The sequence below is a fragment of the Bacillus sp. FSL R5-0512 genome (assembly GCF_038593295.1).
In the GTDB taxonomy this organism is placed as follows: domain Bacteria; phylum Bacillota; class Bacilli; order Bacillales; family Bacillaceae; genus Bacillus; species Bacillus safensis.
The window spans coordinates 3,269,655-3,327,325 of sequence record NZ_CP151982.1 but is presented as its reverse complement, the minus strand read 5'-3'; the positions used below and the strand labels follow the sequence as shown (position 1 = coordinate 3,327,325).

The following is a 57,671-nucleotide window of genomic DNA, read 5'->3' as shown; positions in this document are numbered from 1 at the left end:
ACACCAGCTCATCATCTTCCACAAATAAGATCGCATCCTTTACATTCGGCATAAACGATGTCCCTTGCAGTAAGTTCAGTGTACAAAGGTTTCCGCCAAACAAGGTGCCTTCAGCTGTTCCTTCCTGATATATGTTCCATTTCGTCGGATGAAACTGCCTGTTCGCTTGATCGAGATACCACGCGTCATCACTCCATTTTGTCGAAGGAATCACATCAAACGGTTCGCTGCCGTTCATCAAGCAAGCTTGAAACATAGCGGTCTGCTCCTCCTGCCCCTGCTCCATTTGAAAGCTTGAGAAATGGGGGCCAGAATATGTTACCATATCACATTTCGCTGTAATGGCGCTTGCAAGTGCTGTAATGTCACTATAGCCGCAAAGGACTTTAGGATGCTGACGGATCAAGTCGTAATCAATATAAGGCAAAAGCTCATTGCAGTTGAAGCCTCCGATGGCTGTCAAAATACCATCGACCTCATCATCTTTGAACGCCTCATGCAGATCAGACAAGCGGTGTTCAATAGACGATGATGAATGAAGGTCACATTCAAAGACGTGCTGTCCAAAAGAGACAGTGAACCCTAAAGACTCCAGACGTTTTTTCGCTTGAGAAATTCCTTCTTTTGATAAAATGCTGGCACTTCGGCTTGGGGCAATGACCCGAATATGGCTGCCTTTTTTTAAAGGTGGAGGTGTATGCATAAACAAATCTTCCTTTCCATCACGTATTTCTCCATTATATCGGATCAAATAGCGTCAGTCTGTAAAGGCTAGGAGAAAGGAATGGGTCGTGCGTTTCATACAAGCTGTACAAAGGGTATGGAAGAGAAAAAGACAGAATGAGGGCGGAGAATGTGAAAAAGAGAAGACTGGAATTTTTATTTTTATATTTTATGATATTCGGGGCATATGTGGTGTATTGGTGGACTGTGCCGGCGTGGAGCGTTCAGCTGTACGCAGCGATTTATATCGCCATTATTTTATTTAGTATCATCTCACTCATGCTGGAGAACCGTACATCACAGCACACGCTGTTATGGATATATGTGCTGATTTTTTTCCCGATCATTGGCTATATGTTCTATCTGTTCTCAGGGCAGCTCTATGTAAAGGGGCATTTATTCAAATCAAAGAGAATGTATAACCGCGAGAAATTACGCAGAATCTCTGAGCTTGAGAGTAAGCCGAATGAGTCACGTTTAACCGATAATCAGCGTGCTTTTTTTCATTACACAGAAAAAGCAACAGGCATGCATGTGAACACAAATAGTGATATGGAGATTTTAAAGAATGGGGAGGAGACGTTCCCCAGAATTTTTGAAGAGTTAAAAAAGGCAAAATCGTTCATTCATATTGAATATTACATGTTCAAATCCGATTTCCTCGGCCACCGGATGATGGAGATTTTGATTGAAAAAGTGAAAGAAGGGGTAGAGGTCCGTTTCATATATGATGCGGCAGGCAGCATCCGCTTCTCCCGAAAAGATATTAAACGCTTGAAGCAGGCAGGGGTCAAGGTCGCTCCTTTTCTACCTTTAAAATATGGATTCTTTAATCAAAAATTCAATTTTCGAAATCACCGGAAAATCGTCATTATTGATGGAGAGACAGGGTTTGTCGGCGGGTTAAATGTCGGCAAGGAATACGTAGGACGGGATGAAAAGATCGGCTTTTGGCGTGATACGCATGCCATGTTAAAGGGTGAGGCTGTTCAGACCCTTCACTCCGTTTTTATGCTGGATTGGGAGTATGTATCAGATGAAGTATTAATTGATGATCCGAGGTATCATACGCCGCATTCTGTGACAGGCGAGGATGTCATTCAGGTTGTACCAACTGGACCTGATATGAAAGAAAGTATGAGTGATTTATATGATGCCCTCATTTCTAATGCGAAACAATTTGTCTGGATTGCCACACCTTACTTTGTACCAAACGAATCGATTCGCACTGCGCTCAAAATCGCTGCCACAAGAGGGGTGGACGTGCGTGTGATGGTTCCAGAGATCAATGACGGATTTCTCACACAATACGCCACACGATCTTATTTTTCTGAGCTTCTAAAAGAGGGCATCAAGGTGTATCACTATCAGAAAGGATTCATGCATCAAAAGGTGATGATCGCAGATGGAGAACTCGCCTCTGTCGGTACCGCGAATGTCGATATGAGAAGCTTTCAGCTCAATTTTGAGGTCAATGTCTTTACAGCTGCGAAAAAGCCAATTGAGCAATTGATGGCCCACTATGAGGAAGATATGAAGGAATGTGAGCAAATGGGCCCTGTTCATTTTTATAAAAGAGGCTTAAAAGAGCGTTTGAAGGAATCATTTGCCCGGTTGTTTTCTGGCGTATTATGAGGATTTCCAGCCAAAGAAATCATTTCCTGATCTAGTATTTTGAAGAGGATTCCTCTATAATTGAAAATGATTATCAATTATAGAGGAAATGAGGTTCTTTTACATATGCTAAAACGCTTTTTCGCCTATTACAGGCCCTATCGCGGTCTGTTCTTTTTAGATTTCTTTTGCGCTGTCGCAGTTGGACTGATGGAGCTAGGTTTCCCGCTGATCGTGAACTACTTCATTGATACATTATTACCAACAGGGAACTGGACGGTCATTGCCTGGACCGCACTTGCTCTGTTTATCATTTATGCACTCAGCTCGGTTATGCAGTTTATTGTGTCGTACTGGGGACACATGCTTGGCATCAATATTGAAACAGATATGAGGAAGAAGCTGTTTGATCATTTTCAGCGTCTCTCATTTAAGTTCTTTGATAACAACAAAACGGGTAAGCTTATGTCTCGAATGACAAATGACCTCATGTACATTGGTGAGGTGGCTCATCACGGACCTGAGGATTTGTTTATTGCAATTATGACGATTCTTGGCGCCTTTGCTGTCATGCTGATGATTAACTGGCAGCTTGCTATCTTAACCTTCTTGATCATGCCTGTCATCATTTGGCTTGCCCTTCATTTTAATAAGAAGATGACACAGGCGATTACACAGCTGAACAATGACATTGGAGACTTTCATGCAAGGGTTGAAAACAATATTGGCGGCATTCGTCTTGTTCAAGCTTTTGCCAACGAACATTTCGAGAAAAAGCGTTTTGCTGAAAACAACAACCGCTTTCGGAAAGCGAAGCTTCTTTCATATAAAATCATGTCGGTGAACGGCTCAATCAGTTACATTCTCACACGTCTTGTGACACTGTTTGTCCTTCTGGCAGGGACATGGTTTGTTCTGCAGGGGCAATTAACGGCAGGTGGATTTATCGCGTTTGTTCTCATTACAAATGTCTTATTCAGACCGATTGATAAAATCAACACAGTGATTGAAATGTATCCAAAAGGAATTGCGGGCTTTAAAAGCTATGTCGACTTACTTGAAACAGAGCCAGATGTAAAGGATACAGAGGGAGCTCGTGATGTATTCGGACTGAAAGGTGAAATTGAATATCGAAACGTGACATTCGGCTACGATGAGCACAGCCATGTGTTAAAGGACATCGATTTGAAGATCAAACAAGGAGAAACTGTTGCGTTTGTCGGGCCTTCAGGAGCCGGGAAATCGACGATTTGCAGTTTGCTGCCACGTTTTTATGATGTGGATAAAGGGGGGATTACGATTGATGGTGTGAGTACAAAATCGATGACCTTGTCTTCTTTAAGACAGCAGATCGGCATTGTGCAGCAGGATGTCTTTTTATTCTCAGGCACCATTCGAGAAAACATTGCGTACGGCAACTTAGAAGCCAGCGATGCAGAGATTTGGGAGGCTGTACGTCGTGCGCATTTAGAGGAACTCGTCCAGCGTTTCCCAGAAGGATTAAATACAGTCATAGGCGAGCGCGGCGTCAAACTGTCGGGAGGTCAAAAGCAGCGTCTGTCGATTGCGCGGATGTTCCTAAAAAATCCTTCGATTCTTATTTTAGATGAAGCCACATCAGCACTTGATACAGAAACAGAAAAAGCTATACAGGATGCACTGAGCGAACTGGCTGTCGGAAGGACAACACTCGTCATTGCCCACCGCCTGGCAACAATTAAACACGCCGATCGTATCATCGTCGTGACAGAGGAAGGCATCCAAGAACAAGGCCGTCACCAAGACCTTATTCAAATGGGAGGCGTGTACAGCAGACTGCATGAAGCGCAGTTTGGTCATTAAAGAGAAAGCCCTTTTGATAAAGGGCTTTTTTTGTTAGGATAGAAAAAACGTTTGTAGGAAGGATCTGATGGAATGAAGGGGCTTCGGCGATTACAAAAGGGCGATAAGATCAGTATATTTTCACCTTCTAGTCCTGCATCAGCGACCTCGCCTCTTAGGTATGAGCGGGCGAAGAAGTGGCTTGAGCAAAAAGGATTCATTGTGGTTCCAGGATCATTAACAGGGAAAGAGGATTACTACCGTTCAGGTACAATTCAAGAACGAGCAGATGAGCTGAATGAGCTGATGGCTAGAGAGGACTTGGCGTGCATCATGTCAATGATTGGCGGGACGAATTCAAATAGTTTGCTGCCTTATCTTGATTTTGACCTGCTGAAACAACATCCGAAAATCATGATTGGTTATTCAGATGCGACAGCGATTCTTTTAGCGGCCTACGAAAAAACGGGACTGCCTGTTTTCTACGGACCGGCGCTTGTTCCTTCTTTTGGCGAGTTTGAACCGTTTGTCACTTATACATATCAGTCGTTTGAGGACATCCTGATGTCCCATCAAACCATTCCTTATCAGATTGAAAAACCGCCTTTTTGGACAGATGAACGAATCAATTGGGAAGAAAAGACGGGTGATAAAAAGCAGCGTCCAAATGATTGGTTGTGCGTCATAGAGGGACAAGCAGAAGGCAGATTGATCGGCGGGAACTTGAATGCGATGTACGGCATATGGGGAAGTGAGTTCATGCCAGCCATCCAAAACGGAGACATCCTTCTCATTGAAGATTGTATGAAAACCGCGTCGGTTGTAGAAAAGAACTTCTCTTTATTGAAAGTAAATGGCGTGTTTGAACGGGTTTCTGGGATTCTTTTAGGAAAACATGAGCTGTTTGATGATGAAGGGACGGGCAAAGAGCCTTATGAGATTTTACTTGAGGTACTCGGAGAGACAAAAAGACCACTTATCGCTGATTTTGACTGTGCTCATACGCACCCAATGCTTACGATGCCAATAGGGGCACAAGTGAAAATGGATGCAGCTTCCAAACAAGTTTGGTTAACAAAAGAGTGGATATAGCAAAAGAGCAGCCCGCGGCTGCTCTCCCAGCATGTAGACAAACCCTCGCATTCGTTGTCACGCCTGCGTGCCGGTGCTCACGAATGTCAAATTCGCTCCGCGCCGGTACTCGTCCTTCCTAAGACTGCAAAGGTTTTCTATCACGCTGAAAAGAAGACAAAGGGCTAAAATCAAGATCATTTTAGCCCTTTGTCAACCAATCTGAAAGAGCAGCCCGCGGCTGCTCTTCTTTATGAAACCTTCTCTTTTTCAAATGGCTGTAGGAGGTCTTGCGCTTTTTTCCCCTCCACGACAATTAAGTAGTCAGATTCTAAATGAGTGAGCCTGAAGGTTTCAAGCTCTACGATGTTCTTAATGCTGCACATTGTCTTTTTAGAATACACATATAAACGATGCTGAGCCTGCTGGCACTTTTCATAAAGAGAAATAAGCTTATGTAAATTCAACGCTTTCGCAGCGATTCGGATTGAATAGATTTGAGACATCTTCATATCCTCCTGTTAATTACTTTCTCACAATAGCTTTGTTACCCCCATTTGCACAAAGGTAAACCTTTCTCTATGTTTTCCACTCAATGATTCCCCCGCCCGTCCGCCGATTGCCCCTTATCGCTGACAGCTCTTCGACTAGACGGAGCAGAGCTTGATCCTTTAATTTTGCTTCAATCATGAAATCTACATCACGACCATACGGTTTTAATGCTTGAAAAAGCGGTAAGACAAAGTTCATATCTACTCCATCTGCATGACTGCGTATGGCTTTTTCTGATTTAGGTGAAGACAAATGGATTTTGGGTGGAATGCCAGTGTTTGTCCAAGTGTCGAACATTCTTGGCAGGATGTCATCGAGTGCGGCATCATCATCTTTATTTGCCACATGATGATGGTAATCAAAAACAAACGGAATGTCATGCTTTTCACATACACCAAGCGTTTCCAGCGACGTATATGTTTTGTCATCGTTCTCAAGTGTCATTCTCGCCTTGATATGAGCCGGAAGCTGTTTGATATTTTCATCAAAGCGTTGAAGAGCCGATTCTTTATCGCCGTACGCCCCGCCTACATGAATGTTCATGTAGCCTTCCTTATCGAGCTTCATCGCCTCAAGCATTTGATAATGGTATGTCATATCGATGACGGCATTTTCTGTAATCGAAGGTTTTGGACTGGTAAACAAGGTAAATTGATTGGGGTGAAAGCTGACCCGTAAGCCGTGCCGTTTCACCAGCTTGCCGATCTCAAGAAATTCTTTGTGAAAAGGTGTCACAAAGTCCCAGCGCACCTCTGGATGGGTCGCGAGCGGGACGATCGAGCTTGAAAAACGGTAAAGCGGGATATCATGAGCAATGGCGAAATAAAGCGTTCTTAATGTATTCACGAGATTGGCTTTTGTTGTTCGCAATAAAGTCTCTTTTCTTTCTTCCTTAGCGAGCTTGCTGTATCTTGCAAAGGTCAGCGACTTGGCAGGAGAAGCTTCCCACAAGGTGACGGCATTGGATACATAACCAAATCGATAACGCATAGGTCATCTCCTTTATAAAAAATACGAGAACATGGCGGCAACCCACTCAAGCGGCCGTGTGAAAAGCGGGCGCTTTGACAATGTTTCTTCTGTCAAGATTTCAGATACCTCCATATGCTCCCGAATCTTTTCTTCTACGTGTGCAGTAAAAGCGGGATCATCAATGGCTACATCTACTTCTTCGTTTAAAAACAAGCTGCGTTTATCAAAATTCGCGGTACTGATCATACAGCGGCTGTAATCAATCAAAATGGCTTTCGAATGATAAAACCCTTTATAAAAACGATAAACAAGACATCCAGAGGCAATGAGGTCCTTCAAATAATGAAAGCCAGCCTCTTTGACAAGTGGATGATCCGCTTTCATTGGAATGATGATTTCAACTGTGACGCCCCGCTTTCGTGCATCAAGCAGCGCCTTCAGAAGAGGGGAAGATGGAATAAAATAAGGCGTACAGATGATGATCTGTTTCCTCGCCTGCTGAATATCTTGGAGAAATAAAGCTTCTAAAGAAAAGCCAGCAGTCGCGCGTGTTGTGCATTGTAATGTTCCCGGTTCCAATGCAGGGAAAACCTCATATTGCAGCTGATGAATGCCAGACGACCGGTACAAATCATTCAGAAACACATGCTGGAGATCTGCGACAACCTGTCCAGTCATCCGCAAATGATAATCCTTCCAAATGCCAAAGCGGCCTTTCTTTCCAACATATTCATCGCCTATATTAAATCCGCCAATATAGCCAATTTTCCCATCAATCACCGTGATTTTACGGTGATTTCTCATGTTTAAACGGTAAATCAAAAAAGGAAAACGAGGCTTATTTAAAAAGTAAAATTGAATGCCGCTTCTTTCTAGCATGTCAATCGCCTTTTGATCAAACGGATAGGAGCCTAATCGGTCGGTCAGCAAAAAGACGGAAACGCCTTGCTCCGCTTTGGCTTTCAATGCTTGTAAGACCCTTTGACCAATCTTGTCGTTCTTTACAATAAAGAACATCATATGAATAGAAGAAGAGGCCTGCTGTATATCGGTAATCAGCTGATCGAAAAATGGTTCGCCATCATGATAAAAGGCAGCATCGCCGCTTGTTTGGTCAAAAGACCGTTCAAATGCGTGAGTAGAAAAATATTTCCTTCCCATATAAAGGTCTAACATCACGAGCAAAACGATGGCAATGAGTACGAGTAGGATGATCAATGCGATCATGAAACTTCCTCCTTTTTTGCATATTTCAATAGTGTACCCAAACGTGTAAAAAATATTGACTGAATACTCATTCATTATTTATGATAGAGGTACAACATGGAAACGGAACAAAGAGGGTTTTGGGGAATGAAAGGGGGAGCAAGATGAATAGCCTTTTAATCATCAACTTGATCGCATTTGCGGCGGTGACCGCTTACGCTGTGTATTTGTTTGTTTATCTCATTCGAACACGAGCGGCGTATATTCGTCTTGGTAAAAAAGAAGAGTTTCAACAAGACATGAAGAAACGCTTAGAGCGTGTTTGGGTCAACGTATTTGGGCAAAAGAAGCTGTTAAAGGACAAGAAGAGCGGCATCATTCATGTGCTGTTTTTCTACGGATTTATCCTCGTACAGTTCGGAGCCCTTGATTTTATTCTGAAGGGGCTTATTCCAGACAGCGGGCTTCCTTTAGGTCCGGTGTACGGGGTCTTTACGTTTTTCCAAGAGGTGGTCACACTTCTCATTTTAGTGGCAGTTGTATGGGCTTTCCATAGAAGATACGTGGAAAAGCTTGTCCGTTTAAAACGAGGCTTCAAATCGGGACTAGTGCTTTTATTTATTGGCGGCTTAATGCTGACAGTCTTACTTGGGAACGGTATGAACATCATCTGGCATGGACACTCTCTATCACCAACTGAGCCAATCGCTTCTGGTATTGCCTTCTTGCTGGGCGGAATTTCACCTCTTGCGGCTGCGATTGTTTTTTATGCCGCATGGTGGGTGCATCTTCTTATTTTGCTGACATTCTTAGTATACGTTCCTCAGTCAAAGCACGCCCATCTGATTGCAGGGCCTGTGAACGTATTTGTCAGCAGATTAGACCCGCCAGGCAAGCTGCAAAAAATTGATTTTGAAGATGAGTCACAAGAGACCTTCGGTGTAGGAAAAATTGAAGACTTCCGTCAGTCTCAGCTCATCGATCTTTACGCCTGTGTGGAATGCGGGCGCTGCACGAATATGTGCCCGGCAACAGGGACAGGGAAGATGCTGTCTCCAATGGATTTGATTTTAAGGTTAAGAGATCATTTAACCAATAAAGGGGCCGCCATTACATCAAAGACACCTTGGGTCCCGCAGCTTGCTTTCAAGCAGACAACAGGAAACCAGCTGGCACTGCAGGCGAGAGGAGCAGGTGCGGAAGAGTCGGCTGCCAGCTCTATATATCATCCTTCTCTTATTGGAGAGGTCATTACAGAAGAAGAGATCTGGGCATGTACGACGTGCCGAAACTGTGAAGACCAATGCCCTGTCATGAATGAACACGTTGATAAGATTATTGATATGCGCAGATATCTTGTGCTGACCGAAGGAAAAATGGACGCAGATGCACAGCGTGCCATGACAAGCATTGAGCGCCAAGGGAACCCGTGGGGATTGAACCGGAAAGAAAGAGAAAATTGGCGTGAACTGAGAGAAGATGTGCATGTGCCAACAGTGAAAGAGTTGAAAAAAGCAGATCAAAGCTTTGATTATTTATTCTGGGTTGGTTCAATGGGGGCATATGACAATCGAAGCCAAAAGATTGCACTTGCTTTTGCAAAGCTCCTCAATGAAGCGGGAGTATCCTTTGCCATCCTAGGCAATAAAGAGAAAAACTCAGGCGATACGCCAAGAAGACTCGGAAACGAATTTTTATTCCAAGAGCTTGCTGCAAAAAACATTGAAGAATTCCAGAAAAACGGCGTCACAAAGATCGTCACGATTGATCCACACGCCTATAACTTATTTAAAAATGAATACCCAGACTTCGGACTTGAGGCAGAAGTATACCATCATACAGAATTACTGGCAGAGTTAGTGAAAGAAGGGAAAATAACACCTGTACATGAAGTGAACGAAGTGATTACTTTCCACGACTCTTGCTACCTAGGCAGATATAACGAAGTGTACGACCCGCCAAGAGACATTTTAAAAGCCATTCCAGGTGTGACGCTGAAAGAAATGGAGCGCAACCGTGAAACTGGTATGTGCTGCGGTGCAGGCGGGGGCTTAATGTGGATGGAAGAAGAGACGGGTACCCGGATTAACACTGCACGAACGGAGCAGGCGTTACAGGTCCAGCCGTCCATCATCAGCTCAGGGTGTCCTTATTGCTTAACGATGCTGGGAGATGGGACGAAGGCGAAGGAAGTAGAGGAGCAGGTAGGCACATTTGATGTCGCCGAACTTCTTGAAAAATCAGTGTTTGGCGAGCCTGGAAAACAGGTGTCGTAAAGATGACAGGCCGATGAATAGGATGTTCATCGGCTTATCCATGGCGCTGTTTCATCAGCTGCCTAAATCATATGTAAGCGGTAACAAATGGGGAGGGGCATATATGAGTACGACGGTCATTGTATCTGGAGCAAGAACACCATTTGGGAAACTAGGCGGCGCTCTCGGTGGTTTGACTGCCGCAGAACTAGGCGGTATAGCGATCAAGGCTGCACTGGAAAGAGTTTCGGGTTCTCATGAAATAGATGAGGTCATTATGGGAAGTGTTTTACAAGGAGGGCAAGGGCAGATTCCTTCAAGGCAAGCAGCAAGATATGCTGATCTTCCTTGGTCTGTTCCAACACAAACCATCAATAAAGTCTGTGCTTCAGGCATGCGCAGTGTGACCGCAGCAGATCAAATCATTCGAGCCGGAGATGCTGAGGTCATCGCAGCGGGCGGTATGGAATCCATGTCTCACGCTCCTTATCTGCTAAAAAAAGCGCGATGGGGCTACAAAATGGGTGATGGTGCAGTACAAGATGCGATGATTTTAGATGGATTGACCTGTTCGTTTACAGGCGTTCATATGGGTGAGTATGGAAGTATGGCTGCAAAGGAGCTCGGCATCACGCGCGAAGAGCAGGATCTGTGGGCACTCAGAAGTCATGAACGGGCCATCGAAGCGCAAAAAAACGGCTTTTTTCAACATGAAATCGCCCCCGTCACCGTCAAAACAAAAACGGGAGAACGGCTGATTACAGAAGATGAATCTCCGCGGCGTGATACGTCATATGAACGGCTGTCAAAGCTCATGCCTGTTTTTGATCAGAAGGGTACCATCACTGCTGGAAATGCACCAGGTGTCAATGATGGTGCAAGTGCGCTCCTTTTAATGAAAGACACGTATGCTGCACGGCATGGCGTAAAGCCAATGGCAGTCGTTCTCGGTCATGCTCAGGTTGCTGTAGAGGCAAAGGATTTTCCGAAAACACCAGCCTTTGCTATCGAGAAGCTTTTAAAGAAAACAGGAAAGCGCCTAGAGGATATTGATTTGTTTGAAATCAATGAGGCCTTTTCAGCTGTGGCTCTGGCATGTGAAAAAATAACTGGGATCGACCGGCGGAAAATGAATATCAACGGAGGGGCTGTCGCGCTCGGTCATCCGATTGGGGCAAGCGGAACACGCGTGATATTGACATTGATTCATGCATTAAGACAAAGAGGCGGAGGCATTGGCATTGCGGCGATTTGCAGCGGAGGCGGTCAAGGAGACGCCATCATGATAAAGGTAGATGAAAAGGGAGGCGTTTATTGATGAGTATAGAAGAGACCGTTATGGTCGTTGGAGCCGGTCAAATGGGATCAGGCATTGCTCAAGTGTTTGCTCAGTCAGGCTATACAGTTCTGCTCCATGATGCATCAGAAAAGCAGATTCATCGAGCGATCTCCTCCATGACCAAACAACTGACGAAGCGCGCAGAAAAAGGAAAGCTGGCACATCAGGCAGTCCGAGATATTACGCAGCGGCTTGCCGTTTCCACAGATTTAAAAGACGTACAGCAGGCTCACTTAGTCATAGAAGCCGCATCAGAACAAATGAGTGTGAAAAAACAAATCTTTGAAACACTTGATCAATTTGCAGAGGCTGAGGCCATATTTGCGTCAAACACGTCTTCCTTATCGATCACAGAATTAGCAGCTGTTACGGGGAGACCGGAGAAAGTGATTGGCATGCATTTTATGAATCCGGTTCCTGTCATGAAACTGGTTGAAGTCATTCGAGCGCTGCAAACGAGTGATGACACATATCAAGTTGTTTATGAAACAGCGAAGACATTAAACAAAACCCCAATTGAAGTGGAAGACTTCCCAGGGTTTGTATCAAACCGCATATTGATGCCAATGATCAATGAAGCCATTTACACCCTGTATGAAGGCGTAGCAGATGCAGAAAGCATTGATGGCGTGATGACACTTGGGATGAATCATCCAATGGGGCCGCTTCGTCTAGCTGATTTCATCGGACTGGATACATGTTTATTTATTATGAATACCCTTCACGAGGGACTTGGAGACAGCAAATATCGACCTTGTCCTCTTTTGAAAAAATACGTGAATGCAGGCTGGCTGGGCAAAAAGACAAAGAGAGGTTTTTACACATACCACGACCACTCATAGGGGGAGTCAAGATGGATGTTTTGCTTACGGATCAACAGCGTCTCTGGAGAGAACAGACAGCAGAATTTGCACGCCAGCGTATATTCCCTGAAGTAGAAGCCATGGAACAAGGCCGGTTTCCAAACACCCTTTTAAGTGAAATGGGGCGGCAAGGCTATCTAGGGATTCCAATACCAGCTTCGTATCAAGGCTTAGGAGCAGATTTTACAACGTATATCATTGCAATCCATGAATTGTCGAAAGTGAGTGCGACCATCGGTGTCATTGTGTCCGTTCATACATCTGTTGTGACGATGCCTATTTTGACTTTTGGAACGAAGGAACAAAAAGAAACTTATGTCCCGCCGCTTGCATCCGGGAAGAAGCTGGGCGCCTTTTGTCTGACTGAACCAAAGGCTGGATCAGATGCCTCCAGTATTCAGTTAAGAGCAGAGCGGATGGGCGGCGATTATGTATTAAATGGGACGAAAATCTTTATCACAAGCGGCGGAGAAGCAGAACTGTATCTTGTCTTTGCGGTGACCGATCCGGCTTCTGCGAGAAAAAATATATCGGCGTTCATTGTCGAGAAAGATACGCCGGGATTTACGATTGGAAAAGATGAGAAAAAGATGGGACTGCACGGTTCAAAAACAGTCACGCTTCATTTTGATGGCGTGCGGATTCCAAAAGATCAGCTGCTCGGTGCAGAAGGAGAGGGCTTTCAAATTGCCATGTCCAGCTTAAATGCAGGGAGAATCGGAATTGCGGCTCAAAGCCTTGGCATTGCAGAAGCCGCATTAACCGAGGCAGTGGTCTATTTAAAGCAGCATCCAGCAGGTCTTGAAACAACCATTCGGCTGGGCGATTTGGCGGCGAAGCTTGAGGCGGCAAAACTGCTCGTCTATCAAGCGGCTTCTTTCAAAGAGGCAAATCGACCGGTCACAAAGGAAGCATCAATCGCAAAGCTATTTGCGTCAAAAACGGCGGTGGAGATCAGTACAGAAGCGATCCATTTGCTAGGCATGGATGGTTATACGAATCGCTATCAAGCAGAACGTTACTTTCGTGATGCGAAAATTTGTGAAATCTATGAAGGAACAAGTGAAATTCAAAGGCTGGTCATCTGTAAACAGCTAATATGAAACGAGGTGGCTCACGATGCAGTTCCAATTAAGTGATGAACATGAAATGATTCAAAAAATGGTGAGAGACTTTGCGAAAAATGAAGTGGAGCCAACAGCAGCAGAACGAGACGAAACAGAGACATATGATCCATCTATTTTCCGCAAAATGGCGGAGCTCGGTTTAACGGGTATCCCTTGGCCGGAAGACGTGGGCGGAATTGGCAGTGACTATTTAGCCTACGTCATAGCAGTTGAGGAGCTTTCAAGAGTGTGCGCCTCTACAGGCGTCACCCTGTCCGCTCATACATCTCTTGCTTCATGGCCAATCTATACATTCGGAACAGATGAACAAAAGGAGACCTATTTAAAGCCGCTTGCAGAAGGGCAGAAGATAGGAGCATACGCGCTCACCGAGAGCGGTTCTGGTTCAGATGCCGGCGGAATGAAGACAACGGCCTTAAAGGCAGGCAGTGAATATGTCCTGAACGGGGCGAAAATTTTTATTACAAATGGAGGCATTGCAGATTATTATATTGTGTTTGCCGTCACAGACCAAGAAGCTTCGTCTCGAAATACAACTGCTTTTATTGTAGAAAAAGAGACACCTGGTTTTTCTGTTGGCAAAAAGGAAAGCAAACTGGGCATACGTTCATCGCCAACAACTGAAATTCGATTTGAAGATTGCCGAATTCATGAAAGGAACCGGCTCGGTCTAGAAGGAGAAGGGTTCAAAATAGCCATGATGACACTCGATGGCGGCAGAAACGGCATTGCTGCACAGGCGGTTGGGATTGCGCAAGGTGCTCTTGATGCGGCGGTTGATTATGCCAAGGAGCGTAAACAATTTGGCAAACCAATCATTCAGCAGCAAGGGATCGCCTTTAAGCTGGCTGATATGGCCACAGCGATTGAAGCATCAAGGCTGCTTACTTACCAGGCGGCATGGCTCGAAACGAAAGGCCTTCCGTATGGAAAGGAATCAGCCATGTCCAAGCTCTTTGCCGGTGATACAGCGATGAAGGTGACGACAGAAGCGGTTCAAATCTTCGGCGGGTACGGCTACACAAAGGATTACCCAGTCGAACGATACATGCGAGATGCGAAAATCACTCAAATTTATGAAGGAACTCAGGAAATCCAGCGCCTGGTCATCTCAAGGAAATTGCTAGATATGTAGAAAACAAGCATAGACCGCCTGAACGTGAGGTGGTCTGTTTTCGTTCGTCATGCAGTTTTCAAATGTAAGCGCATTGTCAATATTCATCCATATCATCATCGTATTATGTTAAAATTAGGGAAAATATCAATATGGAGGTTATGATGATGAACTCAACAATTATGGGCATTTTGGCAATCGTCACGATGGTGATCTGGATCATGGTGTCCGCGGAGCTTTCGAAATCTCCAAAAAAGCAGGAAGAAAAAGAAAACAGCCGGAGAAAACTAATCGTACTCATGTCTGCTGGAATGTTATTCACGATTCCTGTCGTTGTCTCACTCATTCAGAACATCCCATTTTAAAACAGACGAGAAAAACTGAACGACAAAAAGCATGCCGTACACACTCTAGGTGCTCCCCGTGAGAAAAATCAAAAATTAACATCAATAAAGGTGGCATAAACTCCCCTAATTTGTTTATAATGAGAGGTATGGTTTGTCGTAAGAATAAGGTATAAATACTTATTATTTCACTGATAAATGGATACATACATGTAATAGAAAGGGAGTGTCTGACCTTGAGTTTGAAAGAATACTCACAGGAACAGCTCAAACAAATGTCTTTAGTTGAACTTGCTTATGAAATTTTCAGAGACAGCAAAACACCAATTACGTTTTCCGAGTTAATAGATGAAATTATCCGTTTGCAAGGAATACAAAAATCCGATCTTGATGATCGACTTGCTCAATTTTATACAGACTTAAATATAGATGGCCGCTTTATTTCGTTAGGTGATCAGAGATGGGGACTTCGCAGCTGGTATCCAGTTGATCAAATCGAAGAAGAAGTTCAGCCAGCTGTGAAAACAAAAGCGAAAAAGAAAAAATCAAAAGCAGCTGTCGTTGAAGACGACTTCGATGAGATCGAAGAGGAAGAAGAAATCGACGAGCTTGAAGAAGACCTTGACCTTGTTGAAGACGACGATGATCTCGACCTAGACGATGATGAAGAAATTGAAGAAGATCTTGAAGATTTCGACGAAGATGACGATGAAGATGATGACGGCTTAACGGAGATTGATGAAGACGATTTAGACGATGATGAGGAAGACAAATAACCCTCTCAAACCGGTCTTCAAAACAGGACAAAACCGTCTTGACTTTCGAGAGCGAACTATGTAGTATGTATTTTGGGCTCTCTAAAAAAGAGTACGTAAAGATACGTTCATTTACGCTCCCTTTCATTTATTTGAAAGGGAGCTTTCTTATTTTTCAAGAGATTTAGGGATACACTCTAAAAAGGATGAAGCTGTGCATGTGTAGACATGCAAGGGTAAAAAAGAGAGGAGCATACGAAATGACAAAGTATATTTTTGTAACAGGAGGAGTTGTTTCCTCACTTGGAAAAGGAATCACGGCTGCATCGTTAGGCCGCCTTCTGAAAAATAGAGGGATGGATGTCACCATTCAAAAATTCGATCCGTACATCAACGTAGACCCAGGGACAATGAGTCCATACCAGCACGGTGAAGTTTTTGTCACAGATGATGGTGCTGAAACAGACCTTGACTTAGGTCACTACGAGCGTTTCATTGATATTAACTTAAATAAGTACAGCAACGTCACAACTGGTAAAATCTACTCTACTGTTCTGAAGAAAGAGCGCCGCGGTGACTACTTAGGTGGAACAGTACAGGTCATTCCCCACATTACAAATGAAATCAAAGACCGCGTGTACCGTGCCGGAAAAGAAACGGGTGCAGATGTGGTCATTACAGAAATCGGCGGAACAGTAGGAGATATCGAATCCCTTCCATTCCTTGAAGCCATTCGTCAAATGAAGAGTGACATCGGCCGTGAAAACGTAATGTACATTCATTGTACCCTTGTTCCTTACATCCGTGCAGCAGGTGAATTGAAAACAAAACCAACACAGCATAGTGTGAAAGAACTTCGCAGTCTTGGTATTCAGCCAAATGTCATTGTGGTCAGAACGGAAATGCCATTGGCACAAGATATGAAGGACAAGATTGCGCTATTTTGTGATATTGATACAAAAGCTGTTATCGAATGTCAGGATGCAGACACGCTATACTCCATTCCGCTTGATTTACAAAAACAAGGGCTGGACAAGCTAGTATGTGAACATATGAAACTTGACTGCCAAGATGCGGACATGACGGAGTGGACAGCGCTTGTTGATAAAGTGCAAAACCTTTCGAAACAAGTCACAATTGGTCTTGTAGGGAAGTATGTTGAGCTGCAAGATGCTTATATTTCTGTCGTTGAATCACTTCGTCATGCTGGTTATGCGTTTGATGCAGATGTTCAAATTAAATGGATCAATGCAGAAGAAGTGACAGCAGAGAATATCGCTGATTTCGTACAAGATGTGGACGGCATTATTGTTCCTGGAGGCTTCGGAGACCGCGGAGTAGAAGGGAAAATCATTGCTACACAATATGCCCGTGAAAACAAAGTGCCATTCTTCGGAATCTGCTTAGGAATGCAAGTGGCATCTATCGAATACGCGAGAAACGTATTAGGCCTTGAGGGAGCTCATTCAGCGGAAATTGATCCTGAAACAGCATTCCCAATCATTGACCTTCTTCCAGAACAGAAGGATGTAGATGATCTAGGCGGAACACTTCGTCTCGGTCTATACCCTTGTAAATTAAATGAAGACTCAAAAGCATTTGCTGCATACAATGACGAAGTGGTCTACGAACGCCACCGCCATCGCTACGAGTTTAATAACGAATACAGACAGCAAATGGAAGCAGCAGGCTTTGTCTTCTCTGGTACAAGCCCAGATGGACGTCTTGTTGAAATTATCGAGCTGAAGGATCACCCTTGGTTCCTTGCTTCTCAGTTCCACCCAGAATTCGTTTCAAGACCGACAAGACCACAGCCATTATTTAGAGATTTCGTTGGTGCTTCACTTCAAGCATCTGAATCAAAATAAAACAAAAAACTGCCGGGAATATCACTTCTCGGCAGTTTTTTTATTCATATTCCTCGACGATTTCCTTCACAGTAAACGATAGAGCGTGGTAGACGTATAAGCAGGTCATTAAAGCAGGATAACCAAACCTTGTCCCATCTTCAGCGGGCACAAGCGGTTTCTTGAGCTGGAAATCAATGTGGACATCACAATGCTCTTCAATCGTAGAAGGCTCCTTTTGTGCCGGCCCTACACCAACAACGGGCGTACCTTGTTCGTGCAGTTCTTTTGCAAGAGATTGAATTTCCTGATCTTCTGGGTCTGAATAAAATAGCAGCACCCTGTCACTTGGATGAAGTAAGCTGCGCTCCTTTTGATCGAGCGGCAGCACCTTCGCACCGGGAAACGGCTCCTTGCTTTCAGATGCCTCTAGGGCGACAGCAGCCAGTTCATTCTTTCCGTGAAAATAAACGGCATGTCCACTGACAACAGCCTGTGCAAGAAGGCGTGCACCGTCCTCAATCGCTTCAGCCTGTTTTTCTCCAATACGTGAAAAAATACCTGATAACTGGGTCGTAAAAATTTTTAACAAGACTCATTTCCTCCTTCGGTCAGATCATTTTATAATAGAATATAAAGAGAATATTAGGAAAAATGCTCAGAAAATGTCGTAAAGTAAACTATTATAATTAAAGGAAATGTGAAAATCAAACAGAATTATTTAACAACAGCTCTTTTTATGGCGAAAAATGAAAGCAATGGGGTGTAACAGATGAATGAGAAAATTTTAATTGTCGATGATCAGTACGGTATTAGAATATTATTGAATGAAGTGTTTCATAAAGAAGGCTATCAAACCTTCCAAGCTGCCAATGGACTACAGGCATTAGATATTGTGAAAAACCATAGACCGAACCTTGTCCTGCTTGATATGAAAATCCCCGGAATGGATGGTATCGAAATTTTAAAACGGATGAAATTAATTGATGAAGACATCCGTGTCATCATTATGACAGCCTATGGCGAGTTAGATATGATCCAAGAATCCAAAGAACTCGGTGCATTGACGCACTTCGCTAAACCTTTTGATATTGATGAAATCCGAGATGCTGTCAAAGAATACCTGCCGCTTGAAACAAATGGCTAGATGGAAATGATTGAATCGAGTCATTCTGTTGCCGATTTGTCGAATAATTGGTATCCTAGAAAGGAAGAAGAAAGCGATCTGACTTTGAAAGTTTACATATGGCGAGAAATTCTGGTCATGCTAGGGTGGAGAGCTTTTTTTAGCAAGCAAATTAGCTACATAGGGAGGATTTTTCATCATGCCTTTAGTTTCAATGACAGAAATGTTGAAAGACGCAAAGGAAAAAGGTTACGCTGTTGGACAGTTTAACTTAAATAACTTAGAATTCACGCAAGCGATTTTACAAGCTGCTGAAGAAGAGAAATCTCCTGTTATCTTAGGAGTATCTGAAGGAGCAGGACGCTACATGGGCGGCTTCAAAACAGTTGTCGCAATGGTTAAAGCGTTAATCGAAGAATATAATGTAACAGTTCCTGTTGCGATTCATTTAGATCACGGTTCAAGCTTTGAATCTTGTGCAAAAGCGATTCATGCAGGATTTACTTCTGTCATGATCGATGCTTCTCACCACCCATTCGATGAGAATGTGGAAACAACTGCGAAAGTCGTTGAACTTGCACATTTCCATGGTGTGTCTGTAGAAGCTGAACTTGGAACTGTTGGTGGGCAAGAAGATGACGTCATCGCTGAAGGCGTTATTTATGCTGATCCAAAAGAGTGCCAAGAGCTTGTAGAACGCACTGGTATTGACTGCCTTGCACCTGCATTAGGTTCAGTACATGGTCCGTACAAAGGTGAACCAAACCTTGGTTTCGTTGAAATGGAAGAAATCGGTAAAACAACTGGTCTTCCACTTGTTCTTCACGGCGGAACAGGTATCCCAACTGCTGACATCAAGCGTGCAATTTCACTTGGTACAGCAAAAATCAATGTCAACACTGAAAACCAAATTGCTTCTGCGAAAGCAGTACGCGAAACACTTGCTGCAAAAACAGAAGAGTATGATCCACGTAAATATCTTGGACCAGCTCGTGACGCAATTAAAGCGACTGTTATCGGCAAAATGCGCGAATTTGGTTCTTCTAACCAAGCATAATTTGATGAGAACCGAAAGCCGCCTGAGTCACAGGCGGTTTTCTCCATATCTTGAGAAAGCGCAATCAAATTTACATTTCAGACAATTTATTGATAGGAGAGTGGCACAGTTATGTTATTTTTCGTAGATACAGCGAATATTGAGGACATCAAAGAGGCGCACGAGCTTGGCATTTTAGCAGGCGTCACAACAAACCCTAGTTTAGTAGCGAAAGAAAAGGACGTATCATTCCACGACCGCCTTCGCGAAATCACTGACGTGGTATCAGGTTCTGTCAGTGCAGAAGTGATTTCCCTAAAAGCAGAGGAAATGATTGAAGAAGGAAAAGAGCTTGCTGCCATCGCACCAAATATTACGGTCAAAATTCCAATGACTACAGATGGCCTTAAAGCTGTCAAAGCATTAACAGACCTTGGAATTAAAACAAACGTCACATTGATTTTTAGTGCAAACCAGGCACTTCTTGCAGCTAGAGCTGGTGCGACGTATGTCTCTCCATTCCTTGGCCGCTTAGATGACATTGGCCAAAATGGTCTTGATCTCATCAGCGAAGTGAAAACTATTTTTGATGTTCATGGATTAGATACACAAATCATTGCTGCATCTATTCGTCATCCGCAGCATGTGACAGAAGCTGCGCTTAGAGGTGCTCATATCGGCACTATGCCGCTGAAAGTCATCAAGCAGCTGACGAAACACCCATTAACGGATGCAGGCATTGAGCAATTTTTAGCAGACTGGAATAAATAAATAATTGTGGCAGGCGGGATCGTCTCTCGTTTGCCATAGTTTTCCTTATAAACGCTAAGAAATGTTTTGTGCAAAGAAGAGAACATCACAGCCTCGCAAAGCTTCGATTATTTTTCTTCCGACAAATTTCGTTTAACCTGTATTCTTTCTCTTGATATTGGCTAAATTTTGGACAAGACCTTTTAAAGCGCGACATCCACAAACAGTATAACTCCAACAGTGATCTTCTTTAAGAAGGGAGACAAATATGGAAAAGTTAAACATTGCCGGCGGTGATCCCTTGCGCGGGACCGTACATATTAGTGGTGCGAAAAATAGTGCTGTAGCACTGATTCCTGCCACGATTCTCGCTGATTCTCCAGTAACCATTGAAGGCCTTCCGCATATATCAGATATCGACACATTACGGGATCTGTTAGAAGAAATTGGCGGAAAGGTCACTTTTGAAAAAGGTGAAATGGTTGTTAATCCTGTTTCCATGATTAGTATGCCGCTTCCTAATGGAAAAGTGAAGAAACTGCGTGCATCCTATTATTTAATGGGCGCCATGCTGGGCAGATTTAAGCAGGCTGTCATCGGACTGCCAGGAGGATGCCACTTAGGACCTAGGCCGATCGATCAGCATATCAAAGGCTTTGAAGCACTTGGAGCCGAGGTGACAAACGAGCAGGGTGCAATTTATTTGCGTGCTGAAAAATTAGTCGGAGCCCGGATTTATCTTGATGTTGTCAGTGTAGGTGCGACGATCAACATCATGCTGGCAGCCGTACTGGCTGAAGGAAAAACCGTGATTGAAAATGCTGCAAAGGAACCCGAAATTATTGATGTAGCGACACTGCTTGCAAGCATGGGGGCTAAAATCAAAGGTGCGGGTACCGATGTCATTCGAATCGAAGGTGTAGAATCTCTTCATGGCTGTAAGCATTCAATCATCCCTGACCGCATCGAAGCAGGAACATTTTTAATAGCTGGTGCAGCGATGGGGGATGAAGTTGTACTTGATAATGTGATCCCAACTCATTTAGAATCAATTACGGCGAAACTTAGAGAAATGGGGTTCACCATTGAAACGAGCAACGATCAGATGCTGATCGTTGGCAGAAACGAAGGACTCAAGCCTGTCGATATCAAAACCCTTGTGTATCCGGGCTTTCCGACTGACCTTCAGCAGCCGATGACGGCGCTGTTAACAAAAGCGAAAGGCACGAGTGTGGTCACAGATACGATCTACTCAGCACGCTTTAAGCACATTGACGAATTGCGCCGAATGGGTGCAAACATGAAGGTCGAAGGAAGATCTGCTATTATTACCGGACAAACGCAGCTCCAAGGAGCAAAGGTCAAAGCAAGTGATCTGCGTGCAGGCGCTTGTCTTGTTGTCGCAGGGTTAATGGCAGACGGTGTGACCGAAATCACAGGGCTTGAACATATAGACAGAGGATATAGTTTGCTTGAGAAGAAGCTTGAAGGCTTGGGTGCAACCATCTGGCGTGAAAAGCTGAATGACCAAGAAATAGAAGAACTTCAAAATTCATAAGGCTTTGACTGTGAGAGGAGATTTGGACAAAAATGGAAAGAAGTTTATCGATGGAACTAGTACGGGTGACAGAAGCAGCTGCATTAAAATCTGCCCGTTGGATGGGAAGAGGATTAAAAGACGAAGCGGATGATGCTGCAACAAGTGCAATGCGTGATGTATTTGACACCATTCCGATGAAGGGGACAGTGGTCATTGGCGAAGGAGAAATGGACGAAGCACCAATGCTTTATATTGGGGAAAAGCTTGGGAACGGATATGGACCTCGCGTGGATGTCGCTGTTGATCCATTAGAAGGAACAAACATTGTGGCAAGCGGCGGCTGGAATGCCTTAGCTGTTATTGCAGTTGCAGATCATGGCAACCTGCTGAATGCACCTGATATGTACATGGATAAGATCGCAGTAGGTCCAGAAGCGGTAGGCTGCATCGACATTGAAGCGCCTGTCATTGATAATCTTCGCGCTGTTGCAAAAGCAAAAAACAAAGATATTGAAGATGTGGTTGCAACGATTTTAAACAGAGATCGACATGAGAAAATTATTGCTGAACTGAGAGAAGCAGGAGCAAGAATTAAACTGATCGACGATGGTGACGTTGCAGGAGCCATTAATACAGCATTTGATCACACAGGTGTTGATATTCTATTTGGTTCAGGCGGAGCGCCTGAGGGTGTCCTTTCTGCTGTTGCGTTAAAGGCACTTGGTGGCGAAATTCATGGTAAGCTTCTTCCTCAAAGTGAAGAAGAACTCAGACGCTGTGAGAAAATGGGGCTGGATGTTGGGAAAGTCCTCAGAATGGAAGATCTCGTAAAAGGAGATGACGCCATTTTTGCAGCGACAGGTGTAACGGACGGCGAATTACTTAAAGGTGTTCAATTCAAAGGCTCTGTTGGAACAACACATAGTGTTGTCATGCGTGCGAAATCAGGTACGGTTCGTTTCGTAGACGGCAGACACAGCTTAAAGAAAAAACCGAATCTTGTCATTCGTCCGTAATCTGAAAGCGGGTATTCATTACCCGCTTTTCATATAGGTGTCAAATGTATATCATTTTCTTTTAAAAGTTGAATATTCTCTGCAAATGAGGTAAAACTAAAGAGTGCTGCGAAATTTTCTGCGAATTTACTTCTTTTAAGCTTCAACAAGTTTAAATACTGCCGCATCATGACGATATACTCATTATCCTTCTCTATGTTGACAAAGCTCTATTTCACATTGTTCCTATCTTTCACGATAAAACGAGTGGGAGCGTTACCATCAGAGCGAGGTCATTCCAACAACAACGGAATTAAAAGCTAATCAAATACAATGGTCATGCATTTGTAAAGAAATACATTGACTAGAAAAGTGTGGTGTCCATATTGAAAGATGTTTCGATTTCATCTTTGGAAAATATGAAATTAAAAGAGCTGTATGAGTTAGCAAAGCGATACAAAATCTCTTATTACAGCAAACTAACAAAAAAAGAATTAATTTTTGCCATCTTAAAGGCGAACGCTGAGCAAGAGGATCTCTTATTTATGGAAGGGGTTCTTGAAATTATTCAGTCTGAGGGATTTGGTTTCTTAAGACCGATTAACTACTCCCCAAGTTCTGAAGACATTTATATTTCAGCTTCACAAATCAGACGCTTTGATTTACGAAATGGAGATAAAGTGTCTGGAAAGGTACGACCTCCAAAAGAAAATGAACGCTACTATGGCCTCCTTCATGTAGAAGCGGTAAATGGGGACGACCCAGAATCAGCAAAGGAACGTGTTCACTTTCCTGCACTCACACCGCTATTTCCTGACCGCCAAATGATTCTTGAAACACAGCCTAATCACCTGTCTACTAGAATTATGGACATGATGGCGCCAGTTGGATTTGGACAGCGTGGTTTAATCGTTGCACCGCCTAAGGCTGGAAAAACCATTTTGCTTAAAGAAATTGCCAACAGCATTTCTGAAAATCACCCAGAGGCAGAGCTGATTGTCCTTTTGATTGACGAACGCCCAGAAGAAGTAACAGATATCGAACGTTCTGTTGCAGGGGATGTTGTTAGTTCAACCTTTGACGAAGTACCGGAAAACCACATTAAAGTAGCAGAGCTTGTCTTAGAGCGTGCTATGCGTCTTGTTGAACATAAGAAAGATGTCATCATCTTAATGGACAGCATCACAAGGCTTGCTCGTGCATACAACCTTGTGATTCCGCCAAGCGGCCGAACGCTTTCAGGCGGTATTGATCCTGCGGCTTTTCATCGTCCAAAACGCTTCTTTGGTGCTGCGCGTAACATTGAAGAAGGCGGAAGCTTGACGATTTTAGCCACTGCACTTGTTGATACAGGATCACGTATGGATGACGTGATTTATGAAGAGTTTAAAGGAACTGGGAACATGGAGCTTCATTTGGACCGTTCTTTGGCCGAAAGAAGAATTTTCCCTGCGATCGACATTCGCCGTTCTGGTACGAGAAAAGAAGAACTGCTTGTGCCAAAAGAGCATCTTGATCGTTTATGGGCGATGAGAAAATCGATGTCAGATACACCTGACTTCGCTGAGAAGTTCATGCGCAAAATGAGAAAAACAAAGACAAACCAAGAATTTTTCGATATTTTAACGCAAGAATGGAAACAAGCCAATATGTCTGCATCAAGAAGATAGCTTCCCTGAAAAAATACATTTGCAATCATAGACTCACACTGTTATAATTTTATCATGTGCGTTTCAGAATTTATTTCTGAGATATTAACTCTGTTTCCGAATTGGATTCAGGGCGGAAGGAGATGACAGTAGATGAAAACAGGAATTCATCCTAACTACAAAAAAGCTACAGTCAAATGCGCTTGTGGAAATGAGTTTGAAACTGGATCAGTAAAAGAAGAGGTACGCATCGAGATTTGCTCTGAGTGCCATCCTTTCTATACAGGCCGTCAAAAATTCGCTTCTGCTGATGGACGTGTTGACCGCTTTAACAAAAAATACGGTCTTAAGTAATAATAGATACAATAAACAGGCAGGAATCCGTTCTTGCCTGTTTTTTTACGTGGATTGATGGAACTTTAAAACGGGGGAGAAGACCTTATGTATGTGATGAAACAAAGCGGTTGGCTTGAAGTCATCTGCGGCAGTATGTTTTCTGGAAAGTCGGAAGAATTGATTCGGAGAGCCAAAAGGGCCACCTTTGCCAAACAAGAAGTAAAAATATTCAAACCAGCAATTGATAACCGATATAGTACAAGCTCAGTTGTGTCACATAACGGTTCATCATTAGATGGGATTGCAGTAGCCTCACCAAAAGACATAATAACGCACATATCAGAAAGAACCGATGTCATTGGCATTGATGAGGTGCAATTTTTTGATGAGACAATCATTGACATTGTCACTCAATTGGCTGACCAAGGCTACCGAGTCATTGTTGCAGGCCTGGATCAAGACTTCAGAGGAGAGCCATTTGGTGTTGTTCCGCATTTAATGGCATGTGCAGAGCTTGTAACAAAACTTCAAGCAGTTTGTTCGGTATGCGGCTCCCCAGCGAGTAGAACACAACGCTTGATCGACGGTAAACCCGCATCCTATGATGATCCTATTATTTTAGTAGGTGCGCAGGAATCATACGAAGCACGATGCAGACATCACCATGAAGTACCAAGACTTGATGTTGGTACAACACTTGACAAATAAAAAATAGCAAATGCCGCTGTGTTTCGTTTTTCGAGATTTTGGCTGAACACCCATCATTTGTACTTAAATAAATTAAATAACACTACGATTAAATTATCTAATTTTCAACGCTTGCGTTTTGTCATAAGCAGGCATAAAATGACTAACTGTAGTGTAAAGCATTTAAACGAAAAGTTCGATTTCTTGTCATAATTTTTTTGATTAAGGATTTTTCTCCTTAATCGTTCTTTGGATTAATAGTTCACTTTATTTATATTTTAGAAAGAGGGTAGTTTTTGATGAACAACGTGAAGAAAACAAAAGAAGGGTACCTCGAAACCACTTTGACAGGTAAAGATGTATTATCGATTCCAACGTTGAACAAAGGCGTTGCTTTCTCTGAAGAAGAAAGACAAGAGCTTGGACTAGAAGGCTTACTACCTCCAACGGTTCTAACTTTAGAACAGCAAGCAGAAAGAGCGTACAAGCAGTTTCTAGCTCAGCCGGATCGTCTTCGTCAAAACGTATACTTAAGTGATTTGCAAAACCGTAACGAAGTATTGTTCTACAAGCTTCTAACAGAAAAGCTTCGTGAAATGCTTCCGGTTGTGTACACACCAACTGTTGGTGAAGCGATCCAAGAATACAGCCATGAATACAGAAGACCTCATGGTGTCTATCTTTCAATCGACGATATTGACGGAATCGAGAAAGCATTTGAAAACTTACACGCAACTGCTGGAGATATTGACCTCATCGTTGCAACTGACTCTGAGAGTATTCTTGGAATTGGTGACTGGGGTGTTGGTGGTATCAATATCGCAATCGGTAAATTAGCTGTTTACACGGCTGCAGCAGGTATTGATCCTAGCCGCGTGATTCCAGTTGTATTAGATGTTGGAACAAACAATGAAAAATTATTGAATGATCCATTATACATCGGGAACCATCACAAACGTGTACAAGGTGAAAAATACGAAGAATTCATTGATGCTTATGTGAAAGCAGCACTTAAATTCTTCCCGAAAGCATTGCTTCACTGGGAAGACCTTGGAAACAAAAATGCGCGTAACATCATGAAAAAATACAACGATAACATCTTAACGTTCAACGATGATATTCAAGGTACTGGTGCCATTACTTTAGCGGGTGTTCTTGCAGCTGTCAAGAAAACTGGTACTCAATTGAAAGATCACCGTGTTGTCATCTTCGGAGCTGGATCAGCTGGTATCGGAATTGCAGATCAAATGCGTGACACAATGGTTCTTGAAGGTCTAACAGAAGAAGAAGCAAACAATGCATTCTGGACATTAGACTACAGAGGATTGCTAACAGATCAATTTGAGGATGAAGTTCTTGATTTCCAAAAACCATACCTTCGTACTTCTGATGAAGTAGAAGGCTGGGCACGCGATGAAAAAGGACAAATCTCATTTGCTGAAACTGTTCGCAGGGTGAAGCCGACAATCCTTATCGGTACATCAGGTCAAGGTGGCGCATTCACTGAAGAAATCATTAAAGAAATGGCAGCTCATACAGAGCGTCCAGTGATCATGCCAATGTCTAACCCAACACCGCTTGCTGAAGCTGTGCCAGAGGATCTATTCAAATGGACTGACGGCCGTGCGCTTGTTGCAACAGGAAGCCCGTTCGAAAACGTTGAGTATAACGGAATTGAACATGAAATCGGACAATCAAACAATGCGTTCGTTTTCCCTGGACTTGGTCTTGGTTCAATCGTAACAGAGTCAAAAATCATCACAAAAGGCATGTTCGTTGCTTCTGCGAATGCAATTGCTGAAATGGTTGATCATGAGAAACCAGGTGCTGGTCTTCTTCCAAGTATTGATAAATTGCAAGAAGTGTCAATTCATGTGGCTGTTGAAGTAGCGAAAGCAGCAATTAAAGATGGTGTCGCTAGAAGAACACCTGATAACATCGAACAAGCTGTGAAAGACGCAATGTGGATTCCTGAATATAAAAAAATTGTAAGAGCATAATAAAATGTGTAACGCGGCATTGCTTCGGGTAATTTAAGCAATGCCGCAATAAAAAAAGAAACACGTAAAGGATTTAAGGAGGAAGAGTAAGGTGGACTTTTTAAATATTTTGATCCTCCTAGCACCGATTTTTTTCGTTATCGCGCTGGGTTGGTTCGCAGGGAACTTCGGCAGCTATGACGCTAAATCTGCAAAAGGTGTAAGTACACTTGTTACAAAGTATGCTTTACCAGCGCACTTTATCGCCAGTATTCTGTCAACACCAAAAGATAAATTCTATAGTCAAATTCCATTTTTCGTTGCATTGATTTTCGGAATCGTTGGTTTTTATATCATTATCCTTTTAGTTACAAAATTTGCTTTTAAATATGATTTAACAGATTCTTCTGTTTTCTCATTAAACTCAGCACAACCGACCTTTGCATTTATGGGGATTCCGGTCTTGGGCAGTTTATTTGGGGCTCAAGAAGTCGCAATTCCGATTGCGATTACCGGAATAGTTGTAAATGCATTGCTTGATCCAATTGCTATTATTGTGTCAACTGTCGGTGAAAAAACAAAAGGAAAAGCCAAAGAAGGCGAAAGTTTCCTAAAAATGACGACAAAAGCAATTTTGCACGGTTTATCAGAGCCGCTTGCACTTGCGCCGTTAGCCAGTATCATTCTTGTTCTTTTAGGATTTAAACTTCCTGCAATCGGACATGAAATGTTAGAGGAAATTGGCAGCGTTACATCAGGGGTTGCGCTATTTGCAGTCGGTGTCACTGTTGGTATCCGAAAAATTAAATTAAGCTTGCCAGCCTTCAGTATTGCATTGCTAAAAGTAGCTGTACAACCATTACTTATGTATTTTATTGCCGTTATTATGGGTCTTTCGGCTGATGAAATTACAAAAGCTGTATTACTTGTTGCCTTCCCAGGTTCAGCTGTTGCAGCGATGATCGCAACACGATTTGAAAAACAAGAGGCGGAAACTGCATCCGCATTTGTGATCAGTGCCATCATGTCACTCATCACATTACCGATCATTATTGCACTTACCGTATAATATAGTAGAAAGGCTGCCTATCGAGGCAGCCTTTCTTAACGAAATGAATGAAACAGAGGGAAGAGTACACGCTTTTTTTTGATGTCAGGGTGTGCGATTTCCTTTTTTTCTTCTACTTGTGATGGTTGTTTCAAGGCTGCGGTGAGGCGGTCAAATTTAGTGGATAAATCTTCAATTTCTCTGCGGTGCTGAAGCAACTGATACGATACACCTTCATCTGCTTTTTTAGCCAATTTCCGTTCAAGCTCTTGCAGGCGGTCTTCTACATCATTGACGTGTAATTGCTGCTGAATAAGCTCTTTCACCTGTTTTTCTAATGCTTCAATCCGTTGTATGGAGACATCAGTTTGGGCAGCAGGTGCTGATTGACGGACGGTTTCCTTATGGATTGGCAGTTGAATGTCTTGGAGGATTACACCTTCACTCATCTGGTGTTTGACCTCTTTGAGCAGCTGTACAATGTCTTCATGAAATTCATAATGTCCAAGTTCATTCCGGGCGACAGGGATGTTGAGCTGTTTGACCCAACGCTGAATCGTCTTTGAAGAAACACCAATTTCCTTTGCAACCTCATTTGTATTCAAACCAAATGCCCTCCCTTTTTTCAATTACAAGTACCATTCTCTTTAAGGAGGACCTGTTCCTTCACGTTAGACAAAACAAGTAACCAATCGCCAAAGATCGTGTTTTCTAGCGAAAAATTGCAGGAAATTTTTTTGACTGTCATACCCTGCTATACTATAATTAGACTGTTACGCACAAAACAGAGGTGAAGACCATGTTAGACCGTTTAAAATCAATTGAAGAACGCTATGAAAAGCTAAATGAATATTTAAGTGACCCTGAAGTGGTGAACGACCCTACGAAGCTTCGTGAATATTCAAAGGAGCAATCCGATATTCAAGAAACTGTTGAGGTATATAGACAATATCGTGCGGCATACGACCAGCTGAATGACGCGAAAGCAATGCTGGAAGAGAAGCTGGATGCCGAGATGCGCGACATGGTCAAAGAAGAAATTTCAGAGCTCACAGAGGAAACGGAACGTTTAGAAGACGAGCTGAAAATCTTGCTGATCCCGAAAGATCCGAATGACAACAAAAACGTTATTGTGGAGGTTCGTGGTGCAGCGGGTGGAGAAGAAGCTGCTCTTTTTGCCGGAAACCTTTACCGCATGTACAGTCGTTATGCTGAAATGCAAGGCTGGAAAACGGAAGTGATGGAAGCGAGTGTCACAGGCACAGGCGGTTATAAAGAGATTATCTTTATGATCAGCGGGAAAGGCGCGTACTCCAAACTGAAATTTGAAAACGGCGCACACCGCGTGCAGCGTGTTCCGGAAACGGAATCAGGCGGACGAATTCATACATCAACAGCGACAGTTGCTGTATTGCCTGAGGCTGAAGAAGTAGAAATTGATATCCATGAAAAAGACATCCGTGTAGATACTTTCACATCTAGCGGACCTGGCGGACAAAGTGTCAATACGACCATGTCTGCAGTTCGATTAACTCACCTTCCAACAGGTGTGGTTGTATCCTGTCAGGATGAGAAGTCGCAAATCAAAAACAAAGAAAAAGCCATGAAAGTACTGCGTGCGAGAATTTATGATAAATTCCAGCGTGAAGCACAGGCTGAATATGATCAAACGCGTAAATCTGCGGTTGGAACAGGGGATCGTTCAGAGCGTATCCGTACGTACAACTTCCCGCAAAACCGTGTAACAGATCACCGTATCGGGTTGACGATTCAAAAGCTTGATCAAATTTTAGAAGGAAAACTTGACGAGGTCATTGATGCATTAATTATGGAAGACCAAGCAAGAAAGCTTCAAAATGCAAAATAAAGAGCGAACAATTTTTGAAGCCCTTAAATGGGCTTCTTCTTTGTTAACGGAAGCTGGAAGAGACCAAAATGCAGCAGAGCTTCTTTTGATGCATGTACTTGGCTGGAGCAGAAGTGAGCTTCTTGCACGTTTTCATGATTCGCTGCCTGAGGAGCAAGATCACCTGTTCAGCAAATTTGTGACGCAGCACAAGGCTGGTGTTCCTGTTCAGCATTTAACGGGAGTTGAATTCTTTTACGGACGTCCTTTCGAGGTGAACAAGCATGTTCTCATCCCTCGTCCTGAAACGGAAGAAGTTGTTTTGGCGGCGCTCCATTTAGTAGGTGACGTTTTCCCGCCCGATCAGCCGCTCAAAGCAGTTGACGTTGGCACAGGAAGCGGGGCCATTGCGATTACGCTGGCTCTTGAAAAAAAATCACTATCTGTCACAGCGACTGATATCTCGCAAGAAGCACTTGCGGTAGCAAAACGGAATCAACAAGCGCTCGGTGCAGACGTTCATTTTTTACATGGAGATTTACTTGAACCTATTATAGCTCAAGGCATGAAAGTGGACGTATTTATTTCCAATCCACCCTACATTGCGGCGGAAGAAATGGACAGTTTGTCTGAGGTTGTGACAAAGCATGAGCCGGCGAATGCGCTGACGGACGGACGTGATGGCTTGTGGTTTTATCAGCGTCTCGTTCATGATCTTCCCAGCGTGCTGAGTGATCAGGCAGTTGTTGTCTTTGAAATTGGACATACGCAAGGTCAAGATGTCACAGCGCTTCTTGAGCAGGCATTTCCTAAAGCGGATGTCTGTATCGTCAAAGATATTAACGGAAAAGATCGAGCTGTTTGCGCACACATTCAAAACGGAAAGTCCGGCTGAAGAAAGCCGGACTATTTTATTATGTAAAGATGAAACTTATGGTAAAAGAGAAACGTATATATAGAAGAATGAACATTCTGATCATGATTTTTTACATAAATTTGTTTTGAAGGAGCGAATGGTGTGAACAAAAGGTATGCGATGGTGTTGGTCATCGTCAGTGTACTATTGATTGTGAGTGCTTGTGGTAAACCGAGCTTTAAAAAAGAGGCAGCAGCATTTGGAGAAAGCTATAAAAAAGCACAATACACAGTGAATCGAACGGATGACCTATCTGACATGAAAGAGAAGCTGAAGGTTTATTTAACCGAACATGAATATCAAGAATATACACAAGACAGCATGTTCCCGAGCATATTAGAAGCGGCAAAGGATCAAGATTGTCAAATCAAGCTGAAGAAAATTATGTTTACGCCTTCAGATGAAAGCGATGACAGAATTGAATTTAACTATGAAATGGTGATCCAATTTATCGATCAAAAAGGAAAAGTCAAAAAAGAAATCGAGAAAAAAGGAGCCATGACTGTCATCAAAACAGAATCTGGTTTAAAAATCAGCCGAGATTGGGATGGGAGACTATACCCTTCTGACTACCAATCCTCACTCAAAAGTCGTTCTTAATGAGAACGGCTTTTTTGTTTTTGACTCATAATCTATTAAAAAAATCATGTTGACTGTTTATGAGATGGGTTTCCTGGACACAATGTTTGTAGCGAAGAGAAAAAGTGGGGGGAACACACAATGTTGAAAAGTAAAACGATGATTTGTCTTTATATGTTTCTATTATTATGCGGTGCTTTTGCAAATCTTGGCAGAGAGGAGACAGCGGCTGCTTCTGCAAATCAGCCTGTTGTCATACCAGATGAAGCGATTCGATTACGCATTTTAGCAAATAGTGATCGTTCAGCGGATCAGGATGTGAAAAGAAGTATTCGTGACGAGGTCAATGCGAGTATGACAGAGTGGGTGAAAGACCTCACATCCATTGAAGAAGCAAGACGTGTTATTCGATCAAAGCTGCCAGAAATCAATCGTATTGCTAAAGCGAAATTGAAGGAACAGCACATAGATCAATCCGTATCGGTCAGTTTTCAAAAAGCTTCATTTCCAACAAAGCTCTATGGAAATTTCGTCTACCCTGCTGGGAAATATGAAGCCATTTTAATTACGCTTGGAGAAGGAGACGGAGCCAACTGGTGGTGTGTGTTATTTCCGCCGCTCTGCTTTATCGATTTTTCAAACGGAGAAGCCATCGCCTCACCAGAAGGGGATGATGATAAACAAGTGACAGCGCAGCAAACGAAAGAGTCTGTTAATGAAGTGGTGAAAGAAGAGGAAGAAGAGACAGGTGAAGTGAAGTTCTTTTTGTTTGAATGGGTCTCTAGTCTTTTCTCTTAAAAAAGGTATAAATCGGTTTTTGCCTCATAGAGTTGAAGTAAGAGAACAAAAAGAGGTGAAAGCATGTATTATCAATTAAGAATAGCCACAGAACAAGATGTCCCGGCGATCAATGCTTTTCTTGAAAAGGGACAAGCAAAAGGCGGAGTAACGCTTGCGGAGCGAACGGCATTTGTAGTGATGGAAGATGCGGATGGTCAGCTGGCAGGCTGCTTAGGTCTTGAACAGCTCAATGAACAAGAGGGATTGCTGCGGTCTCTTGTCATATCAGATAAGCTCGGTCAGGGACACATTGTCTCTTTGTTCCAAAGTGTTCAAACGCTCGGTGAAAAAATGGGTGTGGATACTTTTTATGTCGTCGCAAACCATTCCTCTTCCCATGATTTTTTGGCATTAATGGGCTTTACGCCTTTAGAGGAAATTCCAGAAAGCATATGGAGCTCAGCACATGCAAAAGAGACATTGGGGAAAGAACAGGCTGTGGTCCTGCAAAAAAAAGGCAGTTAATCACAAAATGATGGACTTATACACATACTTATCCACTATTAAACAAGCGTTATCCACAAATTGTGGACAACGCTTGTTTTATTGATCATCATCTTTTATACTTTCAAAAGGATAATTGAGATATATAAACAGTTTTATCTTTTTTTAAAAGGAGTTTGTATGATGTTAAATACAAAAAGGTGGTCTGTGGATTTAGAAAAGGATTTATCCACATACTATCCACAAATTAAACAGGCGGCCGATCTGCTGCAGCAAAATGAAGTGGTTGCGTTCCCGACAGAGACCGTTTACGGACTCGGGGCAAATGCGAAAGAGACAGAAGCCGTTATGAAAATTTATGAAGCGAAAGGGCGTCCGAGTGATAATCCGTTGATTGTTCACATTGCGGAGGTTCAGCAGCTTCACGAATTTGCACAAATAGAAAGCGAAAAAGCGAAGGCGCTGATGGATGCCTTTTGGCCGGGCGCCTTAACCATCGTTCTTCCGTGTAAGCCGGGCACTTTATCAAAGCAGGTTACAGCAGGTTTATCCACAGTAGGTGTGAGAATGCCTGACCATCCCATTGCGCTTGAGCTGATTCGAGCAGCTGGTCTGCCAATTGCTGCACCAAGTGCCAATCGTTCGGGAAAACCTTCACCAACACAAGCTGACCATGTAGCGAGTGATCTCGAAGGGAGAATCGCTGGGATTGTGGATGGCGGTTCAACTGGAATTGGCGTTGAGTCAACGGTTGTATCCTGTGCCGGTGAGACCCCAGTGATTTTAAGACCAGGCGGAATTACAAAAGAAGCATTAGAAGAGGTCGTGGGGACGGTGAGTGTGGACCCAGGGCTGACAAAAAAGGACGAAGCGCCTGTATCGCCGGGAATGAAATACACACATTATGCACCTGAAGCCCAGATGTATATCTTTCATGGAAGTGATGAAGACATGCAGCGTCACATTCAGAAATACAAAGCTGAAGGTCTAAAAGTCGGAGTGCTGACAACAGAAGAAAAGAAATCGCTGTTTGCGGCAGATGTTGTGTACAGCTGTGGATATAGAGAAAAACCTGAAACGGTTGCTGCAAACCTCTATCGTGTACTGAGACAATTTGATGAAACAGATGTAGACTTGATTATTTCAGAAGCCTTTTCAGAGCAGGGAGTTGGTTCTGCCATTATGAACCGTCTGCAAAAAGCCGCAGGAGGGCGTACACTCCCTTCGTTCCAATAGTTCTAACCTTTCTTGGACAAACATAGGTTAAAGGAGAATGTGTGTCCAAGGGGGATTTACATGAACGAACTAGCTGGCGAATTGCTGACACTCAGCATCATGGCTTTTGCACTTGGGATGGATGCTTTTTCGGTTGGACTTGGTATGGGGATGATTCAGCTGAGGTTCCCCCAGATCATTTATATTGGACTTGTCATTGGGATATTTCATATGTTTATGCCGCTTTTTGGCATGCTGACAGGTCAGCTCTTATCCGGATGGCTCGGTCTACTTGCCACCTATATCGGCGGGGCGCTGCTTTTGGTGCTGGGACTGCAAATGATTGTTGCTTCTATCCGCAAAGAGGATAAGCCCTTTATCGCACCTGTTGGGGCTGGTCTCGTTCTTTTTGCTACAAGTGTAAGCCTAGACAGCTTCTCCGTTGGTTTAAGTCTTGGGATTTACGGTTCCCAGGTGTGGATGACTATATTATTGTTTGGTTTTTTTAGTATGCTCCTCACATGGCTCGGATTATTACTCGGTAAACAGGTTCGGTCATGGGTTGGTTCATATAGCGGCGCGCTTGGCGGAATCATTTTACTAGCCTTTGGTATCAAATTATTATTTCCGCTCTAGCCAATCTCCTTACATAACATGTAGAATGAAATGCTATATAATAGAAGAAAAGGAGGGCGAAAGATGAAAATCTTATTTGTTTGTACGGGAAATACATGCAGAAGTCCAATGGCTCAAGCCCTTTTTGCTTCAATTGCAGATGAAAAAGGTTTAGAGGTCACTGTAAAATCAGCGGGCATTTTTGCCTCCGATGAAGGGAAGGCTTCTCCTCAAGCGATCGAAGCATTATTTGAGAAAAGCATTCCACTAAATCACTCATCATCAAAATTGACAGAGGATCTTCTGCGCGAAGCTCATTACGTCTTCACGATGACGATGCAGCATAAACAGTTGATTGCAGAGCAATATGCGCATGCAAAAGGCAAGGTCTTCACTTTAAAGGAATTTGCGACAGGAACAGAAGGCGATGTATCCGATCCGTTTGGAGGAAGTCTTTCTGTTTATCAGGAAACTCGAGATGAACTAGAAGCCTTGCTGTATCAGCTCGCTGAGAAGCTGAAAAAAGATCATCATAATAGATAACTTGTAAAACCGTTGCCTCAACGGTTTTTCTGCTATTGTTTGCAAATCACTAGGCAGAGGTTAAAATATAACTGTAAATAAAGAATGAATGTAAGACATAACAGATCAACTCACCCTTAGGAGGAATTGCCCGATGAAAGTAGCCATTGCATCCGATCACGGCGGAACGAATATTCGTGAAGAAATCAAACAACTGATGGATGAATTGAAGATTGAATACATTGATATGGGTTGTGAATGCGGATCAGGTTCTGTAGACTACCCAGATTATGCTTTTCCTGTAGCCAATATGGTGGCAAACGGAGAAGTCGACCGCGGCATTTTAATTTGTGGGACAGGCATCGGCATGAGCATCTCAGCAAATAAAGTAAAAGGAATCCGTTGTGCATTGGCTCATGATACATTTAGTGCGAAAGCAACGAGAGAACATAATGATACGAACGTTCTTGCAATGGGAGAGCGAGTGATTGGACCAGGATTAGCACGTGAGATTGCGCACATTTGGCTGACGACAGAGTTTACAGCAGGACGCCATGCTGTGCGGATTGGCAAAATTGCTGATTACGAAGAAAAGCACCTATAAGGAGCGCTTAACATGAACATTGGTCAAGATTGGCTTGAAATGTTAAAAGAGTTTCATCAAACAGTTGAATTGCGTGCCGGGCAAATCTTAGTCATTGGCTGCAGTACGTCAGAAGTGGCTGGTGAGCATATTGGTACTGCAGGAAGTGAGCAAATTGCTGCCTCTATCTATCAAGAATTGGATCAGTTAAGACGAGAGACCGGCATCGAGCTCGCCTTTCAATGCTGTGAACATCTAAATCGTGCCCTTGTTGTTGAAGAAGAAGCGGCTTTCCGTTTTAACCTGGAGATCGTAGCTGCAGTACCTGTCCGCAAGGCGGGTGGTTCGATGGCGGCTCATGCTTATCAGCAAATGGAACATCCTGTATTAGTCGAATGCATTGAGGCACATGCTGGAATTGATATCGGCGATACGTTAATTGGGATGCACTTAAAGAGAGTCGCTGTACCTGTCCGCCTCAGTCGTCATCGATTAGGACATGCACATGTGACTTTTGCGAAAACGCGTCCGAAGCTGATTGGCGGAGAACGAGCCGTTTATACAAGATCATAGCTTCGATATATTTCTAATATAATGTTGAATGATGAAGACGCTTTACCACTTGAATATTCGGGTTTTCATAAAAAAGAAGTCGATTTTCCAAAAAAAACTTTTACATTTTACTCAAAAACCGTGTACAATGAGATGGTGAAAACATCGAATGGAAATAGATTGGAGAGGATTTCGCTGATGAAACATTTACCTGAGCAAGACGCACAAGTATTCAAAGCAATTCAACTAGAGCGGAAACGCCAGCAGGACAAAATCGAATTAATTGCATCAGAAAACTTCGTAAGCGAAGCAGTCATGGAAGCACAGGGCTCTGTATTAACTAACAAATACGCTGAGGGCTATCCTGGTAAACGCTACTATGGCGGCTGTGAACATGTAGACGTTGTGGAAGATATCGCACGTGACCGCGCAAAAGAAATTTTTGGCGCTGAGTATGTGAACGTACAGCCTCACTCAGGTGCTCAAGCGAACATGGCCGTATACTTTACAATTCTTGAGCATGGCGATACAGTACTGGGCATGAACTTATCACATGGCGGGCATTTAACACACGGAAGCCCTGTAAACTTTAGTGGTGTACAGTACAACTTTGTAGAATATGGTGTAGATAAAGAAACTCAGCATATCGACTATCAAGATGTACTTGAAAAAGCACGTGAACATAAGCCGAAACTTATCGTTGCGGGTGCAAGTGCATACCCACGTCAAATTGATTTCAAAAAGTTCCGTGAGATTGCTGATGAAGTCGGTGCTTACTTTATGGTCGACATGGCTCACATTGCTGGTCTTGTTGCAGCAGGTCTTCATCCAAATCCAGTTCCTTACGCAGATTTTGTGACAACGACAACTCACAAAACATTACGCGGACCTCGCGGCGGAATGATTCTATGCCGTGAAGAGTTTGGTAAAAAGATCGACAAATCGATTTTCCCTGGTATTCAAGGTGGACCACTGATGCATGTCATCTCTGCAAAAGCTGTTTCTTTCGGTGAAGTATTGAACGGAGATTTCAAAACATATGCACAAAACGTCATTGATAATGCAAAACAACTAGCTGAAACTCTTTTATCTGAAGATATTCAGCTTGTATCTGGCGGAACAGATAACCATCTTGTTCTCATCGACTTGCGTTCTCTTGGCATCACAGGAAAAATTGCAGAAAACGTTCTTGATGAAATCGGTATTACAGTGAACAAAAATGCAATTCCTTATGATCCAGAGAAACCATTTGTCACAAGTGGTGTACGTGTAGGTACAGCAGCAGTAACAAGCCGCGGTTTTGATCAAGAAGCGATGAAAGAAGTCGGTTCCATTATTGCACTTGCGCTAAAGCATCATGAAGATGAAGCGAAATTAGAAGAGGCGAAAAAGCGTGTATCTGATCTTACGGCCCGTTTCCCTCTATATAACGAATTAGATTATTAAAAAACAGACCCATTTGCCTATATTTGGCATGTGGGTTTTTTTTGTAGGATTTGCGAATCATATTGAAAGATGATGTCTTTTTATGTAGAATTGTAGGAAGTGTGCAAAGTTCACCGGAAGATGACAGAAAAGGAGTTGTAGCAAGCAATGGCAAAGGTTTATGTATTTGATCACCCGCTTATTCAGCACAAACTTACATATATTCGTGACGTTCATACAGGAACTAAAGAATTTAGAGAGCTAGTGGATGAAGTCGCAACATTAATGGCATTTGAAATCACAAGAGATTTACCGCTTGAAGAGGTAGATGTAGAAACACCTGTACAAGTAGCGAAATCAAACGTGATCTCAGGGAAGAAACTCGGTGTTGTGCCAATTTTAAGAGCAGGTCTTGGAATGGTAGACGGGATTTTGAAACTCATTCCAGCTGCTAAAGTGGGACATGTTGGTTTATACCGTGATCCGAAAACATTAAAGCCTGTTGAATATTATGTGAAGCTTCCATCTGATGTGGAAGAACGTGAATTTATCGTAGTAGACCCAATGCTTGCAACTGGCGGCTCAGCAGTCGAAGCGTTAAACAGCTTGAAAAAACGTGGTGCGAAAAACATTCGCTTTATGTGTCTGATTGCTGCCCCTGAAGGTGTAGAGGAAATGCAAAAGCATCATCCAGATGTTGATATCTACATTGCAGCATTAGATGAGAAACTAAACGAAAAAGGTTACATCATCCCAGGTCTTGGTGATGCTGGTGACCGTATGTACGGAACGAAATAAGAAAGTCTTAATAAAAGCCCACATGCAAACGTGCATGTGGGCTTTTTGAAATATATGACAAACGGTTGATACCGTTCTTAGAAAAATCAATGTATACTGAACATTGGCTGTTTTTTTCAATGATTGTCACATCTCTCCTAAAGTTTGATGAAATTGTGAACATTTTGTGTGCTCTATCACTATAGAAAAGTTTTTTAACTTTCAACCGATTGACACATCATAGACGCTATTGTATGCTAAACGAGGGTATTATGGTAAGGTTTTCATAGCCTATAGCACTCTACTAATCCTCATTGTGAACCCTTTAATAATCAGGGTTTGTATCAACGAATGAAGCAGCATCCCATAGATCTAAAGATTTCAAGTCTGATTGTGCAATTAGACCGATGGGTGATTGATTTTTTTCGAATAGGACGGCTTATCATAAGCGTCTTCTACGCAGTTTTCATCACCATTTATCACCTTTTTTACAATACTTTTCATCGGGAGTCAGATGAATGAACGATCCAAACGCGATTTTCCGCAGACAGAGTAAATACATGTTCTATCTATTGGCAATTTTTGTGTTTGGCTATGCCATGCCTGGTTTTAAACCACTGTTTCTTGGTTTCATTATCGGCACAATTTTTGCTTTCTTTAATTTATTCCTACTTATACGGAGAATGCACGCTTTTGATCGAGCGGTTAAAAAAGGAAAATCCATTCGTTCAATGGGAAGTACAGCCAGGTGGGCCAACGCGATTCTCGCAGTAGCGATTGCTTGGCGTTACCCTAATGAAGTTCATCTGGCAGGTGTTGTTATAGGATTAATGACAATATATCCTGTCATTATGATAGATTCCTTCATTCAACTTAAACGTTCTACTATGGAAGAGAGGTGAATACTCTTTGGGTCACAGTTCAAAAACTACAGAATTTTTAGGGTTAACGTTCAACTTATCCAATGTTCTCATGATTACGATTGCTAGTATCATCGTTCTTCTCATAGCGGTGCTGACTACTCGTGTTCTGTCTATTCGTCCGACTAAGGCGCAGAACTTCATGGAATGGATCGTTGATTTTGTTCGAAATATCATAGGTAGTTCGATGGACATGAAAACAGGAGCCCCATTTCTAGCGCTTGGCGTTACATTACTCATGTACATATTTGTTTCAAACATGCTTGGACTGCCGTTCTCGATTACGGTCGATCACAACTTGTGGTGGAAATCACCAACTGCTGATCCTGCAATCACAATGACACTAGCAATTATGGTCATGGGACTTACACACTTCTACGGTGTCAAGGCAAAAGGAGTCAAGGAATATACGAAAGACTACTTTAGACCAATTCCGCTTTTAGTACCATTGAAACTTATTGAAGAATTTGCAAACACGCTAACACTTGGTTTGCGTCTTTACGGAAATATTTTCGCTGGAGAGATTCTTCTTGGGTTACTTGCAGGACTTGCGACCAATTTCTACTCGCAAAACATTGCGCTTGGTATCGTTGGTACATTAGGTGCCATCGTGCCGATGATTGTATGGCAGGCATTCAGTTTGTTTGTCGGAACAATCCAGGCATTTATCTTCACCATGCTGACAATGGTGTACATTTCCCATAAAGTCAGCGACGAACACTAAAAAATTGAGAGTCCAAAAAGGACGTTATTTTAAAGGAGGAGCTTTTTAATGAATTTAATAGCAGCAGCAATTGCAATCGGTTTAGGAGCACTAGGAGCAGGTATTGGTAACGGTCTAATCGTATCTAAAACAGTTGAAGGAATCGCTCGTCAGCCAGAAGCTGGTAGAGAACTAAGAACACTTATGTTCATCGGGGTCGCTTTAGTTGAGGCACTTCCAATTATCGCTGTCGTTATCGCATTCTTGGCATTCTTTGGTTAATATGTGAGAAGCGTTCTAATATGAATTTTAATGGCGAAGATCAGATTAGTTCGAAACTTCGCCATTCCTTTATGTTTTGTTTCTTAACATATTATTTAAAGAAGGGAGTTGCCGTACTAAATGTCTCAGTTACCAGTGGTTTTAGGAGCAGGGGGCTTAAGTTTCAACGCCGGTGATATGTTATTCCAGCTTATCGCTATGCTCATCTTGCTTGCACTTTTAAAGAAATTTGCGCTTAAACCTTTATTAGGTATTATGAAGCAGCGTGAAGATTATATAGGAAATGAAATTTCAAGTGCTGAACAAAAGCACGTTCAAGCTGAAAAGCTTCTTGAAGAACAACGTGTCTTATTGAAAGAAGCACGCGAAGAATCACATACACTCATCGAAAATGCGAAAAAGATTGGTGAGAAACAAAAAGAAGAGATCATTCAAGCAGCACGTCAAGAATCAGAGCGCTTGAAAGAGTCTGCTAGAACTGAAATCGTGAAAGAAAAAGAACAAGCTGTGGCTGCACTGCGTGAGCAGGTTGCATCACTATCTGTGCTGATTGCATCTAAAGTGATTGAAAAAGAACTTGATGAGCAGGCACAAGAGAAATTGATTCAAGAGTACCTTAAAGAGGCAGGCGAAAGCCGATGAGCGTAACTATTGTCTCTAAGCGTTACGCTTCTGCTCTTTTTGACATCGTTCTTGCTTCTTCGGCAGTAGACGAAACTGAAAAAGAGCTGAATGAGATCAAAAAAGTTCTAAAGGCTGATCAAGAACTCAATGACTTCCTTGTTCATCCAAAGATTACTGCAGACAAAAAGAAACAGTTGATTGCAGAAGCTTTCAAAGGTGTTTCTACTTATGTATTGCACACAATGTATTTACTGATTGACCGCGGACGCACGAATATTTTCTCTGAAATGACGTCGGAGTTTGTGAAACTTGCAAACCGCACGAAACAAATAGACGATGCGGTCGTGTATTCAGTGAAACCGCTGAGCGGTGCTGAAATTCAATCTTTATCTGAAGTATTTGCCAAAAAAGCCGGAGTCACATCACTACGTGTTGAAAATGTGATTGACAAGGATCTAATAGGCGGAGTGAAAATCCGTATCGGAAACCGCATTTATGACGGCAGTGTCAGCGGAAAGCTTTCCCGCATTGAACGTCAGCTTGCAGGCGAAAATCGTTAGAAGGGGTGAAACCTTAGTGAGTATCAAAGCTGAAGAGATTAGCGCGCTGATAAAGCAGCAAATCCAAAACTATCAATCAGAAATTGAAGTAAAAGATGTCGGTACAGTCATTCAAGTAGGGGACGGTATCGCGCGTGTACATGGCCTTGACAACATTATGGCAGGAGAGCTGGTTGAGTTCTCTAACGGTGTAATGGGTATGGCTCAAAACCTTGAGGAGTCTAACGTAGGTATCGTTATTTTAGGACCTTACAAAGATATCCGCGAAGGTGATGACGTAAAACGTACAGGTCGTATCATGGAGGTTCCAGTAGGTGAAGAGTTAATCGGACGTATTGTGAACCCGCTTGGTCAGCCTGTTGATGGACTAGGTCCAATCTTAACAAGCAAAACACGTCCAATCGAAAGTGAAGCACCAGGCGTTATGGATCGTAAATCTGTACATGAGCCGCTTCAAACAGGAATTAAAGCAATTGATGCCTTGATTCCAATCGGCCGCGGACAGCGTGAATTGATCATTGGTGACCGTCAAACAGGTAAAACATCTGTTGCAATCGATACAATTCTAAACCAAAAAGATCAAGACATGATCTGTATTTATGTAGCTATCGGACAAAAAGAATCTACGGTTCGTGGTGTTGTTGAAACACTTCGTAAGCATGGTGCGCTTGACTACACAATCGTTGTCACAGCTTCTGCATCACAGCCGGCTCCACTTCTTTACCTTGCTCCTTATGCAGGTGTAACGATGGGTGAGGAATTCATGTATAACGGCAAGCATGTACTTGTTGTCTATGATGACCTTTCTAAACAAGCGGCAGCTTACCGTGAGCTTTCATTATTGCTTCGTCGTCCTCCAGGTCGTGAGGCATTCCCTGGTGATGTTTTCTATCTTCACTCTCGTTTATTAGAACGTGCAGCGAAGCTTAGTGACGCAAAGGGTGGCGGTTCTATCACAGCATTGCCTTTCGTAGAAACGCAGGCTGGCGATATCTCTGCATATATCCCAACAAACGTTATTTCAATCACAGATGGACAGATTTTCTTACAATCTGACCTCTTCTTCTCAGGCGTACGTCCAGCGGTAAACGCAGGATTGTCTGTATCCCGTGTAGGTGGTTCTGCACAAATCAAAGCGATGAAAAAGGTAGCAGGTACACTTCGTCTGGATCTTGCTTCTTATCGTGAGCTTGAAGCATTCGCTCAGTTTGGATCTGATCTAGACCAAGCCACTCAAGCGAAATTAAACCGTGGTGCAAGAACAGTTGAAGTCTTAAAACAAGACTTGAACAAACCGCTTAAAGTTGAAAAACAAGTAGCGATTCTTTACGCACTAACAAGAGGATATTTAGACGATGTAGCCATTGCTGATGTTAAACGTTTTGAAGCTGAGTTATTCTTGTACATTGAAGAAAACCATAAAGGCTTGTTTGACACAATCTCTCAAACAGGAAATATGCCTGCTGATGAAGAGTGGAAGACAGCAATCGAAGGCTTTAAACGTACGTTTGCACCAAGCAACTAATTAGTAATCTTTCCGAGAGAAAAAGATTCTCTTTTTCTCTCTTTTCACGTAAATGAACACGGATTCCTGAAAAAAGGTGGTGAAATCTTTGGCCTCATTACGCGATATAAAGTCAAGGATCACGTCAACGAAAAAATCGAGTCAGATCACAAAAGCGATGCAAATGGTATCAGCTGCGAAACTGAATCGTGCTGAAAACAATGCGAAGTCTTTTGTTCCTTACATGGAGAAAATCCAGGAAGTGGTTGCTGCAATCGCAACTGGAACAAGTGCTAAGCACCCAATGCTTCTTTCAAGACCTGTCAAGAAAACAGGGTATCTCGTCATTACATCTGATCGAGGGCTTGCAGGACCTTTTAACAGCTCGATTTTGCGTGCCGCTTACCAAACCATTCAATCTCGTCATCAATCCGCTGATGAATATGCGGTGATTGTCATTGGTAAAATCGGACGCGACTTCTTCAAAAAGCGTGGTATTCCAGTTATTTCTGAAGTAACAGGGCTTGGAGACGAAGTAGCGTTTGCTGATATTAAAGAATTAGCAAGCAGTACAGTTCAAATGTTCTCTGATGAAGCGTTTGACGAACTTTATATGTTCTACAACCACTTTGTCAGTGCGATTTCACAAGAAGTAACAGAGAAGAAATTATTGCCGCTAACGGACCTTTCGGCCGCAGCGACACCAAATAAACGTTCCGCATCTTATGAGTTTGAGCCTTCTGAAGAAGAAATTCTTGAAGTTCTCCTTCCTCAATATGCAGAGAGTTTGATTTTCGGTGCGCTTCTTGACAGCAAAGCAAGTGAACATGCTGCAAGAATGACAGCAATGAAGAGTGCAACAGACAACGCAAAAGAATTGATCGACAGCCTGACACTCTCTTACAACCGTGCTCGTCAAGCAGCGATTACACAAGAGATTACAGAAATTGTCGGCGGAGCAGCTGCCTTAGAATAGAAATAATTGTCAGGAGGGAATGCAATGAAAACAGGACGCATCAGTCAGATCATGGGACCAGTCGTAGACGTTCGTTTTGAAGACGGTCACTTGCCTGAGATTTATAATGCGATCAAAGTTTCGCATAAAGCGGAAAGCGAAAGTGAAGTTGATATCGACTTAACTTTAGAAGTAGCACTACATTTAGGTGACGATACAGTGAGAACCATCGCAATGGCATCAACAGACGGTGTGAAGCGCGGTATGGAAGCTGTAGACCTTGGAAAACCAATTTCAGTACCAGTTGGTAACGTAACACTTGGACGTGTATTCAACGTACTGGGAGATAACATTGACTTAGATGAGCCACTTGGTGTGGAAGCTCAAAGAGATCCAATCCACAGACAAGCGCCTTCTTTTGATCAACTTTCTACAGAAGTTGAAATTCTTGAAACAGGTATCAAAGTTGTTGACCTGCTTGCTCCTTACATCAAAGGTGGAAAGATCGGTCTATTCGGTGGAGCTGGTGTTGGTAAAACCGTTCTGATTCAAGAATTGATCAACAACATCGCACAAGAACACGGCGGTATTTCTGTATTCGCTGGTGTTGGAGAGCGTACACGTGAAGGAAACGACCTTTACTACGAAATGAAAGATTCTGGCGTTATCGAAAAAACAGCCATGGTCTTCGGTCAAATGAACGAGCCGCCAGGTGCACGTATGCGTGTTGCCCTAACTGGATTGACAATGGCAGAGCATTTCCGTGATGAACAAGGTCAAGACGTATTGTTCTTCATCGATAATATCTATCGCTTTACACAAGCAGGTTCTGAGGTATCAGCCCTTCTTGGACGTATGCCTTCAGCGGTAGGTTATCAGCCGACACTTGCAACAGAGATGGGTCAGCTGCAAGAGCGTATCACGTCTACAAACGTAGGATCGGTTACATCGATTCAAGCGATCTATGTACCTGCGGATGACTATACGGATCCAGCTCCAGCAACTACGTTCGCTCACCTTGATGCAACGACAAACCTTGAGCGTAAGCTGACTGAAATGGGTATTTACCCAGCGGTTGATCCTCTTGCTTCAACATCTCGTGCACTTGCACCTGAGATCGTTGGTGAAGAGCATTATGCGATTGCGCGTGAAGTGCAGCAAACATTGCAGCGTTATAAAGAGCTTCAAGATATTATTGCCATTTTAGGTATGGATGAATTATCTGAGGACGATAAGCTTGTGGTACACAGAGCGCGTCGTATTCAATTCTTCCTATCTCAAAACTTCCACGTAGCAGAGCAGTTCACTGGCCAAAAGGGTTCTTATGTGCCATTGAAAGAAACTGTTAAAGGCTTCAAGGAAATCTTGTCTGGTAAATACGATCACCTTCCAGAAGATGCATTCCGCTTAGTTGGACGCATTGAAGAAGTGATTGAAAAAGCCAAAGAGATGGGTGTAGAGGCCTAATCTGGTCCTTAGGAGGGTAAAAGCATGAAGACCGTTCAAGTCAATATCGTTACTCCCGACGGCCCAGTGTATCAAGCGGATGTGGAAATGGTCAGTGTAAGAGCAGAAAGCGGTGAGCTTGGTATTTTAGCTGGCCACGTTCCAATGGTTGCTCCGCTAAAAATCGGTGCAGTTCGCTTAAAACATAGTGGATCAACTGAATTGGTTGCAGTAAGTGGCGGATTTGTTGAAGTCCGCCCTGAACAAGTAACGATTCTTGCTCAGGCCGCTGAAACATCAGATAAAGTTGATGTCGATCGTGCTAAATCAGCGAAGCAGCGTGCTGAAGAGCATTTGAACCACCCGAATGAAAGTGATGTACGCCGGGCGGAACTCGCATTAAAACGGGCGTTAAACCGTTTAAATGTAGCAGGGAAATAAAACAGAAAATCCTTCTTATCACTGTGATAAGAAGGATTTTTTTTAGGATGACATGAGAGATTGATACATCGACACATAAGGATGAGATGCTTGCTTTTCTAGATATAAGTGCTCGCAAAATTGCGTACTACAATGCCATGTTTTATTATTTCTACGTAAGCCAAGCGTATATTTGTGCGGAGAATCCATATAAGGCCGCACCACCCAGTCAGCATCTGAATGATGACGGATGACAACCTCTCCTATATACACACTCATCATCGCTTCTAATGCATCTATCGGCATTTTCCACTCAGCGAACAGCTGCTTGGTCAATGCATCAAAGTATAGTGATTCTAACTGATACAAGCTTTCCTCAGAGTAATCCAAAGAAATGTTATGAAAATGACACAATTGTGCTAATTCTTCTAGCTGTGTCTGTCTATAATCAAAGTAGAAAGCAATGGCCTCCCATTCATGATCAAATGAGGGAACCAATTCTCCGTACAAATCAACAAAGTCAGGAAAAGAATCTTTCAATGTGTTCAGCTCCTTCCACACGCAGTATATCATCTCCTTGGCATCAGGATAAGAGGGGATTCACACTAAATGTAGCTCTTTTTTCCAAATGATTCATCTTTCCGATTTTCGAGGATATAATGAAAGGGAGTTTTCCTTTACAGAAATAAATAAAAGGAGGATTCAACTGTATGGAAGACGTAGGACAACAAGCAATCGTGGGCATTGTGATCCACCTATTTTTTATCGCGGTTACATGGTGGGCACTGCTTGCTGTAAATATTGATCCACTCATTAAAAAAGGGAAAATCGTTCAAGCAAGGCTGCTGATGATGCTCATTACCATTGCTATCGCATCTGCAGTCAGCAATTTCTTCCTTGATTACTTAAATTTCTCGAGACAAATTCCTTATATGTTCTAACATAAAAGGTTTGGTCACAGTCTTCTGCGGGAACGTAAAAAGAAGGGTCAAAAGGCTCGCCTTTTGTTGACTTTTCCACGTATGCATTGACCTCCTTGCGGCAACACTTGTAGCAAGGGGGAATGACAAGTGAGAAAGTATTTGAAAGGTTGGCCATTATTTGCGTTTATTCTTTTTTTTGTTCTGATGATTCAAGGTGTTCGTGCGGAAGAATCTTCCCCGCTCGCTCAAATAGCAGAAGGTCTAAAAAACCAGAAAATCGAAGTCGATGGGTGGACCCTTCATGCCAAAACAAATGTAGATATTTCATCCGAACAATTTTCAAAAAAAGTGAAACGTTTGAAAGACGAACTACGACAGTATGAGTGGACCGAAAAAAAAGAACAACATGTCACCAAAGTCACAGGAATTTACAAAGATGAAAAAAATGATACAGAATCGAAAATTTTACTCGTGAAGACCGACACAAAATCCAATCAAAAGTCGTATTTATTATATGAGCAAAAAGGTGCTCGCCCACTGAATACCTGGGAGCATACATATGATCAGTTCGTACGTCATGCAAAAAGCATATTACAAGAGAAAATTGTAATTTTTACTTGTCTCGATGGTCATGTAAATGGTATGATGGATGTTGTTTTGCAAAAAAAAGCTGAAATGTTAGCAAATGAATTTCAAGCAAAACCAGTTGAGTATCTCGTTGAGTCTAATTTTGTGTCGCTTTCCGCTTACACAGATAAGTGGGAACAGTTCATTATGACTTCAAATGATAAAATGAATGTTCAAATTGCCATCAGAAGTTCGGAAATGAACGAAAATCATACGATTACGGTTGGCACACCAATCGTAACGACTGAATATTAATATAGAGAATTTGGGACGCGGAGGGGAAGACCTTGGAAAAAATCATCGTCCGCGGCGGTCAAAAGTTAAACGGCACAGTTAAAGTAGAAGGCGCAAAAAATGCCGTTTTACCAGTAATCGCTGCATCTTTGTTAGCAAGTACAGAAAAAAGCGTAATTTGTGATGTACCTACGCTCTCCGATGTATATACAATCAATGAAGTGTTACGTCATTTAGGAGCAGAAGTACATTTTGAAAATAACGAAGTATCAGTTGATGCATCTCATGCACTAGAAACTGAGGCTCCGTTTGAGTATGTCCGTAAAATGCGAGCATCCGTGCTTGTCATGGGACCACTTTTAGCAAGAACAGGTCATGCAAGAGTTGCATTACCTGGAGGCTGTGCGATTGGTTCAAGACCAATTGATCAGCATTTAAAAGGCTTTGAAGCAATGGGAGCTAAAATTCAAGTAGGTAATGGTTTCATCGAGGCTGAAGTAAAAGGCCGTTTAAAAGGTGCAAAAATCTATTTGGATTTCCCAAGTGTAGGGGCAACTGAAAACATCATCATGGCAGCAGCATTAGCTGAAGGAACAACGATTTTAGAAAACGTAGCAAAAGAACCTGAAATTGTTGATTTAGCAAACTACATCAATGCCATGGGCGGTAAGGTTCGCGGTGCTGGTACTGGTACAATCAAAATCGAAGGTGTGGAATCACTTCACGGTGCAAAACACAACATCATCCCTGACAGAATTGAAGCAGGTACTTTCATGGTGGCAGCAGCCATTACAGAAGGAAATGTTCTTGTAAAAGGCGCAGTGCCAGAGCACATGACATCACTTGTGGCAAAAATGGAAGAAATGGGTATTCAGATCATTGAAGAAGAAGAAGGTTTAAGAGTCATTGGACCATCTGAGCTCAAGCCAATCGATCTAAAAACAATGCCGCATCCTGGGTTCCCAACGGATATGCAATCTCAGATGATGGCGCTATTGCTTCGTGCGAACGGAACAAGCATGATCACAGAAACGGTGTTTGAAAACCGCTTTATGCATGCTGAAGAATTCCGCCGCATGAATGGCGATATTAAAATTGAGGGTCGCTCTGTCATTATCAATGGGCCGGTTCAACTTCAAGGTGCTGAAGTGGCAGCGACTGATTTAAGAGCAGGAGCAGCACTTGTACTTGCTGGATTAGTGGCAGAAGGTCATACACGTGTCACTGAGTTGAAGCATATTGACCGTGGTTATGTGAACTTCCACCAAAAGCTTGCAGCAATCGGTGCAGATATTGAAAGAGTAAACGATGAATCAGCAGATGTGACACAAGAACAAGTTGTATCAGATCTGAACGCTTAATCATGAAAGAAATCAGTGTGTCCATTGGGGCATGCTGATTTTTTTTAGAATCATAGAATGCCTCATTTCACGAAGCTTATCATTAGTGTATCCAACCATCTTAAATTTTATTCATACAGACGAACAGTAAAATCCATCGAAGAACAGCCTCATATCTTCATAAAAGACTTGTCCACTAAATGAAAGAAGCTGTCATATTAGCTTGTCCCTGCCCATAGGATAAAAGAGATTCAATGACAAATGGGGGCAGCCAAATATGAAACCAATGATATGGACAATCGCAGGAATATGCATCATCATTTTAATGATTCCAACATTACTTGTGTTGCCGACGTTCCAAGGGAAGCCGGCGGCCAGCCAGCACGTAGCAGCAGAACCATCAGTTAAAAAAGAAGTGAAGGGTTCAGTCAAATTGAAGCAATCACCCGTCGCTATCCCCGTCTATCGCTCAGCTCATCAGCAGGTAGAAAACATCCCCTTAGAAGAGTATGTGATCGGTGTCGTAGCATCTGAAATGCCAGCTGATTTTGAAATGGAAGCACTCAAGGCACAGGCGCTCGCAGCAAGAACGTATATCGTCAGACAAATGATCAGTGATAAGACTGTCAAATCACCCAAGGGCTCTCTTGTAGATGATACCCAAATGTTCCAAGTTTACAAAAACAAACAGGAACTCAAGAAAATTTGGGGGAAAGCGTACAATTGGAAATTAAAAAAGGTCACGGAAGCTGTCGCCAGCACACAAGGAAAAGTGCTGACTTATGACGAGAAACCAATTGATGCTTCATTCTTTTCAACAAGTAACGGAAAAACGGAAAATGCCGAAGCCTATTGGAAAAACGAAATCCCTTATTTGAAAAGTGTCTCAAGTAAATGGGACGAAAAATCGCCAAAATTTCAAAATAAGAAAACCATCTCGGTCAGTGAATTTCAGCAAAAATTAGGTGTGACGCTCACTCAGCAGGCTCAGGTCGGACAGATTGTAGAACGGACACCAGGAAATCAGGTAGCGAAAGCCGTGATCAACGGTAAAACAATGTCAGGCCGAGACATTCGAGAATCACTAGGCCTTCATTCAGCGGACTTCACATGGGAACGCCAGGGCCAGCAGATTGTCATTACAACAAAAGGATATGGTCATGGTGTAGGCATGAGTCAATATGGTGCGCATTATATGGCGCAGGCAGGCAAAAAAGTAGATGCCATCGTGAAGCATTATTATAAAGGAATTCAAATCGAATCAGCCGATCGTTTTCTCAACACGTATATGGCTAAAAAATAAAGCAAAGGTGCCTCAGAAATGAGGCATTTTTTTGTGTGTTCAAAGAGATTTGAACAGAATGTGTCAAATCGCGACTTAAGACGCAGATCAGGAAATCTTAAACATTTATGTCCTGACAAGAACTGATGGCCGATACAAAGTCCCTCGAAAGACAGAGAAAACGAGAGAATAATGGGTGTGTTAGGTGAAAATATCTAGATATCTGACAGAATTTTAGTGATTTTGATGAAAGAGAAAAAGGGACCGAGTCCTATACCATTCCAAGACAGAATAATTTACGATTAAGATGTTTCAATCAAATACATAAGGAGGAAGAAAAAGTATGTTGAAAAAAGTAATCACACTCGTAACCTTAACTGTATTGACATTATCTATGTCAATCTCTTCACCAGTATTTGCAGAAGCATCTACAGTCAAAAAACATAATAAAGATGTAAGAGTCACAATCTTGCTTGATGCAAGCGGAAGCATGGCAAGAAAAGTTGAGGGAGAGCGCAAATTTGATCTTGCTAAACAAGAGGTATTTAAATTTGCTCAGTCACTTCCAAAAGACGCTAAAATTCGTATGAGCTTGTTTGGTTCTGAAGGAAACAACAAAAATTCAGGTAAAGCTCAATCATGTGAAGTCATTAGAGGCGTTTACGGCGTACAGCCTTATGAAAAGGACAGCTTCGAAAACTCTTTAAACGGACTTGGGCCAACTGGCTGGACACCGATTGCACGTGCACTAGAAAATGCAAAGCAAGCGGATGAGCAGCTTACTGCAGGAACAAAGCATATTGTGTACTTAATCACTGATGGTGAGGAAACTTGTGGCGGAGATCCAGTAAAAGTAGCAAAAGAATTGCATAACTCAAAAGGATCAACTGTTGTAAATGTGATCGGATTAGACTTTAACGATGGCTATGAAGGTCAATTGAAGCAAGTAGCCAAAGCTGGTAAAGGCCATTACTACCAAGCAAGTACTGGTAAAGAAATGGGTTCTATCTTTTCAGCAGAATCATTAAAACTACACGAATAACTTGCTGAACAAAAGGGAAACGATTGATTCATGCTTTCGTTTCTCTTTTTCTGTACAAAAGTAAAAAAGGGAGGTTTTTATTGATGAAAAAAAACATCGTATTAACCATTTTGGCTAGTCTTGTCCTGCTTCTTTCTTCACCAGCTCATGCTGTAACAAAACAGGAGCCGCCTGCGCATGTGGTGATATTACTCGATTTAAGCGGGAGCATGGCACAATCAGTTGAAGGTGAAAAGAAAATTGAAATCGCCAAACGGTCTATTCAAAGCTTTGCGAGCATTTTATCAGAAGATACACAAGTTCTGCTTCGTGTGTTTGGTCATGAAGGAACCAATAAAAATGCAGGGAAAGCTGTTTCTTGTTCAAGTTCTGAAGCTGTTTACGGATTTGGAGCATATGAGCCATCAACCTTTCAGCAAGCACTGAATGTGTATAAGCCAACTGGCTGGACACCACTTGCAAAAGCATTAACGGATACGAAACAAGATTTTGAAGATCACCAAGCTGAAGGGAAAAATATTGTCTATGTTGTCAGTGATGGTGAAGAAACTTGTGGTGGAAGCCCTTCACAAGCAGCAAAGGAATTACATGAAGACGGAATAGATACAATCGTCAATATCATTGGCTTCGATGTGAATGAAAAGGAAGCAAAAAGTCTTAAATCTGTTGCAAAAGCGGGTGGAGGACAATATCAACCGGCTGCAAATGCCGAAGAATTGAACCATATTCTTCAACAGGAAGCGAGCGCTTTTGGTCGGTAGAGAATGAATGGCAGCTGGGGAAAACAACCCCAGCTGTTTTTAAGTTGACGATTAATTCAAAGTCGTTTCTAATTCATCAATTCGTTTCTCCACATAATGCTGATCCTTTCTTGCATGGAAGGTTTCGGCTTTTTCTAATATGGCAGCCGTATTATACTCGGGAATCTGTGAGTAGCTCTCATACACACCTTTAGGAATTAAAACGTTCCCTTCCGGCCAATAAACTGCGATATTGCCGCGTCTCAACTCTCCGAATTGAGCCACTCCTTGATAGGATCCATATTGATTAAAGAGAACAACTGGATCACCTTCTTGAACATAAAGCTCTTTTGCATCTTCTTCATTCATTAGGATAGAATGACGTTTTCCACCATTAAAGGCATCCTTTTCACTGTAGATCATGGAGTTGAATTGCTTTCCTCTTCTTGTCGTGATATTGAAATGTCCTTCGGTTTTTCGATATTGAGGCAGCTGGGCAGGAAGAAGATGTCCCTTGCCGTCTGGTGTTGGACACACGCCATCTTCACAAAGCCATGCGCCTCCCCATTGAAAAACGTCTCCCTTGTGACGTAAATGCTGGATGCCATCATAATTTCGGTTGGCGACCGCAATCTCACGACGAATGTCTTCAGCTGTTTCAAAATGTATCAGCTCGGCATCTTCTGGCCGGACTCTTTTCGCAAGATCAACATAAATGTCCCATTCCGCTCTGGCTTCCTCAATACGAGGTCCTTCAATTTCTGGACTGAAATATACCATGCGTTCCGTACTGGTTGATGTGCCGCCGCCTGGTTGTTCATACCTTGTCATAGCAGGCAGCACAATCACCGCCTCTTCAGCGTCTACCAGCGTAGAGGTATTCAAAATAATATCTTGGTGAACACGGAGTTCAAGTTCAGATAATGCTTTTTCGATCGCTTCCGGATTTGGCATCGTTTCTAAAAAGTTTCCGCCACTCGTAAACAGCATTTTGAGTTTTTGTGGATGGTCTTTTGGGAGAGCCATCTTTTCAAAGGATTGCCCAATGGTGTCACCATGCCATTTAGGAATGTCAAACCCCCATATACGTTCGATTCTTTCAATATTCTCTTCATCAAAATCACTACCCGGCAAAACGAATGGATCAGCGCCCATTTCACCAGAACCTTGGACGCCGCTATGCCCCCGAATTGGCATGACACCACAATGTTTTCTGCCGATAAATCCGCGCAGCATGGCAAGGTTGGCAACCTGTGATATATTATCAGTTGCAAAGCGGTGCTGAGTAAGGCCCATACTCCAAATAAAAACGCCTGAATTAGCATTGGCAAGCAGTGTCGCAAATTCCTTCATTCTTTCTTTTGATAAACCTGATGATGCTTCTAGGTCCTCCCACTTCAATTGTGCGACATGCTGCTTTAAATCCTGTATGCCTGTTGTATGTTTTTGAATAAATTCGTGATCAAGAGCCGAATGGGGAGCATGCTGCTCCATGTCAAACCAATGCTTGATGACGCCGTTCATAAACGCAATATCTCCGCCTATATTGACTTGGTAAAAATCATCTGCAATTTTTGTACCGAATAAAGCACTCTCTGGAATAGAAGGAACCCAATACTTTTCCATAGCAGGCTCTTTATACGGATTGATGACGATAATTTTTGTTCCCTTCTTTTTAGCAGCGTACATATATTTAGTGGAAACAGGCTGATTGTTTGCTGCGACAGATCCCCAAAAAATTAATACATCCGTTCCAATCCAATCACTGTAATTACAGCTGGAAGCACCGATGCCAAGGGACCGTTTAAGAGCGGTTTTACTTGGTGAATGGCAAATGCGAGAAGCATTATCAATATGATTCGTCCCTATAAATCGAGCAGCCTTTGCAGCCGTATAATAAACTTCATTTGTAATTCCTCTGGCGGTTAAATAGAAAGCAAGCTGCCGTTTATCAATTGATTGGATTTTAGCTGCGATTTGATCTAGTGCATCATCCCAAGAAATACGTGTAAAGGCATTGTCACCTTTTTTTCGGATCAATGGATAAGGAATCCGCCCAAGCTTGCGAAGAGAGGTGCTGTCCATTTGCTTTAGCTGATGAATATCTTCAAACCATTTTGGATCAATAGCTGGCATTGTGTTAAGACGAAGCACATTTAGCCTTGTGGTGCATATATGAGGTCCTGCGAGCGTTTGATCATACAGTCCTGAGACGCCAAGGGCACAGCCGTCACAAACACCCTGCGTTAAAATACGGTACGCGTAGGGAAGGTTATCTTTGTTCTCCCAAGCCACTTTCATCGTATCTCGAATGTGTTTCGGTTTCACTTTGCCAAGCCCCATTGGTACAAAAGACGCCCATAGCTTTGGTGAGGGTTTTTTATTGAGTTTAACAGGCCCCTTATGTTTTGTTTTCCCCATGAGATCATCACCCTCCTAATACTTTGTATAGCGTTTTCATATCTAAAAATTACCTTTAGATTGTGATTCTGTCAAATTCAAATTAAGATCGGGCTGAGACAGAGGAAGCAGCAGATAGGTTTTTTTCTCTTAGCTGCTGAATATCCTTTCGAATCAGAAGTGATATGATAAAAGCAATGAAAAATAAGCCAGAGAACACCATAAGGCTTTGTGTGTAATTACCTGTTATATCTCGGATGAAGGATGAAAATAGTGGTCCTGCTAATCCCGCAGCGGCCCAAGCAGTCAAAATATAACCATGTATGGCACCAAGCTGCTTTGTACCAAACAAATCCCCAATATAGGCTGGAATTGAAGCAAATCCTCCTCCATAGCACGTATAAATGATCGCCATGACGATTGAAAAGATGAACGGTTCTTTTAAATAGGGGAGTAAAGGAAAAGCAATGAGCTGGATACTGAAAAAAATCGTATACGTATTCGGTCTTCCTATATAATCTGAAAACGATGCCCAGCCAATGCGTCCTAAACCATTAAAAGCACCTAAAATGCCCACAAGAGTAGCTGCAGCACCTGCAGTGAACCCAACACTTTCTTGAGCAAGAGGTGACGCTACTGAAATAATAGCGATTCCGCATGTGATATTAATAAAAAGCATAAGCCACAAATAATAAAAACGTCTTGTTTTGATCGCTTCATTTGCTGTAAGCTGTGATAAATCTTGAGGGATTTTTCTTTTCTTTATTTTGAATACATCAAATTGTTTGACGTCATCAGGTGTTGGTGGTGATAAATAAAGAGATGAGATCACCATGATGATAAAATAGGAGATTCCAAGAATATAAAAAGTATTTGCGATATTCACTTTTTCAATGAGATATTGAATAATTGGGCTGCAAATAAGAGAAGCAAACCCAAACCCCATAATGGCTAAGCCGGTTGCAAGACCTCTTCGATCCGGAAACCATTTGACTAGAGTTGATACAGGTGCAATATAGCCTACCCCTAACCCTATTCCAGCGAGTACACCATAAAATAAATAGAGGAGAGGCAGTGATGACATGTGGACAGCGAATCCTGACCCAGTCATTCCGATGCCGAAGAAAATAGCTGAGAAGAGCCCCGATGCCCTTGGACCATACCTTTCAACGAAATGTCCCATAAAAGCAGCAGATAAACCTAAAAATAAAATAGCAATACTGAAGGTGAGACTTATTTCTGTTAATGACCACTGAAAGGCTTCATGTAAAGGATTCGTAAAAACACTCCAAGCATAAACAGACCCAATAGATAAATGAATTCCTACAGCACTTGCTGCGATGAGCCAGCGATTTTTCGATTTGTTCATTTTGTTCCCCCCATATAAAGCAGTCAAGAAGTTTGATAAGATAGAAATATGTTACATTTTTATGACTTTTTAAAATAATATCACAATTTGATTGGATCATATAACTAAATTTGCATTGAAAGGAAGATCATACAATGAATCCTTCTGTTAAAAAGAAACGAGTCATACACCAATACAATGAAGGCCAGTTTACCTGCAAAACTGATGAAATTGTAGAAGAATATCCTTTAACTGTGATGGTAAATGGAGAAGAATTTGTGACCCTTGTGTGTTCACCAGAGCACTTGAAAGAATTGGTTATCGGCTTTTTGGCTTCAGAAGGGGTCATTCGATTTGAAAAAGAGATTAAAAGGTTTACAATAGATGAAAGTATGGGTTTTGCCTATGTTGATTTAGTTCACTCAAGTGGATTTGATTCATCAGATTTTACAAAACGAGTGATTGGTTCATGCTGCGGGAAAGGAAGACACTTTTATTTCCTTCAAGATGTGAAGACGGCAAAAACAGCCATTGATCGAATCAGTATTTCTGCTGAAACCTGTATGCATCTCATGAAGTGTTTGCAAGAAGAAAGCCAATTATTTCAACATACTGGCGGAGTGCATAATGCTGGACTGTGTGACACAGAGAAGCTATTCATCACTAGAACTGATATAGGAAGACATAATGCTTTAGATAAAATTTATGGATACTGTTTACTTCAGCGAATTCCACTTAGAGATAAAATCCTTGTTTTTAGCGGCCGGATATCGTCAGAAGTTCTATTGAAGGCAGCAAAACTAGGAGTGTCTATCGTCATTTCAAAATCAGCACCTACTGAGCTGGCGCTTAAAATGGCAGAAGAATTAAATATTACGACAGTTGGATTCGTCAGAGGAAAATCCTTTAACATTTACACGCATCCTCATCGTATTACAGAATAGGAGGCAAAGTATGGTCAGTATTTTAGATAAAAGACATCGACCATTGCGCGATTTAAGAATATCAGTAACTGATCGCTGTAACTTTAGATGTACGTACTGTATGCCTGCCGAAATTTTTGGACCGGATTATCCTTTCTTGAAAAAAGAAGAACTGCTTAGTTTCGAAGAAATTGAACGACTTGCTACCCTTTTTGTAAAGAACTTAGGTGTGGTAAAAATACGCATCACGGGCGGAGAACCGTTAATGCGGAAGGATCTGCCTGTCTTAATAGAAAAGCTCGCAAACATTCCAGGGATTGAAGACATTGCGATGA

The 57,671-nt window shown here is 42.5% G+C and carries 59 protein-coding genes (2 of these 59 cut by a window edge); 50 read left to right on the top strand and 9 right to left on the bottom strand.

Features of this window, described 5'->3' with window-relative positions; genetic code table 11:
- A protein-coding gene (locus tag NSQ25_RS17130; RefSeq protein WP_326135888.1) for a S66 peptidase family protein crosses the window boundary here: on the bottom strand, nucleotides 1-703 show its 5' portion. 269 nt of this gene lie to the left of the window's left edge; the window shows 703 of its 972 coding nt (coding positions 1-703); the start codon lies at nucleotides 701-703; its stop codon lies beyond the left edge, outside the window.
- 152 nt (nucleotides 704-855) lie between these two features.
- On the opposite strand from NSQ25_RS17130, the gene cls (NSQ25_RS17125) reads away from it, so the two are divergent.
- From cls (NSQ25_RS17125) to NSQ25_RS17115, 3 genes are all read left to right on the top strand, one after another.
- The gene (cls, locus tag NSQ25_RS17125; RefSeq protein ID WP_041115905.1) at nucleotides 856-2,358 is read left to right on the top strand and encodes a cardiolipin synthase; all 1,503 of its coding nucleotides are present in this window, start codon (nucleotides 856-858) and stop codon (nucleotides 2,356-2,358) included.
- A gap of 105 nt (nucleotides 2,359-2,463) precedes the next feature.
- Nucleotides 2,464-4,179 carry an ABC transporter ATP-binding protein gene (locus NSQ25_RS17120; protein WP_326135887.1) on the top strand — a complete coding sequence of 572 codons (1,716 nt, stop codon included), beginning with the start codon at nucleotides 2,464-2,466 and terminating at the stop codon, nucleotides 4,177-4,179.
- A 72-nt stretch (nucleotides 4,180-4,251) separates the two neighbouring features.
- Nucleotides 4,252-5,250 carry a S66 peptidase family protein gene (locus NSQ25_RS17115; RefSeq protein ID WP_326135886.1) on the top strand — a complete coding sequence of 333 codons (999 nt, stop codon included), beginning with the start codon at nucleotides 4,252-4,254 and terminating at the stop codon, nucleotides 5,248-5,250.
- A 230-nt stretch (nucleotides 5,251-5,480) separates the two neighbouring features.
- On the opposite strand, the gene NSQ25_RS17110 is transcribed toward NSQ25_RS17115, so the two are convergent.
- From NSQ25_RS17110 to cls (NSQ25_RS17100), 3 genes are all read right to left on the bottom strand, one after another.
- Nucleotides 5,481-5,735, bottom strand: a complete 255-nt coding sequence (locus tag NSQ25_RS17110) for a hypothetical protein (protein ID WP_034281244.1) — start codon at nucleotides 5,733-5,735, stop codon at nucleotides 5,481-5,483.
- Nucleotides 5,736-5,808: 73 nt separating this feature from the next.
- Nucleotides 5,809-6,771: a UV DNA damage repair endonuclease UvsE gene (gene uvsE, locus NSQ25_RS17105; protein WP_144496429.1), complete on the bottom strand. Its 963-nt coding sequence runs from the start codon at nucleotides 6,769-6,771 to the stop codon at nucleotides 5,809-5,811.
- Between the two features lie 12 nt (nucleotides 6,772-6,783).
- Nucleotides 6,784-7,980 (bottom strand): cardiolipin synthase, encoded by a 1,197-nt coding sequence (gene cls / locus NSQ25_RS17100; RefSeq protein ID WP_065214889.1) that lies wholly within the window; start codon nucleotides 7,978-7,980, stop codon nucleotides 6,784-6,786.
- Nucleotides 7,981-8,123: 143 nt separating this feature from the next.
- Between cls (NSQ25_RS17100) and NSQ25_RS17095 the strand changes: the two genes are divergently transcribed.
- The 8 genes from NSQ25_RS17095 to pyrG all read left to right on the top strand — a co-directional run bounded on the left by NSQ25_RS17095 (nucleotide 8,124) and on the right by pyrG (nucleotide 17,624).
- Entirely contained in the window at nucleotides 8,124-10,235 is a 2,112-nt protein-coding gene (locus NSQ25_RS17095) for a heterodisulfide reductase-related iron-sulfur binding cluster (RefSeq protein WP_081124980.1), read from the top strand.
- A 103-nt stretch (nucleotides 10,236-10,338) separates the two neighbouring features.
- A complete protein-coding gene (locus NSQ25_RS17090; RefSeq protein WP_065215048.1) occupies nucleotides 10,339-11,532 on the top strand; it encodes an acetyl-CoA C-acetyltransferase in 1,194 nt (397 codons plus the stop codon).
- On the top strand, nucleotides 11,532-12,395 hold the full coding sequence (locus tag NSQ25_RS17085; RefSeq protein ID WP_326135885.1) for a 3-hydroxybutyryl-CoA dehydrogenase: 864 nt from the start codon (nucleotides 11,532-11,534) through the stop codon (nucleotides 12,393-12,395). Before NSQ25_RS17090 ends, NSQ25_RS17085 begins: the two co-directional genes overlap by 1 nt.
- Nucleotides 12,396-12,406: 11 nt before the next feature.
- On the top strand, nucleotides 12,407-13,519 hold the full coding sequence (locus NSQ25_RS17080) for an acyl-CoA dehydrogenase family protein (protein WP_070326123.1): 1,113 nt from the start codon (nucleotides 12,407-12,409) through the stop codon (nucleotides 13,517-13,519).
- A 16-nt stretch (nucleotides 13,520-13,535) separates the two neighbouring features.
- The gene (locus NSQ25_RS17075; RefSeq protein WP_065214885.1) at nucleotides 13,536-14,678 is read left to right on the top strand and encodes an acyl-CoA dehydrogenase; all 1,143 of its coding nucleotides are present in this window, start codon (nucleotides 13,536-13,538) and stop codon (nucleotides 14,676-14,678) included.
- Between the two features lie 146 nt (nucleotides 14,679-14,824).
- Complete coding sequence (locus NSQ25_RS17070; RefSeq protein WP_024423752.1) at nucleotides 14,825-15,022, top strand: hypothetical protein; 198 nt, start codon at nucleotides 14,825-14,827, stop codon at nucleotides 15,020-15,022.
- Between the two features lie 215 nt (nucleotides 15,023-15,237).
- Nucleotides 15,238-15,777 (top strand): DNA-directed RNA polymerase subunit delta, encoded by a 540-nt coding sequence (gene rpoE / locus NSQ25_RS17065; protein ID WP_034281231.1) that lies wholly within the window; start codon nucleotides 15,238-15,240, stop codon nucleotides 15,775-15,777.
- A gap of 239 nt (nucleotides 15,778-16,016) precedes the next feature.
- Nucleotides 16,017-17,624 carry a CTP synthase (glutamine hydrolyzing) gene (gene pyrG / locus NSQ25_RS17060; RefSeq protein WP_034281230.1) on the top strand — a complete coding sequence of 536 codons (1,608 nt, stop codon included), beginning with the start codon at nucleotides 16,017-16,019 and terminating at the stop codon, nucleotides 17,622-17,624.
- Nucleotides 17,625-17,664: 40 nt separating this feature from the next.
- On the opposite strand, the gene NSQ25_RS17055 is transcribed toward pyrG, so the two are convergent.
- Nucleotides 17,665-18,195, bottom strand: a complete 531-nt coding sequence (locus NSQ25_RS17055; RefSeq protein ID WP_046312941.1) for a DUF2529 domain-containing protein — start codon at nucleotides 18,193-18,195, stop codon at nucleotides 17,665-17,667.
- Between the two features lie 180 nt (nucleotides 18,196-18,375).
- On the opposite strand from NSQ25_RS17055, the gene NSQ25_RS17050 reads away from it, so the two are divergent.
- The 10 genes from NSQ25_RS17050 to NSQ25_RS17005 all read left to right on the top strand — a co-directional run bounded on the left by NSQ25_RS17050 (nucleotide 18,376) and on the right by NSQ25_RS17005 (nucleotide 28,770).
- A complete protein-coding gene (locus NSQ25_RS17050) occupies nucleotides 18,376-18,750 on the top strand; it encodes a response regulator (protein WP_003214681.1) in 375 nt (124 codons plus the stop codon).
- Nucleotides 18,751-18,928: 178 nt separating this feature from the next.
- The gene (locus NSQ25_RS17045) at nucleotides 18,929-19,786 is read left to right on the top strand and encodes a class II fructose-bisphosphate aldolase (RefSeq protein ID WP_111290590.1); all 858 of its coding nucleotides are present in this window, start codon (nucleotides 18,929-18,931) and stop codon (nucleotides 19,784-19,786) included.
- A 111-nt stretch (nucleotides 19,787-19,897) separates the two neighbouring features.
- Nucleotides 19,898-20,536 (top strand): fructose-6-phosphate aldolase, encoded by a 639-nt coding sequence (gene fsa, locus NSQ25_RS17040; RefSeq protein ID WP_024426351.1) that lies wholly within the window; start codon nucleotides 19,898-19,900, stop codon nucleotides 20,534-20,536.
- Between the two features lie 247 nt (nucleotides 20,537-20,783).
- The gene (locus NSQ25_RS17035) at nucleotides 20,784-22,073 is read left to right on the top strand and encodes a UDP-N-acetylglucosamine 1-carboxyvinyltransferase (RefSeq protein ID WP_024423746.1); all 1,290 of its coding nucleotides are present in this window, start codon (nucleotides 20,784-20,786) and stop codon (nucleotides 22,071-22,073) included.
- A 32-nt stretch (nucleotides 22,074-22,105) separates the two neighbouring features.
- Nucleotides 22,106-23,071: a class II fructose-bisphosphatase gene (gene glpX / locus NSQ25_RS17030; RefSeq protein ID WP_012011567.1), complete on the top strand. Its 966-nt coding sequence runs from the start codon at nucleotides 22,106-22,108 to the stop codon at nucleotides 23,069-23,071.
- A gap of 365 nt (nucleotides 23,072-23,436) precedes the next feature.
- A complete protein-coding gene (gene rho, locus NSQ25_RS17025) occupies nucleotides 23,437-24,720 on the top strand; it encodes a transcription termination factor Rho (RefSeq protein ID WP_008354975.1) in 1,284 nt (427 codons plus the stop codon).
- 132 nt (nucleotides 24,721-24,852) lie between these two features.
- Complete coding sequence (rpmE, locus tag NSQ25_RS17020; protein WP_003215407.1) at nucleotides 24,853-25,053, top strand: 50S ribosomal protein L31; 201 nt, start codon at nucleotides 24,853-24,855, stop codon at nucleotides 25,051-25,053.
- 87 nt (nucleotides 25,054-25,140) lie between these two features.
- Nucleotides 25,141-25,743 carry a thymidine kinase gene (locus NSQ25_RS17015; protein WP_024423745.1) on the top strand — a complete coding sequence of 201 codons (603 nt, stop codon included), beginning with the start codon at nucleotides 25,141-25,143 and terminating at the stop codon, nucleotides 25,741-25,743.
- Nucleotides 25,744-26,021: 278 nt separating this feature from the next.
- On the top strand, nucleotides 26,022-27,722 hold the full coding sequence (malS, locus tag NSQ25_RS17010; RefSeq protein WP_046312945.1) for an oxaloacetate-decarboxylating malate dehydrogenase: 1,701 nt from the start codon (nucleotides 26,022-26,024) through the stop codon (nucleotides 27,720-27,722).
- 91 nt (nucleotides 27,723-27,813) lie between these two features.
- On the top strand, nucleotides 27,814-28,770 hold the full coding sequence (locus NSQ25_RS17005) for an AEC family transporter (protein ID WP_081124965.1): 957 nt from the start codon (nucleotides 27,814-27,816) through the stop codon (nucleotides 28,768-28,770).
- Nucleotides 28,771-28,805: 35 nt separating this feature from the next.
- Here NSQ25_RS17005 and racA read toward each other — a convergent pair whose 3' ends face one another.
- Nucleotides 28,806-29,354 carry a chromosome-anchoring protein RacA gene (racA, locus tag NSQ25_RS17000; RefSeq protein ID WP_267542723.1) on the bottom strand — a complete coding sequence of 183 codons (549 nt, stop codon included), beginning with the start codon at nucleotides 29,352-29,354 and terminating at the stop codon, nucleotides 28,806-28,808.
- 194 nt (nucleotides 29,355-29,548) lie between these two features.
- Between racA and prfA the strand changes: the two genes are divergently transcribed.
- The 21 genes from prfA (at nucleotide 29,549) to NSQ25_RS16895 (ending at nucleotide 46,498) form a co-directional block, all read left to right on the top strand.
- Nucleotides 29,549-30,616, top strand: coding sequence for a peptide chain release factor 1 (gene prfA / locus NSQ25_RS16995; RefSeq protein ID WP_034281226.1), 1,068 nt, complete (start codon nucleotides 29,549-29,551; stop codon nucleotides 30,614-30,616).
- On the top strand, nucleotides 30,606-31,490 hold the full coding sequence (prmC, locus tag NSQ25_RS16990; protein ID WP_070326119.1) for a peptide chain release factor N(5)-glutamine methyltransferase: 885 nt from the start codon (nucleotides 30,606-30,608) through the stop codon (nucleotides 31,488-31,490). The genes prfA and prmC overlap by 11 nt, the downstream gene beginning before the upstream one ends.
- Before the next feature lie 141 nt (nucleotides 31,491-31,631).
- Entirely contained in the window at nucleotides 31,632-32,111 is a 480-nt protein-coding gene (locus NSQ25_RS16985; RefSeq protein WP_024423739.1) for a hypothetical protein, read from the top strand.
- A gap of 123 nt (nucleotides 32,112-32,234) precedes the next feature.
- Nucleotides 32,235-32,888 (top strand): stage II sporulation protein R, encoded by a 654-nt coding sequence (spoIIR, locus tag NSQ25_RS16980; RefSeq protein ID WP_229137102.1) that lies wholly within the window; start codon nucleotides 32,235-32,237, stop codon nucleotides 32,886-32,888.
- A gap of 63 nt (nucleotides 32,889-32,951) precedes the next feature.
- Nucleotides 32,952-33,395, top strand: coding sequence for a general stress acyl- n-acyltransferase (locus tag NSQ25_RS16975; RefSeq protein ID WP_034281223.1), 444 nt, complete (start codon nucleotides 32,952-32,954; stop codon nucleotides 33,393-33,395).
- Between the two features lie 162 nt (nucleotides 33,396-33,557).
- Nucleotides 33,558-34,610: an L-threonylcarbamoyladenylate synthase gene (locus tag NSQ25_RS16970; protein WP_081279482.1), complete on the top strand. Its 1,053-nt coding sequence runs from the start codon at nucleotides 33,558-33,560 to the stop codon at nucleotides 34,608-34,610.
- A 60-nt stretch (nucleotides 34,611-34,670) separates the two neighbouring features.
- Entirely contained in the window at nucleotides 34,671-35,225 is a 555-nt protein-coding gene (locus tag NSQ25_RS16965; RefSeq protein ID WP_065214880.1) for a manganese efflux pump, read from the top strand.
- 63 nt (nucleotides 35,226-35,288) lie between these two features.
- Complete coding sequence (locus NSQ25_RS16960; protein ID WP_024423734.1) at nucleotides 35,289-35,747, top strand: low molecular weight protein arginine phosphatase; 459 nt, start codon at nucleotides 35,289-35,291, stop codon at nucleotides 35,745-35,747.
- A gap of 133 nt (nucleotides 35,748-35,880) precedes the next feature.
- Nucleotides 35,881-36,330: a ribose 5-phosphate isomerase B gene (gene rpiB / locus NSQ25_RS16955; RefSeq protein WP_003214714.1), complete on the top strand. Its 450-nt coding sequence runs from the start codon at nucleotides 35,881-35,883 to the stop codon at nucleotides 36,328-36,330.
- A 12-nt stretch (nucleotides 36,331-36,342) separates the two neighbouring features.
- Nucleotides 36,343-36,882, top strand: coding sequence for a TIGR01440 family protein (locus NSQ25_RS16950; RefSeq protein WP_034281221.1), 540 nt, complete (start codon nucleotides 36,343-36,345; stop codon nucleotides 36,880-36,882).
- Nucleotides 36,883-37,059: 177 nt separating this feature from the next.
- On the top strand, nucleotides 37,060-38,307 hold the full coding sequence (glyA, locus tag NSQ25_RS16945; protein ID WP_034281450.1) for a serine hydroxymethyltransferase: 1,248 nt from the start codon (nucleotides 37,060-37,062) through the stop codon (nucleotides 38,305-38,307).
- Between the two features lie 147 nt (nucleotides 38,308-38,454).
- Nucleotides 38,455-39,084, top strand: a complete 630-nt coding sequence (gene upp / locus NSQ25_RS16940; RefSeq protein ID WP_003214553.1) for a uracil phosphoribosyltransferase — start codon at nucleotides 38,455-38,457, stop codon at nucleotides 39,082-39,084.
- A 497-nt stretch (nucleotides 39,085-39,581) separates the two neighbouring features.
- Nucleotides 39,582-39,965: an ATP synthase subunit I gene (locus NSQ25_RS16935; RefSeq protein WP_024423731.1), complete on the top strand. Its 384-nt coding sequence runs from the start codon at nucleotides 39,582-39,584 to the stop codon at nucleotides 39,963-39,965.
- 7 nt (nucleotides 39,966-39,972) lie between these two features.
- On the top strand, nucleotides 39,973-40,707 hold the full coding sequence (gene atpB, locus NSQ25_RS16930) for a F0F1 ATP synthase subunit A (protein WP_039182108.1): 735 nt from the start codon (nucleotides 39,973-39,975) through the stop codon (nucleotides 40,705-40,707).
- A gap of 48 nt (nucleotides 40,708-40,755) precedes the next feature.
- Nucleotides 40,756-40,968, top strand: coding sequence for a F0F1 ATP synthase subunit C (gene atpE / locus NSQ25_RS16925; protein WP_003214968.1), 213 nt, complete (start codon nucleotides 40,756-40,758; stop codon nucleotides 40,966-40,968).
- 120 nt (nucleotides 40,969-41,088) lie between these two features.
- Nucleotides 41,089-41,610, top strand: a complete 522-nt coding sequence (gene atpF, locus NSQ25_RS16920) for a F0F1 ATP synthase subunit B (protein ID WP_008354935.1) — start codon at nucleotides 41,089-41,091, stop codon at nucleotides 41,608-41,610.
- On the top strand, nucleotides 41,607-42,152 hold the full coding sequence (locus NSQ25_RS16915; protein ID WP_024426340.1) for a F0F1 ATP synthase subunit delta: 546 nt from the start codon (nucleotides 41,607-41,609) through the stop codon (nucleotides 42,150-42,152). Before atpF ends, NSQ25_RS16915 begins: the two co-directional genes overlap by 4 nt.
- Before the next feature lie 16 nt (nucleotides 42,153-42,168).
- Nucleotides 42,169-43,677, top strand: a complete 1,509-nt coding sequence (gene atpA, locus NSQ25_RS16910; RefSeq protein ID WP_034281219.1) for a F0F1 ATP synthase subunit alpha — start codon at nucleotides 42,169-42,171, stop codon at nucleotides 43,675-43,677.
- 88 nt (nucleotides 43,678-43,765) lie between these two features.
- Complete coding sequence (locus NSQ25_RS16905) at nucleotides 43,766-44,632, top strand: F0F1 ATP synthase subunit gamma (protein WP_024423727.1); 867 nt, start codon at nucleotides 43,766-43,768, stop codon at nucleotides 44,630-44,632.
- 24 nt (nucleotides 44,633-44,656) lie between these two features.
- Nucleotides 44,657-46,078 carry a F0F1 ATP synthase subunit beta gene (atpD, locus tag NSQ25_RS16900; protein ID WP_024423726.1) on the top strand — a complete coding sequence of 474 codons (1,422 nt, stop codon included), beginning with the start codon at nucleotides 44,657-44,659 and terminating at the stop codon, nucleotides 46,076-46,078.
- Nucleotides 46,079-46,102: 24 nt separating this feature from the next.
- Complete coding sequence (locus tag NSQ25_RS16895; RefSeq protein ID WP_003214592.1) at nucleotides 46,103-46,498, top strand: F0F1 ATP synthase subunit epsilon; 396 nt, start codon at nucleotides 46,103-46,105, stop codon at nucleotides 46,496-46,498.
- Between the two features lie 42 nt (nucleotides 46,499-46,540).
- Here NSQ25_RS16895 and NSQ25_RS16890 read toward each other — a convergent pair whose 3' ends face one another.
- Complete coding sequence (locus NSQ25_RS16890) at nucleotides 46,541-47,017, bottom strand: hypothetical protein (RefSeq protein WP_024426339.1); 477 nt, start codon at nucleotides 47,015-47,017, stop codon at nucleotides 46,541-46,543.
- A 170-nt stretch (nucleotides 47,018-47,187) separates the two neighbouring features.
- Here NSQ25_RS16890 and NSQ25_RS16885 point away from each other — a divergent pair, with 170 nt between their 5' ends.
- From NSQ25_RS16885 to NSQ25_RS16860, 6 genes are all read left to right on the top strand, one after another.
- Entirely contained in the window at nucleotides 47,188-47,418 is a 231-nt protein-coding gene (locus tag NSQ25_RS16885) for a DUF1146 family protein (RefSeq protein WP_024423724.1), read from the top strand.
- A 129-nt stretch (nucleotides 47,419-47,547) separates the two neighbouring features.
- On the top strand, nucleotides 47,548-48,282 hold the full coding sequence (locus tag NSQ25_RS16880) for a YwmB family TATA-box binding protein (protein WP_326135884.1): 735 nt from the start codon (nucleotides 47,548-47,550) through the stop codon (nucleotides 48,280-48,282).
- Between the two features lie 32 nt (nucleotides 48,283-48,314).
- Nucleotides 48,315-49,622 carry a UDP-N-acetylglucosamine 1-carboxyvinyltransferase gene (gene murA / locus NSQ25_RS16875; protein ID WP_061110185.1) on the top strand — a complete coding sequence of 436 codons (1,308 nt, stop codon included), beginning with the start codon at nucleotides 48,315-48,317 and terminating at the stop codon, nucleotides 49,620-49,622.
- A gap of 256 nt (nucleotides 49,623-49,878) precedes the next feature.
- Entirely contained in the window at nucleotides 49,879-50,904 is a 1,026-nt protein-coding gene (gene spoIID / locus NSQ25_RS16870) for a stage II sporulation protein D (RefSeq protein WP_041115518.1), read from the top strand.
- Nucleotides 50,905-51,226: 322 nt separating this feature from the next.
- Nucleotides 51,227-51,925, top strand: a complete 699-nt coding sequence (locus tag NSQ25_RS16865) for a VWA domain-containing protein (RefSeq protein WP_080769523.1) — start codon at nucleotides 51,227-51,229, stop codon at nucleotides 51,923-51,925.
- 83 nt (nucleotides 51,926-52,008) lie between these two features.
- Nucleotides 52,009-52,686: a VWA domain-containing protein gene (locus NSQ25_RS16860; RefSeq protein WP_070326115.1), complete on the top strand. Its 678-nt coding sequence runs from the start codon at nucleotides 52,009-52,011 to the stop codon at nucleotides 52,684-52,686.
- Nucleotides 52,687-52,737: 51 nt separating this feature from the next.
- Here the strand turns inward: NSQ25_RS16860 and NSQ25_RS16855 are convergent, their stop codons facing one another.
- Nucleotides 52,738-55,086, bottom strand: a complete 2,349-nt coding sequence (locus NSQ25_RS16855) for an FdhF/YdeP family oxidoreductase (protein ID WP_087976055.1) — start codon at nucleotides 55,084-55,086, stop codon at nucleotides 52,738-52,740.
- Between the two features lie 82 nt (nucleotides 55,087-55,168).
- Nucleotides 55,169-56,434 (bottom strand): OFA family MFS transporter, encoded by a 1,266-nt coding sequence (locus NSQ25_RS16850; protein WP_326135242.1) that lies wholly within the window; start codon nucleotides 56,432-56,434, stop codon nucleotides 55,169-55,171.
- A gap of 134 nt (nucleotides 56,435-56,568) precedes the next feature.
- On the opposite strand from NSQ25_RS16850, the gene fdhD reads away from it, so the two are divergent.
- Both fdhD and moaA read left to right on the top strand, forming a co-directional pair.
- Nucleotides 56,569-57,357 (top strand): formate dehydrogenase accessory sulfurtransferase FdhD, encoded by a 789-nt coding sequence (gene fdhD / locus NSQ25_RS16845; RefSeq protein WP_034281213.1) that lies wholly within the window; start codon nucleotides 56,569-56,571, stop codon nucleotides 57,355-57,357.
- Nucleotides 57,358-57,367: 10 nt separating this feature from the next.
- On the top strand, nucleotides 57,368-57,671 hold the 5' end (the start) of the coding sequence (gene moaA / locus NSQ25_RS16840; protein WP_034281212.1) for a GTP 3',8-cyclase MoaA. It continues 704 nt past the right edge of the window; the window shows 304 of its 1,008 coding nt (coding positions 1-304); it begins with the start codon at nucleotides 57,368-57,370; the stop codon falls past the right edge of the window.

Coding starts and splice junctions, on each gene's coding strand:
- NSQ25_RS17120 (WP_326135887.1), top strand. CDS start 2,464: ATGCTAAAACGCTTTTTCGCCTATTACAGGCCCTATCGCGGTCTGTTC.
- NSQ25_RS17115 (WP_326135886.1), top strand. CDS start 4,252: ATGAAGGGGCTTCGGCGATTACAAAAGGGCGATAAGATCAGTATATTT.
- NSQ25_RS17110 (WP_034281244.1), bottom strand. CDS start 5,735: ATGTCTCAAATCTATTCAATCCGAATCGCTGCGAAAGCGTTGAATTTA.
- uvsE (WP_144496429.1), bottom strand. CDS start 6,771: ATGCGTTATCGATTTGGTTATGTATCCAATGCCGTCACCTTGTGGGAA.
- cls (WP_065214889.1), bottom strand. CDS start 7,980: ATGATCGCATTGATCATCCTACTCGTACTCATTGCCATCGTTTTGCTC.
- NSQ25_RS17095 (WP_081124980.1), top strand. CDS start 8,124: ATGAATAGCCTTTTAATCATCAACTTGATCGCATTTGCGGCGGTGACC.
- NSQ25_RS17090 (WP_065215048.1), top strand. CDS start 10,339: ATGAGTACGACGGTCATTGTATCTGGAGCAAGAACACCATTTGGGAAA.
- NSQ25_RS17085 (WP_326135885.1), top strand. CDS start 11,532: ATGAGTATAGAAGAGACCGTTATGGTCGTTGGAGCCGGTCAAATGGGA.
- NSQ25_RS17080 (WP_070326123.1), top strand. CDS start 12,407: ATGGATGTTTTGCTTACGGATCAACAGCGTCTCTGGAGAGAACAGACA.
- NSQ25_RS17075 (WP_065214885.1), top strand. CDS start 13,536: ATGCAGTTCCAATTAAGTGATGAACATGAAATGATTCAAAAAATGGTG.
- NSQ25_RS17070 (WP_024423752.1), top strand. CDS start 14,825: ATGAACTCAACAATTATGGGCATTTTGGCAATCGTCACGATGGTGATC.
- pyrG (WP_034281230.1), top strand. CDS start 16,017: ATGACAAAGTATATTTTTGTAACAGGAGGAGTTGTTTCCTCACTTGGA.
- NSQ25_RS17050 (WP_003214681.1), top strand. CDS start 18,376: ATGAATGAGAAAATTTTAATTGTCGATGATCAGTACGGTATTAGAATA.
- NSQ25_RS17045 (WP_111290590.1), top strand. CDS start 18,929: ATGCCTTTAGTTTCAATGACAGAAATGTTGAAAGACGCAAAGGAAAAA.
- fsa (WP_024426351.1), top strand. CDS start 19,898: ATGTTATTTTTCGTAGATACAGCGAATATTGAGGACATCAAAGAGGCG.
- NSQ25_RS17035 (WP_024423746.1), top strand. CDS start 20,784: ATGGAAAAGTTAAACATTGCCGGCGGTGATCCCTTGCGCGGGACCGTA.
- glpX (WP_012011567.1), top strand. CDS start 22,106: ATGGAAAGAAGTTTATCGATGGAACTAGTACGGGTGACAGAAGCAGCT.
- rpmE (WP_003215407.1), top strand. CDS start 24,853: ATGAAAACAGGAATTCATCCTAACTACAAAAAAGCTACAGTCAAATGC.
- NSQ25_RS17015 (WP_024423745.1), top strand. CDS start 25,141: ATGTATGTGATGAAACAAAGCGGTTGGCTTGAAGTCATCTGCGGCAGT.
- malS (WP_046312945.1), top strand. CDS start 26,022: ATGAACAACGTGAAGAAAACAAAAGAAGGGTACCTCGAAACCACTTTG.
- prfA (WP_034281226.1), top strand. CDS start 29,549: ATGTTAGACCGTTTAAAATCAATTGAAGAACGCTATGAAAAGCTAAAT.
- prmC (WP_070326119.1), top strand. CDS start 30,606: ATGCAAAATAAAGAGCGAACAATTTTTGAAGCCCTTAAATGGGCTTCT.
- NSQ25_RS16985 (WP_024423739.1), top strand. CDS start 31,632: ATGGTGTTGGTCATCGTCAGTGTACTATTGATTGTGAGTGCTTGTGGT.
- NSQ25_RS16975 (WP_034281223.1), top strand. CDS start 32,952: ATGTATTATCAATTAAGAATAGCCACAGAACAAGATGTCCCGGCGATC.
- NSQ25_RS16970 (WP_081279482.1), top strand. CDS start 33,558: ATGTTAAATACAAAAAGGTGGTCTGTGGATTTAGAAAAGGATTTATCC.
- NSQ25_RS16965 (WP_065214880.1), top strand. CDS start 34,671: ATGAACGAACTAGCTGGCGAATTGCTGACACTCAGCATCATGGCTTTT.
- NSQ25_RS16960 (WP_024423734.1), top strand. CDS start 35,289: ATGAAAATCTTATTTGTTTGTACGGGAAATACATGCAGAAGTCCAATG.
- rpiB (WP_003214714.1), top strand. CDS start 35,881: ATGAAAGTAGCCATTGCATCCGATCACGGCGGAACGAATATTCGTGAA.
- NSQ25_RS16950 (WP_034281221.1), top strand. CDS start 36,343: ATGAACATTGGTCAAGATTGGCTTGAAATGTTAAAAGAGTTTCATCAA.
- glyA (WP_034281450.1), top strand. CDS start 37,060: ATGAAACATTTACCTGAGCAAGACGCACAAGTATTCAAAGCAATTCAA.
- upp (WP_003214553.1), top strand. CDS start 38,455: ATGGCAAAGGTTTATGTATTTGATCACCCGCTTATTCAGCACAAACTT.
- NSQ25_RS16935 (WP_024423731.1), top strand. CDS start 39,582: ATGAACGATCCAAACGCGATTTTCCGCAGACAGAGTAAATACATGTTC.
- atpE (WP_003214968.1), top strand. CDS start 40,756: ATGAATTTAATAGCAGCAGCAATTGCAATCGGTTTAGGAGCACTAGGA.
- atpF (WP_008354935.1), top strand. CDS start 41,089: ATGTCTCAGTTACCAGTGGTTTTAGGAGCAGGGGGCTTAAGTTTCAAC.
- NSQ25_RS16915 (WP_024426340.1), top strand. CDS start 41,607: ATGAGCGTAACTATTGTCTCTAAGCGTTACGCTTCTGCTCTTTTTGAC.
- atpD (WP_024423726.1), top strand. CDS start 44,657: ATGAAAACAGGACGCATCAGTCAGATCATGGGACCAGTCGTAGACGTT.
- NSQ25_RS16895 (WP_003214592.1), top strand. CDS start 46,103: ATGAAGACCGTTCAAGTCAATATCGTTACTCCCGACGGCCCAGTGTAT.
- NSQ25_RS16885 (WP_024423724.1), top strand. CDS start 47,188: ATGGAAGACGTAGGACAACAAGCAATCGTGGGCATTGTGATCCACCTA.
- spoIID (WP_041115518.1), top strand. CDS start 49,879: ATGAAACCAATGATATGGACAATCGCAGGAATATGCATCATCATTTTA.
- NSQ25_RS16865 (WP_080769523.1), top strand. CDS start 51,227: ATGTTGAAAAAAGTAATCACACTCGTAACCTTAACTGTATTGACATTA.
- NSQ25_RS16860 (WP_070326115.1), top strand. CDS start 52,009: ATGAAAAAAAACATCGTATTAACCATTTTGGCTAGTCTTGTCCTGCTT.
- NSQ25_RS16855 (WP_087976055.1), bottom strand. CDS start 55,086: ATGGGGAAAACAAAACATAAGGGGCCTGTTAAACTCAATAAAAAACCC.
- NSQ25_RS16850 (WP_326135242.1), bottom strand. CDS start 56,434: ATGAACAAATCGAAAAATCGCTGGCTCATCGCAGCAAGTGCTGTAGGA.
- fdhD (WP_034281213.1), top strand. CDS start 56,569: ATGAATCCTTCTGTTAAAAAGAAACGAGTCATACACCAATACAATGAA.